The following is a 56,287-nucleotide window of genomic DNA, read 5'->3' as shown; positions in this document are numbered from 1 at the left end:
CACGCCCCGGATCACGTGGGTGGGGCGGCCTCGCGCGGTGCGCGGAACGGCCGCCCCCGGACGGGCCCCGCGGGCGGCTCGGCGGAGTGAGGTGATTACTCCGGTGCCTGCCCGGGGCCGTCCTTGTCGGGAACGCGGCGGACTCGTGATGCCGGTCGTCGCCGCGCTCCTCTCCCGGTCTTCCGTGCCGTCCGGCGCGTGCCCGGACCAGCCCAACCACTGTGCCCGGGGCGGCCGTTGGGCGCCACCCGTTTTTTCGCCCGCACCTCGTCGGCGCACAGTTGTAGGATGACTGGGCAACCGGGTGATTGGGGAAATTCAGATGGCGCTGCGGGCCGCGGGACGCCAGTCCCTCGTGGACACCGTCGTCGACCAGCTGCGCGCGCAGCTGACCTCGGGGGAGTGGTCCGTCGGCGACCGCATCCCCACCGAGCACGACCTCGCCGAGCAGCTGGGCGTGGGCCGCAACACCGTGCGCGAGGCGGTCCGGGTGCTGGTGCACGCGGGGCTCCTGGAATCGCGGCAGGGCAACGGCACCTTCGTGCGGTCGACGGCCGACCCGTCCGCCGTCCTGCGCGGGATCCGGCACGCCGGGGCGCTGGACGTGCTGGAGCTGCGGGTCGCCCTGGAGGCGGAGGCCGCCAGGCTGGCCGCCGCGCGGCGCGACGCCCACGACCTGCTGCGGCTGCGGGCGGCCCTGGTGACGCTGCACGAGGAGGGGGACCGGGCGGCCGACGCCGACGTCGCCTTCCACCAGGGCGTCGTGGAGGCGACGCACAACGCGGCGTTCGTCGAGGTGTACCGCTTCTTCTCGGTCCAGGTCCACGAGTCCCTGGCCGAGGCGCTGGGCGACCACGAGATGCCGCCGATCGACCTGGCCGCGCACACCGCGCTGGTCGACGCCGTCGAGGCGGGCGACGCGGCGGCCGCCGAGCGGGTCGCGCGCGAGCTGCTGCGGGGCCCCATGGAAGCCCTGGCGGCACTGGCGGCACTGGCGGCCCTGGAAGCGCCGACGGGGCCGGCCGCACCGGCAGGGCCGACCGCACCGGCGGGGCCCGCGGCCCCGTAGGAACCGCCCGCTCCCCCACGTACGAGACCTTCGAGCCTTGAAGAGAGGCGGCAGCCTTGTCACGCCCGGATTCCGACCGGCTCCTCCTGGACGCGGAGGCCGACGTCCGGCCCTCGCCCCGCGCGGCGGCGGCCCGCCGAGCGCTGCTGGCGCACCCGGCGCTGCTCCTCGTCGGGATCGTGCTGGCCTCGCTCAACATGCGGGCGGCGCTGGCCAGCGTCTCGCCGCTGGTCGGTGAGATCGGCGAGGGCTTCGGGCTCTCCTCGACCGCGACCTCGCTGATCACGTCCGTGCCGGTGCTCTTCCTGGGGCTCGGCGCGCTGGTCGCGCCCTGGCTGGCGCGGCGGTTCGGCACCGAGCCGGTGCTCCTCGCCGCGCTGGTGCTGCTCGGCGTCGGCATCCTGGTGCGGGTCGTGCCGTCGGTCTTCGCGGTGTACGGCGGCGGGGTGCTGGTCGGCACGGCGATCGCGCTGCTCAACGTGTTGATGCCGGGGCTGATCAAACGGGACTTCCCGGACCGGGCCGCCGCGATGACCTCGGTCTACACGGGCGCGATGATCGCGGGCGCGACGGTGGCGGCCGCCGCGTCCGTGCCGCTGGAGAAGGCGTTCGGCGGGTCGTGGGAGGCGTCGCTCGCCTGCTGGTCGCTGCTGGCGGCGCTCGCGGCCGCGGCCTGGCTGCCGCAGGTGCTGATCGCGCGCGGGCGCACCGGCCACGAGGTGCGCGCCTCCCCCGCGGGCGGCGCCCCGGCCGGGAGCGTGTGGCGCTCGGCACTGGCCTGGCAGGTGACGCTCTTCATGGGGCTCCAGTCCCTGTGGACGTACGTCCTGATCGCCTGGATGCCGACGATCCTCACGGACGCCGGGATGGACCGGTCGGCCGCGGGCGTGGTCTTCGCCTTCAACAACCTGATGCAGGTCGCGGGCGCCTTCGGGGTGCCGCTCCTCGCGGGCCGGATGCGCGGCCAGCGCCCGCTGGTGGTGCTGGTGACGTCGCTGGTGGGGGCGGGGTACGTGGGGCTGATGGTGGCTCCGGCGGCCGCGCCCTGGTTGCCCTGGCTCTGGTCGGCGGTCCTGGGCGTCGGGCAGGGCGGCGCGGTCGGGCTGGCGCTGACGATGATCGTGCTGCGCTCGGGGGACGCGCTGACGGCGGCGCGGCTGTCCGGGATGGCGCAGACGGTGGGCTACCTGCTGGCGGCGGCCGGTCCGCTCGCGGCGGGCGCGGTCTACCAGGCGACGGGCAGCTGGACCGTACCGATCGCGCTGGTGCTCGGCGTGTGCGCGGCGGCGCTCGTGGTGGGCCTCTTCGCGGCCCGCGACCGGAAGGTCTGAGGACCCGCACGGGTACGGGGTACGGGGAAGGGGCGGCCGCCCCCCGTGGACGGCCGCCCCTTCCCCGTACCGGCGGGGCCTACTCCTCGCCCGCCAGGGTCAGCGTGCGCAGCTTCTGCCCCGCGTACCAGGTCGCGACGCCCGTCACGCCCGCGAGCAGCACCACGGCCAGCGGCAGCCCGACGTCCGAGGTGATCAGGCCGTCCCCGCCGGTGACCTTCTCGGCGACCGCGAGCGACCACTGCTGGACGCTGAGCGTGCGGGCGCCCGCCACCAGGCTGCCGAACAGGGCCTCCCAGACCAGCGCGTAGACCAGGCCGATGACCACCGCGTGCCTGCTGACCGTGCCCAGCAGCAGGAACAGCGCGCTGTACGCGATGGAGGCGACCAGCGCGGCGACGGTGTACGCGACGGCGACCTGCTGGCCGTTGCCGTTCAGGACGAATCCGGCGATCGCGGTGGGAAGCGCGGAGAAGACCATCGTCACGGCGATCGCGACGGTCAGTTTGGTGAGGATGATCGTCGGGCGCTTCACCGGCTTGGAGAGCAGGTAGACGATCGAGCCGTCGTCGATCTCGGGGCCGATCGCGCCCGTGCCCGCGATGACGCCGATCAGCGGCACCATCGTGGCGAGCGCGAAGCCGCCCAGCACGTTGGCCGCCGTCTGGTCGTCGGCGCCGCTCAGCATGCGCACCGCAACCGAGATCAGGATCAGCAGCGCGGGCAGGGCGAAGAGGATCAGCGCTCGGCGGCGGCCGAGGAGCGCGCGGTAGGTGAGCCGGGCGACTGTGGGGTCGTACATGGTCCGTCTCAGCTCCTTTCAGGCCGCTACGAGGTAGGAGAAGACCGATTCGAGGGACTCGTCGGACGGCGAGACGGTCAGCAGCCGGATGCCGTGCGCGCGGGCGACCTGCGGCAGCAGCGTGGTGAACCGGCCGAAGTCGACGGCCTGGACGCGCAGCGCGCCCTCCTTGAGGTCCACCTCGATCCCGGCGGTCGACGGGTCGGCGATGAGGGCGGCGGCGAGCGCGCGGTCGTCGCTGGAGCGGATCAGATAGCGGTGCGGGCGGTCCGTCATCAGCCGGCGGATGCGCCGGAAGTCGCCGGACGCGGCGTGCCGCCCCGCGACGATCACCTCGATGTGCGAGGCGAGCTGTTCGACCTCTTCGAGGATGTGCGAGGAGAACAGCACGGTGCGGCCCTCGGCGCCCATCCGGCGCAGCAGCTCCATCAGCTGCATGCGCTGGCGCGGGTCCATGCCGTTGAACGGCTCGTCGAGGAGCAGCACGGACGGCTCGTGGACCAGCGCGGACGCCATCTTCACGCGCTGGCGCATGCCCTTGCTGTACGTCTGGATCTTGCGGTCCTGGGCGTACTCCATCTCGACCGTGGCGAGCGCCTTCTGGGCCGCCTTCGCGCCGAGTCCGTGCAGTTCGGCGTTGGCGACGACGAACTCCTCGCCGGTGAGGAAGTCGTACATGCCCTCGCGCTCGGGAACGATGCCGATCTCCTCGTAGACCGACTCGTTGCGCCAGATCGGCTTGCCGTCGAGCGTCACGCTTCCCGTCGAGGGCGCGAGGAAACCGGCCATCATGTTGATCAGGGTCGATTTTCCGGCGCCGTTGGGGCCGAGCAGTCCGGTCACTCCGGGGCCGATGGACATGGTGACGTCGTTGACGGCCACCACGTTGCCGAACCAGCGGGAGGTGTGGTCGATGTCGATGACTGTCACAGTCCGACCTTCCGGTAGCGGCGCATCAGCACGGCGTAGGAGCCCGCGATCAGCGCGAGGACGACGAGGAGGTAGACCGCGCCGGTGCCGGCGCCGGGACCGCCCCCGCCGGGGAAGGCGGTCGTCGCGCCGAGGAAGGCCGTCTGCACCCCGTCGACGAGCGTGATGGGCGAGAAGAGGCCGAACCACTCGATCGAGTCGATCGAGCCCTGTTCGTAGGCGATCGCCTGGATCGTGGAGACCGCGCCGAAGCTGATGGTCAGGACGGCGATGACGGCGGCGACGCCGAACCCGCGGCGCGGCGTCAGCGCGGCCATGACCAGGCCGATCCCGGCGAAGAGCACGGAGAGCAGGGCCACCGAGACGATCCCCTGGGCGAAGCCCTTGGTCTGCTCGGCGAAGTCCATCTTGGCGAGCAGCGAGCCGATGTAGAGGATCAGGACGGGCGCCGCGGTGAGGGCGAAGAGCGCCGACGCCATCGCCACGTACTTGGCGAGGACGTAGTCGACGCGCTCGATCGGGCGCGAGAAGTACAGCGGGATCGTCTTGAACCGCAGGTCGCGGGAGACGGACTGGGGCGCCTGCGCGGCCAGGAAGAGGCCGATGACCGCCTGGGTGACGACCGCGTAGCGCGTGTACTCCAGGGGGAGGTCCTTGAGGTTGGTGGCGACCGCGACCGCGACGATGATCGCCGCGGGCAGGCACATCACCGCGAAGAGGATCATCGGCAGGACCTTGGACTTGGCGCTGCGGCCGAGGCCGTAGGCGCCGCGCAGGGACTGCGAGTAGAGCGAGCGGCGGGCGTAGGCGCGACCCAGGCGGGGGCCCTCGTAGTCGCGGTAGCCGATGTTGTGGATCCGGCTCTGGCCCGGCCCCTGGCCGGGGCTCTGGGCGGCTTCGGTGCTCATCGGCCGGCTCCCTTCTGCGCGGCGGCCTGCGGCTCGTGCTCCTGGCTCTGTTCCGTGCGGAACACCTCGGCGATGTGGTGGCGCCGCTGTTCCATCCGTACGAGACCGAGGCCGAGTTCGGCGACGGTGTCCCGCACGACGTCGTACGTCTCCTCGCCCGCCGCCTCGACGAGCAGGATGTGCCCGGCGCCCGGCAGGCCGTCCTCCAGGCCCTCGTGGAGCACGACGCCCGCGGCGGCCAGGGCGGTGCGGACCGCCGCCGTGCCGTCCGGGTGCGCGTCGGAGTCGGTGACCTCGACCGCGAGGGTCGTGGTGGTCTGGGTGAAGTCGCTGGTGGAGCTGGAGCGCAGCAGCTTGCCGCCGTCGATGACGACGACGTGGTCGCAGGTGCGCTCCAACTCGCCCAGCAGGTGCGAGGTGACCAGGACCGAGATGCCGAAGTCCGTCCAGACGCGGCGGATCAGGCCCAGCATCTCGTCGCGGCCGACCGGGTCGAGGCCGTTGGTCGGCTCGTCGAGCAGCACCAACTGCGGGTCGTGGACGAGCGCCTGGGCCAGCTTCACGCGCTGCTTCATGCCGGTCGAGTAGCCGCCGATGGGGCGGTAGCGCTCCTCGTAGAGCCCGACGTGGCGCAGGGTGTCGGCGGTCCGCTCGCGGGCCGCGGTGGGCGGCAGGCCCGACATGCGCGCCATGTGGACGACGAACTCGGTGGCCGAGACGTCGGGCGGCAGGCAGTCGTGCTCCGGCATGTAGCCCACGCGCTCGCGGATCTCGGCGCCGTGCGTGGCGACGTCCAGATCGAGCACCCGGGCCCGGCCCTCGGTGGCGGGGGAGAGACCAAGAAGGATCTTGATCATGGTGGACTTGCCGGCTCCGTTGGCGCCCACCAGGCCGGTCACACCGGGCCCGATGTCCAAGGAGAGCCGGTCAAGCGCGGTCACCCGGGGGAACCGCTTGCTCAGGCTTTCGGTCGCGATCACAGTCACGTCTCCGACGGTAGTGGCGCGCGCCACATCGGGCGTCAGCCTTGACGGTTGGATCGCTGTCCGACCGCAGGAGTACGGACCCGTAAGGGGGAGGAGACGAAAGTGAACAACATGGGCGACGGAAGGTGACAGGTCCGGCGACAGGTCTGGTGACAGGTACGGGGCGGCGCCCCGGAGCGGACCCCGGGCGGACCCTGGGCAGACCCTGGGCGGACCCCTGGCGGACCCCGAGCCGTCCCCGAGTTGTCCCCAGGTCGGCGTCGGACCCCTTGACGTAGCCGTCGGGCATTGTCACATTCATCAGTGTCAAGTTACGGACGCGTACCGCACACGGACGGACGGTGGCATGACCTCAGCCATGACCCCAGCCACTCCATCGAGGGGCGAACTGGACGCGGACCTGCGCGGGTTCAGGACGGTGCAGCGCCTCGCCTACGAGTGCGCGGAGGCGGTGGCCGCGCAGCTCAAGCCCGGGGTCACGGAGCGCGAGGCGGCCCGGATGCAGCGGGAGTGGCTGCGCGCCCGCGGGGTGCGGGACTGGTTCCACCTGCCGTTCGCCTGGTTCGGCGACCGCACGGCGTTCACGAACTTCCGGATACCCCTCCAGTTCTTCCCCACCAACCGGCGGTTGGAGCCGGGGATGCCGTTCGTCCTGGACATGGCCCCGGTGTACGAGGGGTACGTGGCCGACGTCGGGTACTCGGGCTGCCTGGGCCTCAACCCCGTGCACGACAGGCTGCTCGCGGACCTGGAGGCGCACCGCGAGCTGATCCTGCGCGAGGTCCGCGAGCGCCGGTCGCTGCGCGAGATCTACGAGGACGTGGAGCGGCTGATGGTCCGGCAGGGGTACGCCAACCGGCACCGCGCGTACCCCTTCGGCGTGATCGCGCACAAGGTGGACCGGGTCGAGCAGCGCCGCTGGTCGCCGACCGTGTTCGGGTTCGGCACGCAGGCGCTCAAGGGCCTGGCGAGCGACGCGGTCCACGGGCACCGGGACGGCTGGTCGCCGCTCTGGTCCCCGTACAAGTTCTCCGACCACCCTCCCCGACCGGGGCTGTGGGCGGTCGAGCCGCACCTCGGATTCCGGGGTACGGGCGCGAAGTTCGAGGAGATCCTGGTCGTCACCGACTCACGTGACCCCGAACAGAGCGCGTTCTGGCTGGACGACGACCTGCCGCACGTGCGGCGCTGGGCTGAGGAGAAGGCGGCGTGACGGTGGGCAGCGGGGCGGCGGACGGCGGGGCAGTGGGCGACATCGCAGCGGGCGGCGGGGCAGCGGGCGGCGGGCTCACGGGCGCGCGCGAGCGCTGGGTGCGTACGGGCGGGGTCGAGCTGTGCGTCGCGGAGCTGGGCGACGCCGCGCAGCCGACGGTGCTGCTGGTGCACGGCTATCCGGACAGCAAGGAGGTCTGGACGGAGGTCGCCGAGCGGCTGGCCGAGCGGTGGCACGTGGTGCTGTACGACGTGCGGGGCCACGGCAGGTCGACGGCCCCGACGCCGCTGCGCGGCGGCTTCACGCTGGAGAAGCTGACCGACGACTTCCTGGCCGTCGCCGACGCGGTGAGCCCGGACCGGCCGGTGCACCTGGTGGGGCACGACTGGGGCTCGGTGCAGTCCTGGGAGTTCGTGACGGTCAAGCGCACGGAGGGCAGGATCGCCTCGTTCACCTCCATGTCCGGCCCGTCCCTCGACCACTTCGGGCACTGGATCAAGCAGCGCGTGACCCGGCCGACCCCGCGCCGGGTGGGCCAGCTCCTGGGCCAGGGCGCCAAGTCCTGGTACGTGTACCTGCTGCACACGCCCGTGCTGCCCGAGCTGGCCTGGCGCGGACCGCTCGGCAAGCGGTGGCCTGGGCTGCTGGAGCGTCTGGAGAAGGTCCCGGCGGGCGACTACCCGACGGCCTCGCTCCCCTCGGACGCGGCGCACGGCGCCTGGCTCTACCGGGACAACGTCCGGGCCAGGCTGGGCCGTCCGCGCGCCGACGCGTTCGCCCACGCCCCGGTCCAGCTGATCACCCCGACCGGCGACGCCTTCCTCTCCGAGCACCTCTACGACGACCTGGAGCGGTGGGCGCCGCAGCTGGTGCGCCGCAGCCTGCCCGCCAAGCACTGGGTGCCGCGCACCAGGCCCGACCGGCTGACGGCGTGGATCAACGAGTTCGCGACGGCGGTGGAGGGCGGGGCGTCCGCGCGGGACGCCCTGGCCGACGGCCCCTACGCCGAGCGCTTCGGCGGCCAGCTGGTGCTGGTCACGGGCGCGGCCAGCGGCATCGGCCGGGCCACGGCCTTCGCGTTCGCCGAGGCGGGGGCGCGGATCGTGGCCGTCGACCGGGACGCGGAGGGGGCGGCCAGGACGGCGGAGCTGGCGCGGCTGATCGGCGCCCCCGAAGCCTGGGGCGAAGCGGTGGACGTCAGCGACGAGCAGGCGATGGAGAAGCTGGCCGAGAAGGTCGCCAGGGAGTGCGGCATCGTGGACGTCCTGGTGAACAACGCCGGGATCGGGCTCTCCGGCTCCTTCTTCGACACCTCGGCCGAGGACTGGAAGAGGGTCCTGGACGTCAATCTGTGGGGCGTCATCCACGGCTGCCGGATCTTCGGCAAGCAGATGGCCGACCGCGGCCAGGGCGGCCACATCGTCAACACCGCGTCGGCCGCCGCCTTCCAGCCGTCCAAGGCACTGCCGGCGTACTCCACGTCGAAGGCCGCCGTGCTGATGCTCAGCGAGTGCCTGCGCGCCGAGCTGGCCGGGCAGGGCATCGGCGTGTCGGCGATCTGCCCCGGACTCGTCAACACCAACATCACCGCGACGACCACCTTCACCGGGGTCGACGACACCGAGCAGAAGCGGCTCCAGAAGCGCACGTCACGGCTGTACGGGCTGCGCAACTACCCGCCGGAGAAGGTCGCTTCGGCGATCCTGCGGGCCGTCGCGCAGAACCGGGCGGTCGTGCCGGTCACCCCCGAGGCGCGCGGCGCACACCTGATGTCGCGCTTCACGCCCAGGGCGCTGCGGGCGATAGCCAGGATGGAGCCTCCGCTGTAGGCGGGTCGTACCATCGCTCGGGCGCGGTGGGCCGCGCCGCGACGGGTCGAGTGGGGAGTGGTTTTGTCCGAGGCGTCGGCGGTCGAGTACCGCATCGAGGACCTGGCGCATCTCAGCGGCGCCACGGTCCGCACCATCCGCGCCTACCAGGACCGCGGGCTGCTGCCCAAGCCGGAGCGGCGCGGCCGGGCCAACGTGTACGGCGAGGAGCACCTGGCCAGGCTGCACCGCATCGCCGACCTGCTGGAGCGCGGCTACACCCTGGCGTCCATCAAGGAGCTGCTGGAGGCGTGGGACTCCGGGCGCGGTCTCGGCGGGGTGCTCGGACTGGTCGCCGAGGTGCACGGGCCGTGGACCGACGAGCAGTCGGCCAGGATCTCCCGGGCCGATCTGGACGAGAAGTTCGGCGGCACGCCCGACGAGGAGGCGATCGCCGAGGCGGTGGAGCTTGGGGTGCTCCAGCGGCTGCCGGGGAACGAGGCGGAATTCCTGGTTCCGAGCCCACAGGAACTCTCCGTGGCCGTGGAGTTGTACGCGGCGGGAGTCCCGCTCACCGCAATCTCCGGACACCTGCGGGAACTTCGGGGCCAAGTGGAACACATCGCCGCGCGCTTCCTGGAGTTCACCACCGAGCACGTCTTCGCGCGCTACCTCGGCCATCTGCCCCCGACGGACTCGGACGCGGCCGAAGCCGCCTCGCTCGTCCGCCGCCTGCGCCCGCTCGCCCAGCAGACCGTGGACGCCGAACTCGCGCGCGCCATGCAGACCCTGGCGACCCGTCACCTCCAGCAGCACCTGGTGCCGGACGAGCCCCCGGCGAAGGATGACGAGCTGCGTTCCGTGGCCCTGCCCGGCGGGACGATCAGGGCCGTACAGCGGCTGGTTGGCGCGCAGAACGCGGCGGCCTTCATCACCGCGGCGACCGAACGGGAGCTACAGAGCCGGACATTGGACGCTCTAGCCCCAACTGTGACAAATGGCAGAATAGTTGACCAAAACCCTTGAATCCGGCGTCACTTGTCCACAGAACCTTCAACTCCCCCTGTGGAAAACCACACTTGACTGTGGATCAAACCTGAGCGCCAAAAACGGATGCGCGACGATCGTCACATCCGGCACGCTGACGGGATGGACGAACGACGCACCGTGAAGGTGTCGAAGTACCTCTCGAAACACCTGCGGCACCAGCCCGGACGCATCGGGATCGCCCTCGACGCGAACGGCTGGGTGCCGGTGGCGGAGCTGCTGGGCGCGGCCGCCGCACACGGCATGCGCATCACGCGCGACGAACTGGACCACGTGGTCGCCGAGAACGACAAGAAGCGCTTCACCGTCGAGACCGGCCCGGACGGCGACCGGATCCGCGCCAACCAGGGCCACACCGTCACGGTCGACCTCGCCCTGGAGCCCGCCGAACCGCCCGCGTACCTCTACCACGGCACCGTCGCCCGCTTCCTGGACGCGATCCGCGCGGAGGGCCTGCGCCCGATGGACCGCCACCACGTCCACCTCTCGCCCGACCGGGCCACCGCGACCCGGGTCGGCGCCCGCCGCGGCCGCCCCGTGGTCCTGTCGGTGGACGCGGGCGCGATGCACCGGGCGGGCCACACCTTCCTGGTCAGCGAGAACGGGGTCTGGCTCACCGACGCCGTACCCCCGCGGTTCCTCCGCCTGCCGGGCGAGCCGCGCCCCTGAACCGCGCCCCGCCCCCCCCTTCTCCGGGAAGCCCCGCGTTTTCTCCGGGAAGCCCCGCGTTCCCAGGACCCGGCCCGCCGGGGCATGATCCGTTCCATGGACCAGCCGCGCCACGCCAGCACCGAAGCCGTCGTCACGGCGATCCGCGAGATCGCCGGGGAGCACGGCCTGGAGATCCGCGTCAGCGACGACATCGGCACCGACCAGGTGTCCCGGCGCACCGCCGCGGGCGCCTTCACCGCCCTCGACACGGACGGCAGCCTGCCGCACGAGGCGTACGTGGAGCTGTCGGGCCCGCCCGCCGTCACCGTGCACGTCTTCCCCGACGGCGACGCGAAGATCACCGTCGAAGGCGTGGAGTTCGCGGACGTCCCGCGCGACCGTGCGCCCGCCTTCCTCCGCTCGGTCCTCGGCGGCCTCGCGCACGTGAAGGGCCGTTTCTTCCCGCCCGGCTACTGGCTGACCGTGCCGCTGCCGGGCGACGAGACGTACCGGGAGCTGATCCCGTTCCCGTACCTCTCCCCCTGGCTCAGCCGGGCCCTGCGCTGACCGCCCCGGTCCCGGCAGGCCCTGCGCCGACCGCCCCGGCCGCGCGGCGGCTCGCCCGTGCGACGGTCCGCGATCTGGGCCCTTAAGGTCGTGACCATGCGCCTGAGCACTGTGATTCTGCCGATCTACCGTTGGAACGACGAGGGCCGCAGCCACTGGCAGCGCGCCGAGGAACTCGGTTTCCACACCGCGTACACCTACGACCACCTCGCCTGGCGGTCCTTCCGCGACGGCCCCTGGTTCGGCGCGGTGCCGACCCTGACCGCCGCCGCGGCCGCGACCTCGCGGATGCGCCTGGGCACCCTCGTGACCTCGCCGAACTTCCGCCACCCGGTGACCCTCGCCAAGGAACTGATCTCCCTGGACGACATCTCGGACGGCCGGATCACGCTCGGCGTCGGCGCGGGCGGCAACGGCTTCGACGCCACCACCCTGCGCGGCCCGGGACAGGAGTGGACGCCGCGCGAACGGGCCGACCACTTCGGCGAGTTCGTGCCGCTCCTGGACCGGCTGCTGCGCTCGCCCGCGTCCGTGACGCACGAGGGCGAGCGCTACTCCGCGCACGAGGCGCGCAACCTCCCCGGCTGCGTCCAGCGCCCCCGGCTGCCCTTCGCGGTCGCGGCGACCGGGCCGCGCGGCATGAAGCTGGCCGCCGGGTACGGCCAGGCGTGGGTGACCACGGGCGACCCGAAGATCTTCGAGACCGGCACGCCCGCCGACTCCGTCGAGGCGATCAGGGGCCAGGTAGGCAAGCTGGGCGCGGCCTGCGAGGCGATCGACCGCAACCCCGACGAACTCGACAAGATCCTGCTCACCGGCTTCACGCCGGACCGGCAGCGCCCGCTGGAGTCCGTCGACGCCTTCGTGGAGTTCGCGGCGAACCACAAGGCGCTCGGCATCACCGAAATCGTGATCCACTGGCCCATTCCCGACTCCGAGTTCGCGGCGGACGAGAAGGTCTTCGAGCGGATCGCCACCGAGGCGCTCGCCCAGCTCTGAGCGGCCGTCCGCCACGAGGCCGGCTCCGCCCGGCGGGACCGGCCCGGACTGACCGGAACTCGTCGATTCCATAAGGGGGCGCACGCTCTCAAATGTGCGCCCCCTCGCACTACCGTGCACCTCGTACGCGAGAATGGATCTGTGACCTCAGCTACCGCCCCCCGCCGCGTCCCCGCCGTCCCCCGGCTGATCGCCACCGACCTGGACGGCACCCTGCTGCGCGACGACAAGTCCGTGTCGGAGCGCACCGTCGCCGCGCTCGCCGCGGCGGAGCGTGCGGGCATCGAGGTCTTCTTCGTCACCGGCCGCCCGGCCCGCTGGATGGACGTCGTCAGCGACCACGTGCACGGCCACGGCCTGGCCATCTGCGGCAACGGCGCGGCCGTCGTCGACCTGCGGCACGACGGCGCGGGAGCACCCCGCTTCATCAAGGTCCGCCCCGTCGAGCGGGAGACCGCGCTGGACGTCGTCGGCACGCTGCGCGCCGCCGCACCCGGCACGTCGTTCGCCGTCGAGCGGACCTGCGGCATACAGCACGAGCCCGCCTATCCCCCGCTGCACATGGACCCGGCGCTCTCCATCGCCACCGCCGAGAAGCTCCTGGACGCGGCGGCCGCCGAGGCGGACGAGCCCGTCCTCAAGATCCTCGCCTTCCACCCCGAGCTGTCCCCCGACGCCTTCCTCGGCCTGGCCCGCGCCGCCGTGGGCCCGCGCGCCGAGGTCACCCGCTCCAGCCCCACCGCGCTCCTGGAGATCAGCGCCCCCGGCGTCTCCAAGGCGTCCACGCTGGCGCTGTGCTGCGCCGAGCGCGGCATCTCGGCCGAGGAGGTCGTGGCCTTCGGCGACATGCCGAACGACATCGAGATGCTGAGCTGGGCCGGTGCCTCGTACGCGATGGGCAACGCCCACCCGGCGGTGCTCGCCGCCGCGTCCGGCCGTACGGAGTCGAACAACGAGGACGGCGTGGCGGCCGTGATCGAGCGCATCCTCGAAGGCCGGTAGCCCGGGGCGGGAACGGAGGCGGGGTCCCGTACCCCGTACCCCGTACACCCCGTACCTCTGTACCCCCGTACCCCTAGAGCACCACTCCGTGCTCCCGCATCCACCCCATCGGGTCCACGCCCGACCCCAGGTACGGCGTCAGCCGCACCTCGAAGTGCAGGTGCGGCCCCGTCGAGTTGCCCGTCGTCCCCGCCTGCCCGACCCACTGCCCGGCCCGCACCCGCTCGCCCGGCTCGACGGCGGCGGCCGACAGGTGCGCGTACTGCGTGTACCAGCCGTTCGCGTGCCCGAGCACCACCTCGATGCCGAAGCCGCCCCCGCAGGACACCGAGACCACCCGCCCCGCACCGGCCGCCCGCACCGGCGTGCCGACGGCGACCGCGAAGTCCTGCCCGGTGTGCCGGTGCGCCCAGCGCTCGCCCGCACGGTCGAACCCCGCCGACAGCGCGTACGACTCCAGCGGCGCGACCCACGCCCCGCCGTCCGGCAGCCCGCGCTGCGCCATCCGTACGACGCCGTCGCACTTCCCGGCCGCCACGCTGCGCTCCGCGTCCCTCTCCAGGCGCGCCCGCACCGCCTTCAGCCGCGCCTCGACGGACCGCCGCAGCAGCGCGAGCCGCGCGGTGCGCGCCTCCAGGTCGCGCCAGGCGTCCCGGGCGCGCCGCTCGTCCCGTACGAGCACCCGCTCGGCCAGCACCGCCCGGTCCAGCATCCGCGCCAGCGCCAGGTCGGCCCGGTGCGCCAGGTACCGGCCGCGCAGCAGCCGCTCGGGGTCGCCCGCGAGGAGGACCCGGGCCGTGTCCGCGACGGGCCCGGCGCCCGCGCGGTACTGGGAGCGGGCGACCGCGCCCAGACCGGCGCGGTGCCCGGCGAGCACCCGGCGCTGCCGCGCGAGCCGCACCTCCAGGCGCCGGGCCTCGGCGCGCCGCAGCCCGGCGGCGCGCCTGCCTCTCTCGTACGCGTCGGTGGCCCGCGCCACCTGCTCGTACAGCCGCGCCACCCGGGCGCCCGCGCGGGGCCCGTCGGACCCGCCCGCGGCACTGCCCGTACCGGCCCCCGTACCGGCACTCGTACCTGCGGCCTTACCGGCACCGGGGCGTGCGGCCGGCCCGTCGGCGGCGTGTGCGGACGGGTCGGGCGCGAGGGTGAGCAGCGCGCAGAGCGCCAGCGCCCCCAGGCAGCGCCTGCGCCCCCTTGTACGTCGCGTTCGCATCCCAGGATCGTCGCCCCGGGCGCCGGGGTTTCGGCGCAACCGCACGGGCGCGTGGCGCCGCGTCCCGCCAACGGACCAGCGCCCGCACACACGGACGGCACGGCGCGGGACCGCCGGATCCGCAGCCAAACCCACCTTCCGTGTCCGTTCCGGAGCCGGAGCCGGAGCCGGAGCCGGAGCCAGCACCCGCACCCGCACCCGCACCCGCACCCGCACCCGGAACTACAGCGGGGCCTCCCACACCACGGTCGTCCCCGCCCCGTCCTCCCCGATCCCCGGCCCGCAGTCGCTCGACCCGCCCAGCGACTCCGCGCGCCGCCGCAGGTTGCGCAGCCCGCTGCGCCGACCGCCCTCCGGGATGCCCACCCCGTCGTCGGCGACCGAGAGCCGCACCCCGGGCGTGCCGTCGGGCAGGGTCACGGTCGCGTCGACCACGACCTCGATGTGCTGTGCCCGCGCGTGCCGGAAGGCGTTGGACAGCGCCTCGCGCAGCGCCGCGATGAGGTTCTTTCCGGTCAACTCCCCGACCAGCGAGTCCACCGGGCCGACGAAGCGGTGCGAGGGCTTGTAGCCGAGCGGCACGGCCGCCATGTTGATCTCCCGCAGCACGCGGGTGCGCAGCCCGGACGGCGCCTCGGCCGGTCCCTGCTGGAGCGCGAAGATGGCGGTGCGGATCTCCTGGATCGTCACGTCCAGCTCGTCGACCGCCCGCCCGACGCCCGTCTGCACCTCGGGCACCACCGACTTGCGCTGGGCGCCCTCCAGCATCATCCCGGTGGCGAAGAGCCGTTGGATGACCAGGTCGTGCAGGTCCCGCGCGATCCGGTCGCGGTCCTCGTACACCGCGAGGCGCTCCCGGTCGCGCTGGGCGTCCGCCATCATCAGGGCCAGCGCGGCCTGCGAGGCGAACTGCGTGGCCAGGGTGCGCTCCGCCTCCGTGAAGGGGCGCTCGCCGCGCGCGCGGGGCGTGGCGAGCGCGCCCAGCACCCGCCCGCCGCTCTGCAGCGGCAGCAGCATGCTCGGCCCGTACCGCTCCGCGAGGCGGGTGAGCATCCGGTCGTCGGTCGCCGAGTCGTCGACGAACACCGCCTCGCCCTTCAGCAGCGTCGCGACCACCCGGCTCTCTCCCGGGATGACCGTGCCGAGCGCCCCCGAGGGCTCGTCCTCGGCGACCGCGACGATCTCCAGGGCCCCCTCGTCGGCGGGCAGCAGCACCATCCCGGCCGTCGCCGCGGCCAGCCGCCGCGCCTGTTCGGCGACGACGGCGAGCGCGTCGTCCGCGTCGCCCCCGGCGAGCAGCGCGGTGGTGACGGCGACCGAGCCGTCGATCCACCGCTCGCGCTGGCGGGCCTCCTCGTACAGCCGGGCGTTGCCGATCGCGATCCCGGCCTCGGTGGCGAGGACCCGCACCATGTGCAGGTCGTAGTCGTTGAACTCGCCGCCGTCGTTCTTCTCGGTCAGGTAGAGGTTGCCGAAGATGTCGCCCTGGACGCGGATGGGGACGCCCAGGAAGGTCCGCATCACCGGGTGCCCCTCGGGGAACCCGGCCGCGCGCGGATCGGTCCGCAGGTCGGCGAGCCGCATCGGCACGGGGTCGTGGATCAGCGCGCCCAGCAGCCCCCTGTGCCCGTCGGGCCGGCGCCCGATCCGGTCCGCGACCTCCTGCGGGACCCCGTACGTCACGAAGTCCGAGAGGCCGTCGCCCTCCTCGTCGACCACGCCGATCGCGGCGTAGCGGGCGTCGGCGAGTTCGGCGGCGGTCCGGCAGATCCGGTCGAGGGTGGAGCGCAGTTCGAGGCCCGTGCCCACGGAGCGCATCGCCTCCAGGAGCTGCGGGACGCGGGCGGTCAGCTCGGTGGACAGACCCTGCAGGCTGCGGGTCGCCTCGGTCGCGGCGTCAAGGGAGTCCTTCGGGTCCGGCGCTGGCATGCCTAGAGATTAGTTAGTCCTATTTGGCAAGGAAAGTCGGCTGTGAGAGTCCTTCCGTCTCCCGCTCCCTCTCCAGCATGCGCCGCAGCGGCCCCTCGACGACCGAGAGTTCCCCGAACTCCCCGCGCTGCACGACGTGTCCCCGTTCCAGCACGACGATCTCGTCGACGGCTTCGAGGCCGCGCAGCCGGTGCGTGATCAACACCGTCGTACGCCCTTCCGTGGCGGCGAGCAGGTCCTCGGTGAGCGCGTCTGCGGTCGCCAGGTCCAGGTGTTCGGCGGGCTCGTCGAGCACCAGCACCGGGAAGTCCGCGAGCAGCGCCCGCGCCAGGGCGAGCCGCTGCCGCTGTCCGCCGGACATCCGCGCGCCGTGCTCGCCGACCGGGGTGTCGAGGCCGTCGGGCAGCGTGTCCACCCACTCCAGCAGCCGGGCCCGCGCCAGCGCGGCGCGCAGTTCGGTGTCGTCGGCGCCGGGCCTGGCCAGCCGCAGGTTCTCCCGTACGGAGCTGTCGAAGACGTGCGCGTCCTGGGCGCAGAGCCCCACGGTCGCGCGGACGTCGTCGCCCGCCATCGCCCGCGCGGCGACCCCGCCGATCTCGTACGTCCCCTGCCGCACGTCGAGGAAGCGCAGCAGCACCTGGGCGAGGGTCGTCTTGCCCGACCCCGACGCCCCGACGACGGCGACCCGCCGCCCGGCGTCGAGCCGCAGCCCGAACCCGGCGAGCGCGTCCCGCTCCTGCCCCTCGTACCGCGCTGACACCCCGTCGAGCACCAGGGGGAACACCTCGGCGGGCGGCGCGACGGGCCGCCCGGGCTCGGGGACGGGGACGGGGGCGTCGAGCACTTCGTACACCCGCTCCGCGCTCCGCTTCACGCGCTGCCGGTACTGCACGGCGAGCGGCAGCCCGGCGACGGTCTCGAACGCGGCGAGCGGCGTCAGCACCAGGACGGCCAGCTGTACGCCGGGCAGCCTGCCGTCGCCCACGGCCTGGACGCCGACGAGCGCGGCGCCCGCCACGGTCAGTCCGGTGACCAGGGCGGTGAGCCCGGCGCCGAGCGCGGTGGCGGCGGCGCCCCGCGCGGCGATCCCGGTCAGCACCGCGTCGGCCTCCCTGGCCTGCCGCAGCCGACTCGGCAGCGCGCCCGCCACGGTCAGTTCCCCGATGCCGCGCAGCAGGTCCACGACTCTGGTCGCCAGTTCGCCGCGCGCGGGCGCCAACTGGCGCTCGGCGCGCCGCGCGACGGCCCCGCTGAGCGCGGGCACCCCGACGCCCGCGACGAGCAGCCCGACGGCCAGCACGGCGCCCGCCTCGGGCAGCAGCCAGCCCGTGAAGCCGACGGCTCCGACGCCCACCAGGAGGGCGGCGCCGACCGGCAGCAGCCACCGCAGCCAGTAGTCCTGGAGCGCGTCCACGTCGGCGACGAGCCGCGAGAGGAGGTCACCGCGCCTGGTCCTGCGCAGCCCCGCGGGGGAGATGCGTTCGAGGCGCCGGTAGACCGCGACCCGCAGGTCGGCGAGCATCCGCAGCACGGCGTCGTGCGAGACGAGCCGCTCGGCGTACCGGAAGACGGCCCGCCCGATCCCGAAGGCGCGCGTGGCGGTGACGGCGATCATCAGGTACATCACGGGAGGCTGTTCGGAGGCGCGCGAGATCAGCCACCCGGAGACGGCCATGAGCCCCACGGCGGACCCCAGGGCGAGGCTCCCCAGAACGAGGGCAAGACCGAGCCGCCCCCGAAGTTCCCGGGCCATTCCCCTGACCCGCTTGGTGGTGGGCACAGGAGCAGCGCTCATCGCTTCGGGGGCGGGGGCCGAGCCCCGGTCGTGGGAAGGCGCAGGGAGGGGAGAGGCCCCGCGCAGCGGCCCCGCCCCGGCCACCCCCGCACCGAGCACCGCACCCGCACCCGCACCGAGCACCGCCCCCGAAGCCCCCGCGGCCCCGATCCGCACCACCCGGTCCGCGACCGCGAGCAGCGCGGGCCGGTGCACGACCACGAGCACCGTCCGCCCCACCGCGAGCCGCCGCACCGCCTCCACGACCCCCGCCTCGGTCTCCCCGTCCAACGCGGCGGTGGGCTCGTCGAGCAGCAGGAGCGGACGGTCCGCGAGGAACGCCCGAGCGAGGGCGAGCCGCTGCCGCTGCCCGGCGGACAGTCCCGCCCCGTCCTCCCCGAGCGGGGTCCTGGCACCCAGCGGCAGCCCGGCGACGAACTCCCAGGCCCCCGCAGCCTCCAGCGCCCCGCGCACCGCCTCGTCCGAGGCGTCGGGCCGGGCGAGCCGTACGTTCTCCGCGATGCTCCCCGCGAAGAGATGGGGCCGCTGGGGCACCCAGGCGACCGACTCCCGCCACAGCGCGAGGTCCACGTCCCCGATCTCGACGCCGCCGACGAGCGCCCGCCCCTCTTCGGGCGGGACGAACCCCAGCACCACGTCGAGCAGCGTCGACTTCCCGGACCCGCTCGGCCCGACCAGGGCGACGGTCTCGCCCTCCTCCACGACCAGATCGGTCGAGTCCAGCGAGGGCTCACCGCGCCCGGCGTGACGAACGCTCACCCCCTGAAGCTCGATCCGCACCCCCCGGGGCACGGCGCCCCCGGGCACCGCCCCGCCACCCGCGGGGCCCGCCTCCAGCACCTCGAAGATCTCCTCGGCGGCCGAGAGCCCCTCCGCCGCCGCGTGGTACTGCGCCCCCACCTGCCGGATCGGCAGATACGCCTCGGGCGCCAGCACGAGGATCACCAGCCCCGTGTACAGGTCCATCTCCCCGTGCACGAGCCGCATCCCGATGGTCACCGCCACCAGCGCGACGGAGAGCGTCGCGAGCAGTTCCAGCGCGAACGACGACAGGAACGCGATCCGCAGCGTCCGCACGGTCGCCCGCCGGTACTCGGAGGTGATCTTCCGGATCGACTCCGCCTGCGCCTTCGCCCGCCCGAACACCTTGAGCGTGGGCAGCCCCGCGACCACGTCCAGGAAGTGCCCCGAGAGCTGGGAGAGCAGCCGCCACTGACGGTCCATCCGGTTCTGCGTGGCCCACCCGATCAGCACCATGAACAGCGGGATCAGCGGGAGCGTCACCACGATGATCGCGGCCGACACCCAGTCCTCGGTGACGATCCGCGCCAGCACCGCCACGGGCACCACCACCGCGAGCCCCAGCTGCGGCAGATAGCGCGCGAAGTAGTCGTCGAGCGCGTCGATCCCCCGCGTGGCGAGCGCCACCAGGGAGCCCGTCTTCTGCTGCCCCAGCCAACCGGGTCCCAGCCCCGCCGCCCGTTCGAGCAGCCGCCCCCGCAGCTCGCTCTTGACCGCCGCACTGGCCCGGTGGGCGGCCAGTTCGGTGAGCCAGGACACGAGCCCCCGACCGACCGCGACCGCCGCCAGCAGCACCAGCGCGGTGCGCAGTTCGGAGACGGAGTGCCCGTCCTCGAACGCGCCCACCACCACCTCGGCGACGAGCATCGCCTGGGCGACGACCAGCGCCGCTCCGACCAGGCCGAGCAGCACCACCGCCACGAGGAAGCGACGGGTGGACCGGGCGTACCGGAGCAGACGCGGATCGATCGGTTTCACGTGAAACATCTCCCACTGGTGCGACGGGGCATCAGCTAGTGCGGCTAGTGCGACGGAGCGTCAGCGATGTGCTGCGTACCGATCCGCTTGCGGAACACCCAGTAGGTCCAGCTCTGGTAGAGCAGCACCACCGGAGTGGCCACCCCCGCGCACCAGGTCATGATCTTGAGCGTGTACGGGCTCGACGAGGCGTTCGTCACCGTGAGGCTCCACTCCGGGTTCAGCGACGAGGGCATGACGTTCGGGAAGAGCGTCAGGAAGAGCATCGCCACGGCCGCCGCGATGGTGACCCCGGAGAGCGCGAACGACCAGCCCTCGCGCCCCGCCTTGATGGCCCCGACCGCGCCGACCAGCGCCAGCACGGCCACCACCATCGCGACCAGGCTCTTGCCGTCGCCCTTGTCGACCTGGGTCCAGATCAGGAAGGCGAGCGCCAGCACCGCCGTGACGAGCCCCAGCTTGAGCGCGAGCGCCCGTGCCCGGTCCCGGATGTCCCCGACGGTCTTGAGGGAGGCGAAGACCGCGCCGTGGAAGGTGAAGAGCGTCAGCGTGACCAGTCCGCCCAGCAGGGCGTACGGGTTCAGCAGGTCCCAGAAGTTGCCGACGTACTCCATCTCGCGGTCGATCTTCACGCCGCGCACGATGTTGCCGAAGGCCACGCCCCACAGCAGCGCCGGGACGAGCGAGGTCCAGAAGATGGCCCGCTCCCAGTTGGTCTGCCAGCGCTCCTCGGGCCGCTTGGCGCGGTACTCGAAGGCGACGCCGCGCACGATCAGACAGACCAGGATGATCAGCAGCGGCAGGTAGAAGCCGGAGAAGAGCGTCGCGTACCACTCGGGGAAGGCGGCGAAGGTCGCGCCGCCGGCCGTCAGCAGCCACACCTCGTTGCCGTCCCAGACGGGCCCGATGGTGTTGATCAGGACCCGCTTCTCGGTGCGGTCCCTGGCGAGGAGCCTGGTGAGGATCCCGATCCCGAAGTCGAAGCCCTCCAGGAAGAAGTAGCCGATCCAGAGGACGGCGATCAGCACGAACCAGACGTCATGGAGTTCCATACGTCAACTCCTCAGTACGAGAAGGCCATCGGCCGGTCGGGGTCGCGGTCGTCCCCGCCGATCTTGGTGGGCGGGTTGAGGTCGGACTCGGTGAGCTCGGGCGGTCCTGCCTTGATGTACTTCACGAGGAGCTTGACCTCGATCACCGCGAGCACCGCGTAGAGCAGCGTGAAGGTGATCATCGAGGTGAGCACCTCGCCCTGTGAGACGCCGGGGGACACCGCGTCCTCGGTGCGCAGCACGCCGTAGACGACCCAGGGCTGACGGCCCATCTCGGTGAAGATCCAGCCCCAGGAGTTGCCGATCAGCGGGAACAGCAGGGTCCACAGGGCGACGAGCCAGTAGAGCTTGGTGAACTTCGGGCTCAGGGCCTTGTTCTTGAAGAGCACCAGGTTCGGCACTTCGTCCTCGCCGGTCCGCAGGTGCTGCGGCAGCATGAACTTCTTCCGCGTCAGCCACAGCCCGAGCAGGCCGAGCGCGAAGGAGGCCATGCCGAAGCCGATCATCCAGCGGAACGCCCAGAAGGCGACGGGGATGTTGGGCCGGTAGTCGCCGGGCCCGTACTTCTCCTGCTCGGCCTTGTTGGTGTCGTTGATGCCGGGGACGTACGAGGAGAAGTCGTCGTTGGCGAGGAAGGACAGTATCCCGGGGATCTCGATGGCGACGGTGTTGTGGCCCTTGTCCACGTCCCCGTAGGCGAAGAGCGAGAAGGGCGCCCCGTCCTGGCCCTCCCAGAGCGCTTCGGCGGCGGCCATCTTCATCGGCTGCTGCTTGAACATCACCTTGCCGAGGAAGTCGCCGCTGACGGCGGTGAGCAGGCCCGCGACGATCACCGTCACCAGGCCGAGCCTGAGCGAGGTGCGCATCACCGGGACGTGCTTCTTGCGCGCCAGGTGGAAGGCGGAGATGCCGACCATGAAGGCGCCGCCGACCAGGAAGGCCGCCGTCAGGGTGTGGAAGACCTGGGTGAGGGTGGTGTTCTGGCTCAGGACCGCCCAGAAGTCGGTGAGCTCGGCGCGGCCGTTCTCCTCGTTGATCCGGTAGCCGACCGGGTGCTGCATCCAGGAGTTGGCGGCCAGGATGAAGTACGCGGAGAGGACGGTGCCGATCGAGACCATCCAGATGCAGGCGAGGTGGATCTTCTTCGGCAGCTTGTCCCAGCCGAAGATCCACAGTCCGATGAAGGTGGACTCGAAGAAGAACGCGATCAGCGCCTCGAAGGCGAGTGGGGCGCCGAAGATGTCACCGACGAAGCGCGAGTAGTCGGACCAGTTCATGCCGAACTGGAACTCCTGGACGATGCCGGTGACGACACCCATCGCGATGTTGATGAGGAAGAGCTTTCCCCAGAACTTCGTGGCCTTGAGGTACTTCTCGTTCTCCGTGCGCACCCAGGCGGTCTGCAGGCCGGCGGTGAGCGCGGCGAGCGAGATCGTCAGGGGAACGAAGAGGAAGTGGTAGACGGTGGTGATGCCGAACTGCCAGCGCGCCAGGGTCTCTGGCGCCAGAGCTAGGTCCACGTCGTCTTTCTCCTTACGTCGCCGTGGTCACAGCGGCAGTTTGCCCCTTTAATTCCACTGATCACGGGATGAACCGGGACACGCTTGTGAACGCGTTCACATTCACAAGCATTATGGCGCACAGACATTCGGGACGTTCGACCGGGGGTCCCCTACCCGCGGTATCCCGCCCGGGAACGGCGAAGTCCCCCACGAACGGGACGCTCGTGGGGGACTTCGCACCGCGGCGGGCAGCTCCGCCCCGCGCCTACAGCTCCTTGCGGAACGCCTCCGCCGCCTTCAGGAAGATGTCGTTGGCCTCGGTCTCGCCGATCGTGACCCGCAGCCCCTCGCCCGCGAACGGCCGCACCACGACGCCCGCCTTCTCGCAGGCCGCCGCGAAGTCGGTCGTACGCTCGCCGAGCCGCAGCCAGACGAAGTTCGCCTGCGTCTCGGGCACCGTCCAGCCCTGGCCCACCAGTCCCTCGTAGACCCGCGCGCGCTCGGCCACCAGCGACCCGACCCGGCCGAGCAGCTCGTCCTCGGCGCGCAGCGAGGCGACCGCCGCGTCCTGGGCCAGCTGCGTCACGCCGAAGGGCACGGCGGTCTTGCGCAGCGCCGCCGCGACCGGCTCGTGGGCGACCGCGAAGCCGACCCGCAGCCCCGCGAGGCCGTACGCCTTGGAGAAGGTCCGCAGCACGGCGACGTTCGGCCGGTCCCGGTAGAGCTCGATCCCGTCCGGGACGTCGGCGTCGCGGATGAACTCCCGGTACGCCTCGTCCAGCACCACCAGCACGTCGGACGGCACCCGGTCCAGGAACCGCTCCAGCTCCGCCCTGCGCACCACCGTGCCGGTCGGGTTGTTGGGGTTGCAGACGAAGATCAGCCGGGTGCGGTCGGTGATCGCGTCGGCCATCGCGTCGAGGTCGTGCACGTCGCCGTCCGTCAGCGGCACCTTCACCGACGCCGCACCGCTGATCTGCGTGAGGATCGGGTACGCCTCGAAGGACCGCCAGGCGTAGATGACCTCGTCACCGGGGCCGGCCGTGGACTGGAGCAGCGACTGCGCGACGCCGACGGAGCCCGTCCCCGTCGCCACGTGCGAGACCGGCACGCCGAAGCGATCGGCCAGCTCGTTCATCAGGCCCGTGCAGGCCATGTCCGGGTAGCGGTTGAAGCTCCCGGCCGCCGCGACCGCGCTCTCCAGGACCCCCGGCAGCGGCGGGTAGGGGTTCTCGTTGGAGGACAGCTTGTACGCCACGGGGCCGCCCGCGGCCGCCGGCTTGCCGGGCTTGTAGGTGGGGATGCCGTCCAGCTCGGCGCGCAGCTTGGGGCTCGTCTCGCTCACCGCAGGTCCTCCTCGACCGTCCGTACAGATCAATACCACTCACCTTATGAGGATTCGCCGCGCCTGCGAATGCCCCGGGGAAAGCGGGCCCCGGAAGCAGGGGGCGCTCGCCGCCCTGGCGTGCGCCGGTGGCTCGCGCCGTGGCGCGCGTCACCCGTAGAGGTGAGTTGAGACCTCTTCGAGACCTCGGTCTTTTGTCAGGCACACACGAGTCGCCACCCATCACTCTACCGCCGGACCCACCAACTACCTTTATTTCCAAGGTCATTGATCAGTTAACACCTTGCAGAAACGTGCCTGTCAACGCGTGAATATGCGATCGGCCAGCCCGGCCGTGCGAGCCCTACTATCGGCCTGCCATGACAGCAGCAGGGAAGCACCAGGTGAGCCGGACGGACACACCCCGGCGGGGCAACCGACAGGTGCGTGCGGGCATCCGGGACGTCGCCGCCGCCGCCGGTGTCTCCATCACGACCGTCTCCGACGCGCTCAACGGCAAGGGCCGGCTCCCGGACGCCACCCGCCGCCACGTCCGCGAGGTCGCCGACCGGCTGGGCTACCGCCCGTCCGCCGCGGCCCGCACGCTCCGTACCGGCAAGTCAGGACTGATCGGCCTGACCGTGACGACCTACGGGGATGAACCTTTCACCTTCACCGAATTCGCGTACTTCGCGGAGATGGCCAGAGCCGCCACGTCCGCCGCGCTCGCCCGCGGCTACGCCCTGGTCATCCTCCCCGCCACCTCCAGACACGACGTCTGGTCGAACGTCGCCCTCGACGGCACCGTCGTCATCGACCCGTCCGACCAGGACCCCGTCGTCACCGAGCTGGTCCGCCAGGGCCTCCCGGTGGTCTCCGACGGCCGCCCGGCGGGCTCCCTGCCGGTCACCGCCTGGGTCGACAACGACCACGAGGCCGCCGTACTCGAACTCCTCGACCACCTCGCCGACGCAGGAGCCCGCCGCATCGGCCTCCTGACCGGCACCACCACCGACACCTACACCCGGCTCTCCACCACCGCGTACCTGCGCTGGTGCGAGCGCGTCGGCCAGGACCCCGTCTACGAGTCCTACCCCGCCCACGACCCCTGTGCGGGAGCCGTGGCGGCCGACCGCCTCCTGGCCCGTCCGGACCGCCCCGACGCCGTCTACGGCCTCTTCGACCCCAACGGCACCGACCTCCTGGCCGCCGCCCGGCGCTACGGGCTGCGCGTCCCCGACGACCTGCTCCTGGTCTGCTGCAGCGAATCCACGGTGTACGCCGCGACCGAGCCGCCCATCACCACGCTCTCGCTCAAGCCGCGCCGCATCGGCACGGCCGTCGTCCAGCTCCTCATCGACGCCATCGAGGGACTGGAGGCCGACCGGCCCGTGGAGCAGGTCATACCGACCGAACTGATCGTCCGGACCTCGTCGATGCGGCGCCCTCCCCGCACCACGGTGAGCCCGCCGCGGTCCCCCGCCGGGGACTGAACGGGCCCGGGACCGCGAACCGAGGGGAAACCGACGGACAACGGGAGGGAGCAGCGGGCGACCGACGGGGGACCGATCTGCCCATTCCGGGCGAAACAGTCGACGAACCAGGGGTGCACTCGGATTGACCACCCCTGGTGAGTCACAGAGCGCCAGCCGCATTCCTATGATGGGCGGACGACACCGCGGACCACCCCGACCAGGTAGGGCCGTGAGGTGTGCGGCGGTGCGACGGTGGTGGAGGGGTCGATGACTCAGGGGGCCGGTCAGGGACCCGTGGTGCGGACGGCGACGTTGCGCGATTTCCGTGTGCCGCCGTACGCCCAGGCTCCCGCAGCACAGTCCGCCGCCGAGCCCTCGGCGCACAGCGGGCACCCCGGCAACGCCTTCCCCGAGGGCGAGCCGCCGGAGGGGTACACGCCGACCGCGCGCGACCTCCCCGTGATCAACAGGGGCGACACCGTCAAGATGGAGACCGTGCCGCAGCAGCGCCCCGCGCCCGGCGAGAACGGCCTCGGCCCGCTCTACGTCGTCGGCGACGTCCACGGCTACTACGACGAGCTGGTCGCCGCCCTCCACGAGCAGGGCCTCATCGACGAGGCCGGCAACTGGTCCGCGGGCAACGCGCGCCTCTGGTTCCTCGGCGACTTCACCGACCGCGGCCCCGACGGCATCGGCGTCATCGACCTGGTGATGCGGCTCTCCGCCGAGGCGGCCGCCGCGGGCGGCTACTGCAAGGCCCTCATGGGCAACCACGAACTGCTGCTGCTGGGCGCCAAGCGCTTCGGCGACACCCCGGTGAACTCCGGCGCGGGCACCGCCACCTTCCAGGCGGCCTGGCTGCTCAACGGCGGCCAGAAGTCCGACATGGACCGCCTCCAGGACGTGCACCTCCAGTGGATGTCCCGGCTCGACGCCGTGGTCGAGGAGGACGGGCACCTGCTCCTGCACTCCGACACGACCGCCTACCTCGAATACGGCTCCACCATCGAGGACGTCAACGACACCGTCCACGCGATCCTCACCCGCAACGACGCCGACGAGTGCTGGGACCTCTTCCGGAAGTTCACCAAGCGGTTCGCCTTCCGCGACGAGGGCGGCTCCACGGCCGTACGGGAACTGCTGTCGACCTACGGCGGCGAGCGCGTCGTCCACGGCCACAGCCCCATCCCCTACCTGCTGGGAGAGGTCGGATCCGAGGACGGCGACGACTCGGCAGGACCGGTCGTCGAGGGCCCCCACGTGTACGCCGACGGGCTCGCCATCGCCATGGACGGCGGAGTGACCATGGCCGGTAAGTTGCTGGTGGTCCAACTTCCCCTGCATGACTGACGGTTCTCTGGGCAGGCGCCCGTACGACCGGAAGCACCGCGACCATTGGGCCCTATTTCTGGAAAGCCCCTGTCACCCCGTGCCGTAACCGCTCTACCATCGGCGTATCCGTAGCAGGCTCTCCTCCGTTTCGCCCAATCGCCCGGTCATCGCGGGCAATCCGGCCCTACGGAGCATCGGGGGATGCACATGAACAGCGCTCCGCACCTGCTGACCGAGGACCGCCCGGAGTTCGAGCGGATCCTCGACGACGCACTGCGCCACGCGCACGACCGGCCCGACCTCGCCTCTGTGGGCGAACGGCTCAACCTGGAACAGCTGCGCACCATGGCGCTGAACGCCACCGCGCTGATCACCGCGGCCGCCGCAGCCGAGTACGACCACTACGTGAAGGCCCGCGACGAACTGCGCGCGCCCGAGGACCCGCTCTCGACGCGCGACTCCGACCCCGACCCCATGACGGACGCGGCGGCCGGGTCGGGAGCGGGAGTCGCCGCGGTCGTCACCGTCCTGGCACCCGTCCTCGCGGGCGCATCCGCCGCGATCTTCCTGATCGTCGGCTACCTCCTTCAGATGCTGAGCCCCGCGCCCGTCTTCGCTGACACCCTGGTCGCGGCGGGCTGGTTCTTCGGGGCCGTCACGGCGGCCAGCATCCTGGTAGCCGCCGTGGCCCTGCTCATCGCCGCCCTGCGCAACAGCTCCACCCAGGAACCCGCGGTCGACGAGGAGGAGGGACTGACCGAGGAGGTGTCGCGCGCCCGCGAGGCCTGGCGCCACGCCCTGTTGGAGCGCGGTCTGCTGCCCTTCCTGCGGGACGCCCTGGCCGATCCGAGCGTCGACCCGACGTCGAACCGCAAGCCCTACCGGTCCAGCGGCCGCATACCGAAGGTCGGCTACAGCGGCCCCGACTTCGCGAGCCCCAACGAGGGGCCGGTGGCCGGGCCCCGGCCGACCTTCACCAGCCCCGACTTCACGAGTCCCGACTACGGCGGCCCCGAGCACCAGCCCGAATGACGGACGGGCGCACCGGGGCCGCACCCGTTTCACGGTTTCACGTGAAACATCGCTCTGTTCAGTTGGCGATCGGGAGGTAGACCCGGTTGCCCGCCTCGGCGAACTCCTTGGACTTCTCCGCCATGCCCGCCTCGATCTCCTCCGCCGCTGACCCCTCGGACGAGAGGTCGCCGCCGTGCTCGCGCCTGATGTCCTGCGAGATCTTCATCGAGCAGAACTTGGGGCCGCACATGGAGCAGAAGTGCGCCGTCTTCGCGGGCTCGGCGGGCAGCGTCTCGTCGTGGAACTCCCGCGCCGTGTCCGGGTCGAGGGCCAGGTTGAACTGGTCCTCCCAGCGGAACTCGAAGCGCGCGTCGGAGAGCGCGTCGTCCCAGTCCTGTGCGCCCGGGTGCCCCTTGGCGAGGTCCGCCGCGTGCGCCGCGATCTTGTACGTGATGACGCCGGTCTTCACGTCGTCGCGGTTGGGCAGGCCCAGGTGCTCCTTGGGCGTGACGTAGCAGAGCATCGCCGTGCCCCACCAGGCGATCATCGCGGCGCCGATGCCCGAGGTGATGTGGTCGTACGCCGGGGCGACGTCCGTGGTCAGCGGGCCGAGCGTGTAGAACGGCGCCTCCTCGCAGATCTCCTGCTGGAGGTCGATGTTCTCCTTGATCTTGTGCATCGGGACGTGCCCGGGGCCCTCGATCATCGTCTGCACGTTGTGGCGCTTGGCGATGGTGTTCAGCTCGCCCAGCGTCTTCAACTCGGCGAACTGCGCCTCGTCGTTGGCGTCCGCGATCGACCCCGGGCGCAGCCCGTCGCCGAGCGAGTACGTGACGTCGTACGCCGCGAGGATCTCGCAGAGCTCCTCGAAGTTCTCGTAGAGGAACGACTCCTTGTGGTGTGCCAGGCACCACGCGGCCATGATCGAGCCGCCGCGCGAGACGATGCCGGTCTTGCGGCGCGCGGTCAGCGGCACGTACCGCAGCAGCACGCCCGCGTGGACCGTCATGTAGTCGACGCCCTGCTCGGCCTGCTCGATGACCGTGTCCTTGTAGATCTCCCAGGTCAGCTCCTCGGCCTTGCCGTCGACCTTCTCCAGGGCCTGGTAGAGCGGCACGGTGCCGATCGGCACGGGGGAGTTGCGCAGCACCCATTCGCGGGTGGTGTGGATGTTGCGGCCCGTGGAGAGGTCCATGACCGTGTCGGCGCCCCAGCGGGTCGCCCAGGTCATCTTCTCCACCTCCTCCTCGATGGAGGAGGTGACCGCGGAGTTGCCGATGTTGGCGTTGACCTTCACCAGGAACCGCTTGCCGATGATCATCGGCTCGATCTCCGGGTGGTTGACGTTGGCCGGCAGCACCGCGCGCCCGGCCGCGATCTCCTCGCGGACGACCTCGGGGGAGACGTTCTCGCGGATCGCGACGTACTCCATCTCCGGCGTCACCTCGCCCCTGCGGGCGTACGCGAGCTGGGTCACCGCCTGCCCGTCGCGGCCCCGGCGGGGCTGGCGCGGGCGGCCGGGGAAGACCGCGTCGAGGTTGCGCAGACCGCCGCGCGGCGCGGTGTGCTTGATCCCGTCGTCCTCGGGGCGGACCGGGCGGCCCGCGTACTCCTCGGTGTCGCCGCGCCCGATGATCCAGTTGTCCCGCAGCGGAGGCAGCCCGCGCCGCACGTCGGTGTCGACGTTCGGGTCGGTGTACGGCCCCGACGTGTCGTACAGCGTCACGTCCTTGCCGTTGGTGAGGTGCACCTGACGGACCGGCACGCGGAGGTCGGGGCGCGAGCCCTCGACGTATCCCTTGTGCCAGCCGATGGACTTCCCGGCCTCGTTCTGCGTGGAGGCAGGCGTGCGTGCGTCCGATGTGGTCATGAGACCTACTCCCTACGCCGGCATTACCCGGTAACAGGTTCGGCGGTCGGCGCAGCTGCGACCCGTGTCGTCGTCAGCGCCCTCTCAGCCCGGTGCTCCGAGCTCCCGCGTGTGCAAGGTTTTGCCCCCACGCTAGCGTCCTCGCTGGCGCGCTGAACAGAGGGCCCCGTCCGTTCTTGCGATGATCGGTCGGTGACGTCCCCACACCACGCGCCCGAGGCCGAGCCCCCCGCCCCCGCCCACTCCCACGGCCACTCCCACAGCCACGGGCCCGCCGCGCCCGTCTCCAAGCACCTGCGGAAGGTCATCGCCGCGGTCCTGATCCCCTTCGCCACCGCGGTCTTCGTCGGGCTGTGCGTCCTGTGGCCGGGCGGCGCCCCCGCCCATGAACGCACCGGGGTCGGCTTCGACCGGCAGACCGAGACGGGCAGGGTCGCCAAGGTCGAGGCGGTCGACTGCAAGGACGTGAACGCCGGTCAGGTGCCGCCCGCCGGTGACCCGTCCACCGCACAGGGCGGCAAGGCGGCCGGCGCCGAGCGGAAGGGGTGCAAGAAGGCCACGGTCGAGGTGACCAGCGGCAAGGACAAGGGCCGCACCTTCGTCGAGATCGTCCAGCCCGGCGCACCGCGCCAGTTGGAGCACGGTCAGGGCGTGGTGGTGGCGTACGCCCCGGACGCGCCCCGCGAGCTCCAGTACTCGGTGACCGACGTGAACCGGAAGTTCCCGATGGCACTGCTGGCCGGGATCTTCGCGCTCGCGGTGGTCGCGGTCGGGCGGATGAAGGGCGTGATGGCGCTGATCGCGCTCGCCGTGTCCTTCGCCGTACTGACCCTGTTCATCCTCCCGGCGATCCTCCAGGGCTCCAACCCGCTGGTGGTGGCGGTGGTCGGGGCGAGCACGATCATGCTGATCGCGCTCTACGCCTGTCACGGCCTCACCGCCCGCACCTCCGTCGCCGTCCTCGGCACGCTCATCTCGCTGCTGCTGATCGGGCTGCTCGGCTCGCTCTTCATCGGCCAGGCGTTCCTCAGCGGCAACACCGACGACAACACCGGGCTGATCCACGGCCTCTACCCGAACATCGACATGTCGGGGCTGCTGCTCGCGGGCGTCATCATCGGTTCGCTGGGCGTCCTGGACGACGTGACGGTCACCCAGACGTCGGCGGTCTGGGAGCTGCACCAGGCGGATCCGACGATGGGCGTCCGCAAGCTGTACCGGGCGGGCATCAGGATCGGCCGGGACCACATCGCGTCGGTCGTGAACACGCTCGTACTGGCCTACGCGGGCGCCGCGCTGCCGCTGCTGCTGCTCTTCTCGATCGCGCAGTCCAGCGTGGGGACGGTCGCCAACAGCGAGCTGGTGGCCGAGGAGATCGTCCGGACGCTGATCGGCTCGATCGGCCTGGTCGCCTCGGTGCCGGTGACCACCGTGCTGGCGGCGCTGGTCGTCTCGGCCGACCGGCCGAGCGGGGCCGGGGCCGCGGCGGCCCCCGTACGCGGCGGAAGGGGCCGCCGCCGCAAGAAGTAGCGGCGACGGCCCCTTCCGTACGGGGCGGGCGGGGTCAGCCCGCGCTCTGCTCCTCGGCCAGGATCCGGCCCAGGGCCTCCTCCAGGTGCACCTCGAACTCACCGAGCGCACGCTCCTGGCCGAGCGGCACGAGCTTGTCGGTCCGGTCGAGGAAGGCGACCAGCGGCGCGGCCCCGGCCCTGAAGAGCGCCCGGTCGCCACCGACCTGGAGCCGGATGTGGACGTCGCTGAGGTTGTCCGGCTCCGCGGGGGAGACGTGCACGTCGCCGTCGCCGCTCGGCCTGCCGAGCCCGTCGAGCAGCAGTTCGCGGCCGAACGCCCAGGTGACGGGGGCATCGCCGGGCAGATGGAAGGTCATGCGTACTGCGTACGGATCGCGCATCTCGTACCGGAGCTCCACCGGGATACGGAAGGAGAGCTCCTCGGAGACGAGGAAGCTCATCATGACCTCTGCCTGAACGGATTCGAGCATTGCCTAACCCCGCAGTAGATGAAACTGGCCAGGAATGATCCCCACTGGCTCTCTTGACGCCATCGTGCTGTACCCGCTAACAGATCACAAGGAGTGAGTTTTCAGATACTGATAGAGAAGGCCAGGGAGCTCACGAGCGCCCCCACTTCGCTCCGCAACTGCTCAACTGCGGGGAGGAGACGGCCTTCTTGGTGCACGGGGAGAGAAATGGCCATGGTCGCGGCAGTTGTACCGACAGTAATCGGAATCGCCGCGCAGACCGTCCCCAGCGCGTACTCCTGGCGCTCGATGACCGGCTTCATGCGCTCCATCGAGCCGAGCCGCTCCATCAGCGCGCGCTGCCCCGGCACCGAGTAGCGCGTCACGGGCTGGACGGGGTGCCGGTCGAGGTGGTCCTGGCGGCTCTTCTCGTCGAGCTGGCTCAGCAGGCACTGGCCCAGCGCGTGGGCGTGGCCGGTCTCGCGGAAGTCCGCCCACTCCTCGACGGCGGGGGCGTTGGGGGTGTCGGCGACGGCGACGAGCTCGATCTCCCCCTCGCGGTAGACCGCGAAGTAGACCGGGACGCCGATGACGTCCCGCCAGTGCTCCAGCGAGTCACTGATCTTGGTGCGACGATTCTGCTGCGCTCCGCCACCGGCCAGCCGCTCGGCCGCGTCGCCGTACAGGAACACGCCCTTCTCGCGGCGCAGATATCCCTCGTGCGTCAGGGTGCGCAGCAGGTGGTACGCGGTGGGGAGGGGGAGTCCGGCCTCGCGCGCCAGCTGTTTGGCGGGGGCGCCGTCCCGGTGGGAGCCGACGGCCTCCAGCAGCCGCAGGGCCCGTTGCACCGACCCGATCAGGGTGGGTACCGCCGAATGCGATGGCGTGGCCAAAGGGCACCCCCAGGCGTGCTGACGGGCTGCCGGCCCGCCCGCGGGGGCCTCCCCCGCGCGCCCACCACAAGCCTGGGTCTCCATTCGAACGACCGTGGCAATCACCGGACTTGGCGGTCACCGGCCCTTGATTCCCAGGAGGCGGCAGAGGGTCGTCACTCTATCGGCAGCCCCCGGTCGCGGGTGGGGTTTCGCCCGGAGCGTTCCCCCGGCCGGGCTAACCCGCACACGCCCCGTTCACCAGCTGTCGCCGCGGTTCGTCGAGGACGACATGAACTTCCGTACGACGTAGATCAGGCCGCCGACGATCGCCACGAAGAGCAGGGCCTTGAAGAGCAGGCCGATCACGAAGCCGACCACGCTCGCTATCAGGCTGCCGAAGACGAACAGCGCGATGACGGGCACGGCGACCCACTTCACCCACCAGGGCATCCCCTTGAACACCTCTCGCACGTCTGCCATGGCCCTCTCCCTCGCTGTCTCCGCACCGCTCGCGCGGCGTGCCCGGCGCTACCGCCGCTTCCTGATTCGATGCTAGGCGCGGGACAGGGGCCGACGGGGGCCTCGCGCCCCCCGCTCTCCCCTGACCCGACCCCTAGGGAATCCGGAGTTCCGAATCAGCTCTCAGGCGGAGAGAAGACCACCATGACCCTCAGGTCCTCGGTGATGTGGTGGAACTTGTGCGGCACTCCCGCCGGTACGTAGACCACGCTGCCCCGCCCCACCTGCGTCGTCTCGGTGCCCACCGTGATCGACGCGCGGCCGCTGACGACGAAGTAGACCTCGTCCTGGTCGTGCGGGTTCTGCGGGTCGAGCTCGCCCGCGTCCAGCGCGTACAGGCCGACCGACATGTTCCGTTCCCGCAGGAACTGCAGATAGGCACCGTCGTTGGCGGCGCGCTCCGCCTCCAGCTCGTCCAGTCGGAATGCCTTCATCGTCCGTCCGCCCCAACGCTTGTTCTGATCAGGTCTGCCACGATCAGACACATGAAGAATTTCGTAGTCAAGACGATCGCGAACGCGGGAGCCCTGTGGGTGGCCATCTGGCTGCTCAAGGACATCACGCTGACCGGCGACAGCACGGGCAGGAAGGCGCTGACCCTGGTGGTCGTCGCCCTGCTCTTCGGGCTGGTGAACTTCGTCGTGAAGCCCGTCGTGAAGCTGCTGACGCTGCCCCTGTTCATCCTCACGCTCGGCCTGATCACCCTGGTGGTCAACGCCCTCATGCTGCTGCTGACCTCCTGGCTCGCCGACACGTTCGAGCTGAGCTTCCACGTCGAGGGCTTCGGGACCGCGGTGGTCGGCGGCCTGATCATCTCGATCGTCTCCTGGGCCCTCAACGTCGTGCTGCCCGACGGGGACTGACCGCGATGACGGCCGACGACAGCGACGGAATACGCCCGGGAAGCACCGGCGGAACCCGGGACGGGGACGGCACCAGGGCGGTACGGGCCGGCCTGCCCGAAGCGGTGAAGAACCGGCCCGCCCTCCCGGGCCCGGCCTTCGCCGCCCACTACCACCTGCCCGGCGAACCCGACGGCCCCTACACCTACGGCCGGGACGAGAACCCCACCTGGACCGCCCTGGAACGGGCGATCGGCGAGCTGGAGGCGCCCGGCGAGAGCGTCGTCACGACCGCCTTCGCCTCCGGGATGGCCGCCGTGTCCGCCGTACTGCTCTCCCAGGTGCGCGCGGGGGACGCGGTGGTGCTGCCCGACGACGGCTACCAGGCGCTGCCGCTGGTGGGCGAGCAGCTGACGGCGTACGGAGTCGAGGTGCGCACCGCCCCGACGGCGGGCGACGCCCAACTGTCCGCGCTCGAAGGGGCGCGGCTGCTGTGGATCGAGACGCCGTCCAACCCCGGGCTCGACGTGTGCGACGTGCGCCGCCTCGCGGACGCGGCGCACGCGGCGGGCGCGCTGGTCGCCGTCGACAACACCCTCGCCACCCCGCTCGGACAGCGCCCGCTCGCGCTCGGCGCGGACTTCGCGGTCGCCAGTGACACCAAGGGCCTCACGGGCCACGGCGACCTCCTGCTCGGCCACGTCACCTGCCGGGACGCGGAGCTGGCCGCCGGGGTGCGGCGCTGGCGCAAGATCGTCGGAGCGATCCCGGGGCCCATGGAAGCCTGGCTGGCCCACCGCTCGCTGGCCACGCTCCAACTGCGCGTGGACCGGCAGTGCGCGACCGCGCTGGAGCTCGCCCGCACCCTGTCCGGCCGGAGCGAGGTGACCGGGCTGCGCTATCCCGGCCTGGAGTCCGACCCCTCGTACGCCGTCGCCTCCCGGCAGATGCGGCGCTACGGCTCCGTGGTCTCGTTCGAGCTGCCGGACCGCGCCTTCGCCGAGCGGTTCCTCGCCGGGCTGCGGCTGGTCGACGACGCGACGAGCTTCGGCGGCGTGCGCTCAACGGCCGAGCGGCGCGGACGGTGGGGCGGCGACGCGGTGTCCGAGGGGTTCGTCCGCTTCTCGGTGGGGGCGGAGGATCCCGTGGACCTGCTGGCCGACGTGGTCGGCGCGCTGGACGCGGCGGCGCGCTGAATACGCCCGGCGTACGCCCCCGCGCTCGCCCGCGATACACACAACGGACGGTCCGAGCCTCCCCCCTCTTGGCTCGGACCGCCCCGGTTCCACGCGCGAAGAACCGCCTGAACAAGGCTAGTTGACTCTGCGTCAGTGTCCAATCACAGTAGCGACAGAGACCTATCGACATATTTATCGTTGTCCGATGCCGCCGATGTGACCGGGAGGGCAGGCCATGGATCTCGCCCTGCTGCGCACGTTCGTCACGGTGCACAGGGCCGGTTCCTTCACCCGCGCCGCCGCCCTCCTCGGCCTCTCCCAGCCCGCCGTCACCTCGCAGATACGCACCCTGGAGCGACAGCTGGGCCGCCCGCTCTTCCTCCGCCAGGCCCGCGGCGTCACCCCCACCTCGATCGGCGACGAACTGGCCCACCGCGCCGCGCCCCACCTCGACGCGCTCGTGGAGATCGCCGAGACGGGACTGGACGAGGAGTCCGGCGTACGGACCCTGCACCTGGCCGGGCCGCCGGAGTTCACCTCGCTGCGCGCCCTGCCCGCCCTCACCCCGCTGCTCTCCCAGGGCCTCACCCTGCGCTCCTCCTTCTTCGCGGGCGCCGACGAGACCCTGGACGGGCTCGCGGCCGGCCACCACGACCTCGCCATCGCCACCACCCGGCCGCGCGGCGAACTCCTCACCGCGACCCCGCTCTGCGACGAGGAGCACGTGCTGGTCGCCTCGCCCCGCTGGGCCGCCCGCCTCGGCCCGCAGGTGCTGCGGCAGAAGGGTGCCCTGGTCCTGGAGCAGCTGCCGGTGGTCGAGGTCCACGAGTCGCTGCCGTTCGTCGCCCGCTACTGGGCCGCCGTCTTCGACTCCAGCCCCGCGGCCTCCGGCACGGTGATCGCCCCCGACCTGCGGGCCGTGCTCCAGTGCGCGGCCGCGGGCGCCGGACTCGCCGTGCTGCCGCGCTACCTGTGCGAGGAGGCGCTGGAGCGCGGCGAGGTGGTGGCGCTGCTCGACCCGCCGGTGCCGCCGCTGCGCACGTACTTCCTCGTCGTACGCACCGGCACGCTCGCCCTTCCGCACCTCACGCGGGCGCACGAATGGCTGTTGCGCGCTGCCGTCGACTGGTGACTCCTGGTCGACCGGGGGCCCCGGTGCGTTTCAGAAGCCGTCCGGCGGGCCACTCTCTTGCCATGACCGAACGTCCCGTGGTCAAGCGCACCGCACGCGCCATCCTGCTCGACGGCGACCACCTCGTCCTCATCAAGCGCACGAAACCCGGCGTCGATCCGTACTGGGTCACCCCGGGCGGCGGCGTCGAGGCCGAGGACGCCACCGTCGTCGACGCCCTCCACCGCGAAGTCGACGAAGAGCTCGGCGCGAAGATCAGCGACGTGGTGCCCTGCTTCGTCGACACCGTCGAGCACATCGTGGACGGCGGGGTGTCGGGGGTGAAGGTCCAGCACTTCTTCGTCTGCCGCCTGGAGTCGATGGACACCTCGCGGCGGCACGGCCCCGAGGTCGACGAGCCCTGCGGGGAGTACGAGATCGTGCGGGTGCCGTTCAGCCGCGTCGGCATCGCCGCCGTCCACCTCGTACCGCTGTCGCTGCGGCACTACCTGGACGGCAACATCGAGGGCGTGCGCGCCATGCACGCCCCCGACCTGGGCTGAGCCGGGCCCTTTCGCACGGGGCCTGGCCCCTCGCGCGCCGCGCGCCTCAGCCCGCCACCAGCTCCTCCAGCTCGTCGTGGCGGATGCGCTCGTCCGGGATGCCGATGCCCTTCAGCGCGTGGACACCGCTGCGGATCATGCCGGGCGGCCCGGAGAGGTAGGCGTCGTACTCGGTCCACGGGCCGTAGGAGCGCACCGCGTCGGGGAACCGCGCCCGGTCGTCGACCACCGGGCGCACCTCAAGCCAGGGGTGCGAGCGCTGGAGGCGCAGCATCGTGTCGATGTCGTAGAGGTCGCGGTCGCTGCGGGCGCCGTAGAACACCTCGACCGGCCGCCGCTCGCCGTGCTCGGCGACGTCCTCGACGAGCGCCCTGATCGGGGCGATCCCGGTGCCGCCGCCGAGGCACAGCAGGCCGTTGTCGGTGGTGTGGTCGACCGTCATCGAACCGGCGGGCGGACCGAGCCGTAGCACGTCGCCGGGGCGGGCGTGGTGCACCAGCGAGTTGGAGACCCAGCCCGCGGGGACGGCCTTCACGTGGAACGACAGCAGCCCGTCGGAACGCGGCGCGGTCGCGAAGGAGTAGTGCCGCCATATGCGCGGCCACCACGGCGTCTCCAGCGTGGTGTACTGCCCGGCCAGGAAGGGGTACGGCTGATCGGGGCGGACGGTGACCACCGCGATGTCGGCGGTCCTCAGCTCGTGCGCCACCACCTCGGCCTGCCACCAGGCCGGGGAACGCTCCTCGTCGTCCGCCGCCGCGTCGATCATGATCTGGGAGATCGTGGTGTACGTCCGGACCCAGGCCCCTTCGGTCTCCTCGTCCCAGCTGCTGCCCGCGTACCGGCTCAGCGCCGAGAGCAGCGCCTCGCCTAGCGCCGGGTAGTGGACGGGACGCGTGCCGTACTTGCGGTGGCCCCGGCCGAGCCGCGTCAGGTAGCCGGTGAGCACCGCGGTGTCGTCCAGGTGCTCGGCCGCGGTGAACAGTGCCTTGAGCAGCCGGTCGCGCTGGGCGTCCATCGCGCCGGGGAAGAGCACGCGCAGCTCGGGGTGGCGGATGAAGAGCAGGGCGTAGAAGTACGAGGTGACCTTGTCCGCGTCGGGGGCTATCTCCTCCAGGGTGCGGCGGATGCGCACCGCGTCGGACGAGGGCTCCTTGCGGACGGACATGATGGCCGGAGCGTTCATCGCTGTGCCTCGCCTTGCTCGCACGGACCACATGGCCGCAGAGTCGCAGTGGACGGGGGCACGGCGGGCGAAGAACGTGAAGTCCGGGTCGGGGAGCGGTACGGACCATTAAGCTTCCGTGCGGTACGTCCCTGTTTCGGGAGGTGCGTGCTCCGGCCGCTCCCCGGACTCTCAGTCGCGGACCAGCCCGTACGCCTCGCGCAGGTCACCGCCCGTGTAGGAGTGCGTGGCGATCCCGGTCAGATGGTGGTCCGCGTTGACCGCGACCGTCACGGGCACGGCCCGGAAGATCTTCGCGTCCGACATCGAGTCCCCGTACGCCACACAGTCCGCCGCAGCCACGCCGAAGCGCGCCCGCAGTTCCCCGGCGACCCTCACCTTGGCGTCCGCGGTGAGGATGCCCGCCGGGTCCACCGGGGCGGTGAACGGTACGGCGGGCCAGAGCGAGCCGTGTGCGCAGTGGGCGCCCCACTCCAGCAGCCGTGCGACGAAGAAGTCCGGCGACAGCGAGATCACCGCGCAGTACTCGCCCCGCTCCCTGATCTCCGCCCACACCTCCTGGATCCCGGCCAGCCACGGCGCGCCCGCGAAGGCCGCGGCCACCTGCTCCTCGGTGAGTCCGGCCCAGAGTTCCCTGGCCCGTACCGCGAAGTCGCCGGGCGAGAGCCCCCGCTCGACGAAGTCCCGTTCCAGTTCGGTGATCTCGTCCAGCAGGCCCAGTTGGCGGGAGATCTCCACGGCGGCGGCCGAGCCGCGCATCAGCGTCCCGTCCAGGTCGAAGAAGTGCAGCCTCGTCATGTACGCCGAGGCTAGTAGACGCGGTTACTCCCGCTGTCAGACGCCGTCGGGCGCGCTGCCCGGCACGGTGTTTCACGTGAAACCACTCAAGCGGCCCGCCCGCAGGGCCCTCCTCGCCGTCCACGTCACCGCCTCCGCGGCCTGGCTCGGGCTCTCGCTCGGGCTGCTCGCCCTGGCCGTCACCGCGCTCACCACGGACTCCGGTCCCATGGTCGAGGCGGCCTGCCGCTCCATGAAGGTCTTCGCCGACTGGCTGGTCGTCCCGCTGGCCCTGCTGACCCTGGTGAGCGGTCTGGTGCTCTCGCTCGGTACGCCCTGGGGCCTCGCCCGGTACCACTGGGTCTTCACGAAGTTCTGGCTGACCCTCGTCACGACCGGCCTCTCGGTCTTCCTGCTGCGGCCGGGCGTCACCGAGGCCGCCGAGACCACCTCGGCGGGCCTGCCCCTGGCCGAGCCCAGGGACCTGGTGATGGGCCCGATCGTCTCGCTAACCTCGTACGTCTTCATGACCGTGATCTCCGTGCTGAAGCCCTGGGGGCTGACCCGGCGCGGCAGGAGGCTGCGCGTCACTGCGAGTTCACGGAAAACGGTGGACGAACGATCTACGCGTCAGACAGCCTGACCTTCATGCCGACTGAGCTCACCACGCTGCCCGTCCGTCGTCTGGCCAGGGGCGACCTGCTCGCCTGTGCCGACCTCTCCGAGGACCGGGGCTGGGAACGCGACGAGCACAGATGGGGGCTCCTGCTCTCGGCGGGCACCGGCTACGGCATCGACGCCCCGGACGGAAAGGGCCTGGCCGCCTCGTGCGTGGTGACGTCCTACGGCTCCGAGCTCGCCGCCGTCGGCGTCCTGCTGGTCGCCGGACGGTACGAGCGGCAGGGCATCGGCCGCCGTCTGATGCGGCACGTGATCGAGACGACCGGGGACACCCCGCTGTCCCTGTTCGCCACGGAGTCGGGGAAGCAGCTGTACGAGGAGCTCGGCTTCGTCCACAAGGGACCGGCCGTCCGGGTGCGCGGCGTCTTCCGCCCCGGGCCCGGCGGGGCCTCCCCCGCGGTGTCGACCAGGGCGGCGACCGCGGGCGATCTGCCGGCCATCCTCCGGCTGGACGCGGAGGTCTTCGGGGCGGACCGCACCCACATGATCACGCGGCTGCCCGCCTTCGCCGACCAGCTGCGGGTCGCCCGGGACGGGGACGAACTGATCGGCTACGCGGCGGCCTGGCCGAGCGGGCGCGCCCAGTGCGTCGGCCCGCTGGTCGCCCGGGACACCGAAACCGCGCAGGCGCTGATCGCCGGAATCGCCGCGAACGTCGTGGCCCCGCTGCGGCTGGACGTCGACGCCCGGCACACCGCGCTCCTCGACTGGACAGCGCGGAGCGGCCTTGAACAGACCGGCTCCACGCTGATGATGGCCTATCGCACCGCGGACTTCCCGGGCGACTGGACCCGTCGCTTCGCCCCGCTCACCGTGGCGGCGGGCTGAGCGGGGGAGCCCGCGACGATCCTGCTGCCGACGGCGTCGTCGGTGGCGCTGGCGGTGGCACGGCGCTCCAGCGTGCTGGAGAGCACGGCGAGCAGGAGCGCGGATCCCGCGAGCACCGCGCCGACCCAGTTGGGGGCGGTATAGCCGAAGCCCGCGCCGATGACGAGGCCGCCGAGCCAGGCGGCGAGCGCGTTGCCCAGGTTGAAGGCGCCGATGTTGACCGCCGAGGCCAGGGTGGGGGCGCCTGACGCCTGGTCGAGGACCCGCTTCTGGAGCGGCGGCACGGTCGCGAAGCCCAGCCCGCCGATCAGGAAGACGGTCACGGCCGCGGCGACCTGGTGGTGCGCGGTGAGCGTGAACAGCGCCAGGGTCAGGGCCAGCGCGCTCAGCGACACGTAGAGCAGCGGCATCAGCGCGCGGTCGGCGAACTTCCCGCCGATGAGGTTCCCGGCGACCATGCCGAGGCCGAAGAGGACCAGCAGCCAGGTGACGGCACCGTCCGAGTAGCCGGCGACGTCCGTCATCATCGGCTTGATGTAGGTGATGGCGGCGAAGACCCCGCCGAAGCCCAGCACGGTCATCGCCATGGCGAGCAGCACCTGGACGTTGCGGAAGGCGGCGAGCTCGTGGCGCAGCCGTACGTCCTCGGGCCCGGCCTGCTCGGGGATGAGCTTGGCGACGCCCAGCAGGCCGACGACACCGAGCCCGGCGACGATGAAGAACGTGGCGCGCCAGCCGATGCTCTGGCCGATGTAGGTGCCCAGCGGGACGCCGATCACATTGGCGACGGTCAGACCGGTGAACATCATGGCGATGGCTCCGGCCTTCTTCTCCGGGGCGACCAGGCCGGCCGCGACGACGGAGCCGATGCCGAAGAACGCTCCGTGTGCCAGGGAGGCGACCACGCGTCCCGCCAGCATCACGCCGAAGACCGGGGCGACGGCGGAGAGCACGTTGCCGACGATGAACAGGCCCATCAGCAGCATCAGCATGCGCTTGCGACTGACGCGGGTGCCCAGGACCGTCATGAGCGGAGCCCCGAGGACGACGCCCAGCGCATAGCCCGTGACCAGGAATCCGGCGGTGGGGATCGAGACGCCGAAGTCGGCGCCGACCTCGGGCAACAGCCCCATGATCACGAATTCGGTGGTGCCGATACCGAATGCCCCGATGGCCAGGGCTAGGAGCGCGAGCGGCATGGGAGGACACCTTCCAAGAGGTTGCGTCTGCGCCTTACGAGCGTTCACAATAATTGCAGACGCGGGTTAATTGCAAGCGCGGGCTATTGCGGCAGTCGCCTATCCTGAAGGCACAGCGCCCCGCCGCACGGAGGAGAGACCCCATGGCAGCGACCGACCCGGCCCTCACCGCCCTCTCCCAGGGGTGGTGCGCGCTCTCCCTGCTCCACGGGAAGATCGAGTCCCACATCGAGAAGGCCCTCGAATCGCGGCACGGGCTGAGCGTGCGCGAGTACTCCCTGCTCGACGTCCTGAGCCGCCAGCACAGCGGGCCCGGCGGCCACCTCCAGATGCGCCAGGTCGCCGATGCCGTGGTGCTCAGCCAGAGCGCCACGACCCGCCTGGTCACCCGGCTCGAAGACCGCGGGCTGCTCACCCGCTACCTCTGCGACACCGACCGCCGCGGGATCTACACCGATGTCACCGAGGCGGGCCTCACGCTGCTCGCGGCGGCCAGGCCCACCAATGACACGGCGCTGCGCGAAGCCCTCGACGAGGCCGCCAAGAATCCCGAACTGGCTCCGCTGGTGCGGACCGTCGAGCAGCTGAAGGTGCCCGTCTGAGCGGTCCGGGCCGATCTTGGCCGCGTACGCTCCACCCCATGAGCGATCTACGCATACGCCCCGCCACCGCCGATGACCTTCCCGCCATCGTGGCCATGCTCGCCGACGATCCGCTGGGCGCCCAGCGGGAGTCGCCGGACGACCTCGCCCCGTACACCGCGGCCCTGGCCCGGCTGGTAGACGACCCGAACCAGCACGTCGTCGTCGCCGTGCGCGGGAGCTCCGGGACCGAGGAGAAGATCGTCGGCACGCTGCAGCTCACCGTCATCCCCGGGCTGTCGCGGCGCGGCTCGACCCGTTCCATCATCGAGGGCGTACGCATCCACTCCGACGAGCGCGGCAGCGGGCTCGGCACCCAGCTCATCGAATGGGCCGTCGACACCTCCCGCAGCGAGGGCTGCCAGCTGGTGCAGCTCACCTCCGACGCCACCCGCACCGATGCCCACCGCTTCTACGAGCGGCTCGGCTTCGAAGCCTCACACCTCGGCTTCAAACTGACTCTCTGAGGATCCGAAAGCGTTCGGCCGCCGCCCCCTGACGGAGCGACGGCCGAACGTCGTGTTTCACGTGAAACATCGCCCTGTTTCACGTGAAACATCACAGACCGCGCCAGCCGCCCTCGTCCACTCCGCCCGGCACCACATCCGCATCCGGCCCGTACGGCTCGCGCGTGAAGGCGAAGGACCCCAGGTCGAGATGGCTCACCGAGCCGTCCTCCCGTCGCATCACCTGGAGCGTCTCCCCCGTGTAGTAGCCGTCGATCCCCTTCCAGGTCCCGTCCGGCTGCGCGACGAAGCGCGACCCCCTACCGCCCCCGTCCAGGCGGCGCAGTTCCACTCCCCGCTCCCCAGTCACCTTCAACCCGAAGGCGTAAGTGCCCCAGTACCAGGGTCCGGTGAGCGCCAGCAGTTCCTCACAGACCTCGGCGGCCGGCAGCGGTCGCCAGGGCTCGGGGATCCGGGGCTCGGCCTCCGCGACGATCCGTACGAGGTCCGCAGCGATCACCCCGGCGTACGGCCCCGAAGTGGCGTTGGCCAGCACCACCGCGCCGACCCCGTCCTCCACGCTCATCCACAGACCCGCCAGGAAGCCCGGCAGCGACCCGGTGTGCCCGGACAGCGAGCGGCCCTCCACCCTGGCGAGCTGCACCCCGAGGCCGTAGCCGTCGTCCCAGCCGCCCGGCAGCGGCGGCGACGCCGGACTCCGCATCTCCCGTACCGTCTCCGCGCACAGCACCCGGTCATCGCCCTCGGCGAGGAACACCGCGAACGCACACAGGTCCTCCGCCGTGGACCAGAGCTGTCCCGCCGGGGCCATCAGACCGAGGTCCTCGGCCGGCTCGGGCAGCAGCACGTCCGCCCAGGGGTGGACGGCCCAGGCACCCGCGTGCGGAGCCTGCGGCTGGGCGCTCGTACGGTGCAGCCCCAGCGGCTCCAGGACCTCCTCCCGCAACGCCTCCTCCCAAGGCACGCCGCGCACCGTCTCGATGAGCCGACCGAGCAGGGTGTAACCGGGGTTGGAGTAGTGGTGGTGGCGGCCCGGGGGATTGATCAAGGGCTGCTCGCCGAGGACGTCCGACAGCTCCGGGCGGAACGTCGCCGGGCTCCGCTCCCACCACGGCGCAGGACTCTCGGCCTTCAACCCCGCACTGTGGGTGAGAAGTTGAGCGATCGTCACCTCTCCGACGCCCGTGCCCGGCAGGTACTTCTCCAGCGGGTCCTCCAGGTCCAGCAGCCCCTCGTCGCGCAGCCGCATCACCAGGACCGCGGTGAAGGTCTTGGTGATGGACCCGATGCGGTACTGGGTGTCGGCGTCGGGCGCGTGTCCGTCGACCGACGTCCGTGCGCCGGTCCAGACGATCCGTCCGTCACGCACCACCGCCCCGACGAGCGAGGGCACGCGCCCTTCGGACTGTCCGGTGGCGATCCGATGCAGCAGGGCCCGTGCCGTGCTGGGCAGCAGCTCTTCAAAAGTCGACGTCATGCCCCCAAGAACTACCGCTGCCGAACCCGGGAGTCGACTACTTTTCAGCACCGGTCTCGCGCATGGGCGCGCGGGCCCGCCCCTCGGCCGTCACGACCTCGCGGATCAGGTCTGCGCCATGTCCACGAAGCGCGAGTAGTGGCCCTGGAAGGCCACCGTGATCGTCGCGGTGGGGCCGTTACGGTGCTTGCCGACGATGATGTCCGCCTCGCCCGCGCGCGGCGACTCCTTCTCGTAGGCGTCCTCGCGGTGCAGCAGGATCACCATGTCGGCGTCCTGCTCGATCGATCCCGACTCACGGAGGTCGGAGACCATGGGCTTCTTGTCGGTGCGCTGCTCGGGGCCTCGGTTCAGCTGGGAGAGCGCGATGACCGGCAGCTCCAGCTCCTTGGCGAGGAGCTTGAGGTTTCGCGACATGTCCGAGACCTCCTGCTGACGGCTCTCGGACCGCTTGCCGCCGGACTGCATCAGCTGGAGGTAGTCGATGACCACGAGCTTGAGGCCGGCCCGCTGCTTCAGGCGGCGGCACTTGGCGCGGATCTCCATCATCGACAGGTTCGGCGAGTCGTCGATGTAGAGCGGGGCCTGGGAGACGTCCGGCATCCGGCGCGCCAGCCGGGTCCAGTCCTCGTCCGTCATCGTGCCCGAGCGCATGTGGTGCAGCGCCACCCGCGCCTCGGCCGACAGCAGGCGCATCGCGATCTCGTTGCGCCCCATTTCGAGGGAGAAGATGACGCTGGGCAGGTTGTGCTTGATCGAGCAGGCACGGGCGAAGTCCAGCGCGAGCGTCGACTTACCCATGGCGGGACGCGCGGCAATGATGATCATCTGACCGGGGTGCAGCCCGTTGGTGAGCTGGTCGAGGTCGGTGAAGCCGGTCGGCACACCGGTCATCTCGCCGCTGCGCGAACCGATCGCCTCGATCTCGTCGAGCGCGCCCTCCATGATGTCGCCGAGCGGGAGGTAGTCCTCGGTGGTGCGCTGCTCGGTGACGGCGTAGACCTCGGCCTGGGCGGAGTTGACGATCTCGTCCACGTCGCCGTCGGCCGCGTAACCCATCTGCGTGATCTTGGTGCCCGCCTCGACGAGCCTGCGCAGCACCGCTCGCTCGTGGACGATCTCCGCGTAGTACGAGGCGTTGGCCGCGGTCGGCACCGACTGGACGAGGGTGTGCAGATACGGCGCCCCGCCGACCTTGGTGATCTCGCCCCGCTTGACCAGCTCGGCCGCGACCGTGATGGGGTCGGCCGGCTCTCCCTTGGCGTAGAGGTCGAGGATCGCCTGGTAGACCGTCTCGTGGGCGGGCCGGTAGAAGTCGTGGCCCTTGATGATCTCGACGACGTCCGCGATGGCGTCCTTGGAGAGCAGCATGCCGCCGAGGACCGACTGCTCGGCGTCCAGGTCCTGCGGGGGCACCCGCTCGAACGTGGTGCCCGACTCCCAGTCGCCGTCCCGGCCGCGGTCGTGCTGGTCGTCCCTGCCACGGCCCTCCCCACGGCGCTTGCGCGAGGGGAGACGGTCACTGGGACCGCTCTCTGCCCAGGGGTCGTCCAAAGGCTCGGAGATGCTCACCGGCCCGCCTCCTCCCGTCCGCTCCGCGGACCTCGCCGTGCCACTCTTTCTTACGGCACGGCACTGACAAATCAAGCGGCCCGACTCCGTTTTCGGCGCGTCGGGCGCCGGTCCACGTTAGGCCCGTGGGCACCGTCAGCCAATCTTGTTATCCACAGGCTCTGTGGATGACTGCCCCCACTCTGTGGAGAACCCCGCGGAAACTGTGCACGGACCGGGGGACAGCACTGTGGACAAACTCATAGCGGCCCTCGCACAGTGCCCCTGACCTGCACTTTTTCCATCCACGGGCTGTGGGGGAGAAAAACTTTCCCGACCGGGCCAAGATCACTGCAAACGGCGCACACACGAGCGGGCGACACACCAGGATGTAAGGATCACTCTCGCATTGCATCTCTTACCTGTGGAAGATTAGATTGAGCACATGACACAGGCCCCCACGGCGTCGAAGTCCCCTCGCAGACGCCACGACCGCGAGATCATCGCGCTGGCCGTACCGGCCTTCGGCGCCCTCGTCGCCGAGCCCCTCTTCGTCATGGTCGACAGTGCCGTCGTCGGCCACCTCGGCACCCCCCAACTGGCCGGCCTCGCCGTCGCCGCGGCCCTCCTCACCACCGCCGTGAGCGTCTTCGTCTTCCTCGCGTACGCCACCACGGCCGCCGTCTCCCGCCGCGTGGGCGCGGGCGACATGCAGGCAGCCATCCGGCAGGGCATGGACGGCATCTGGCTCGCCCTGCTCCTCGGCCTCGCCGTCATCGCGGTCACCCTGCCCTGCGCCCCCTGGCTGGTCGAGCTCTTCGGCGCCTCCGACACCGCCGCCCCGTACGCCGTCACCTACCTGCGGATCTCCAGCCTCGGCATCCCGGCGATGCTGATCGTGCTCGCCGCCACCGGAGTGCTCCGCGGCCTCCAGGACACCCGCACCCCCCTGTACGTCGCCGTCGGCGGCTTCACGGCCAACGCCGCTCTCAACGCACTCCTCGTCTACGGCGTCGGCCTCGGCATCGCCGGATCGGCCTGGGGCACCGTCATCGCCCAGTGCGGCATGGCCGCCGTCTACCTCGTCGTCGTGGTGCGCGGCGCCCGGCGTCACGGCGCATCGCTGCGGCCCGACGCCGCCGGGATAAGGGCCTGCGCCCAGGCGGGCGTCCCCCTGCTGGTCCGTACGCTCTCGCTGCGCGCCGTACTGATGATCGCCACCGCCGTCGCGGCGCGCCTCGGCGACACGGACATCGCCGCGCACCAGATCGTGCTCTCCCTGTGGAGCCTGCTGGCCTTCGCGCTCGACGCCATCGCCATCGCGGGCCAGGCGATCATCGGCCGCTACCTGGGCGCGGACGACGCCGACGGCGCCCGCGAGGTCTGCCGCCGCATGGTGCTGTGGGGCGTCGTCTCCGGCGTGGTGCTGGGGGCGCTGCTGGTGCTCGCCCGCCCGCTGTTCGTTCCGCTGTTCACCAGCGACCGGGCGGTCCAGGACGCACTGCTCCCGGCCCTCCTGGTGGTGGCCGTCTCCCAGCCGGTCGCGGGCGTGGTCTTCGTGCTCGACGGCGTGCTGATGGGCGCGGGGGACGGGCCGTACCTGGCGGGCGCGATGCTGGTGACCCTGGCCGTCTTCGCCCCGGCCGCCCTGCTCGTACCGACGCTCGGCGGTGGCCTCACGGCCCTGTGGTGGGCGATGACCCTGATGATGGCGGTCCGCCTGGTGACGCTCTGGCTACGGGCCCGCTCGGGCCGCTGGATCGTCACGGGCGCCACGCGCTGAGAGCGGTCATGTTTCACGTGAAACAGCGGGAGGGCCGTACCCCGGCGGGGGTACGGCCCTCTCTGCTCATGCTCTGCCGAGCGTTGCGTTACGCGGCAACGACCTCGACGCCGACCTGAGCGGCAACCTCGGGGTGCAGGCGCACCGACACCTGGTGCGAGCCCAGGGTCTTGACCGGCGAGCCGAGCTCGACGCGGCGCTTGTCGACGTCCGGGCCACCGGCAGCCTTGATCGCCGAGGCGATGTCGGCCGGGGTGACGGAGCCGAAGAGACGGCCGGCGTCGCCGGAGCGAACGGCCAGACGCACCTTCACGCCTTCGAGCTTGGCCTTGATCTCGTTGGCCTGCTCGATGGTGGCGATCTCGTGGATCTTGCGGGCGCGGCGGATCTGCGCCACGTCCTTCTCGCCGCCCTTGGTCCAGCGGATCGCGAAACCGCGCGGGACCAGGTAGTTGCGGGCGTACCCGTCCTTGACGTCGACGACGTCGCCAGCGGCACCGAGGCCAGAGACCTCGTGGGTGAGGATGATCTTCATTTTTCGGTCACCCTTCCCTTATCGCGCGGTGGACGTGTAGGGCAGCAGCGCCATCTCACGGCTGTTCTTCACGGCCGTGGCGACGTCACGCTGGTGCTGCGTGCAGTTGCCGGTCACGCGGCGGGCACGGATCTTGCCGCGGTCGGAAATGAACTTCCGCAGCATGTTCGTGTCCTTGTAGTCCACGTAAGCGGTCTTGTCCTTGCAGAACGCGCAGACCTTCTTCTTAGGCTTGCGCACAGGCGGCTTCGCCATGGTGTTTCTCCTGTGTGATCAAGAAGTGGGGGTACGAGCTGCCCTAGAAGGGCGGCTCGTCCGAGTAGCCGCCGCCGGAGCCGCCGGAGTTTCCACCCCAGCCGCCACCGCCGCCGCCCTGCTGACCGCCGCCGGCCGGGGCGCTGGTGGCCCACGGGTCGTCGGCGGGAGCACCGCCGCCACCCTGCTGGCCGCCGCCACCGGAGCCGCCGCCCCAGTTGCCGCCGCCCTGCTGGCCGCCACCGCCGCCGTAACCACCCTGGCCGCCCTGACCACCGCGACCGGACGTCTTGGTGACCTTGGCCGTGGCGCTCTTGAGGCTGGGGCCGACTTCCTCGACGTCCAGCTCGTAGACCGTGCGCTTGACGCCCTCACGGTCTTCGTAGGACCGCTGCTTCAGCCGGCCCTGCACGATGACGCGCATGCCTCGCTGGAGCGACTCCGCGACGTTCTCCGCCGCCTGACGCCAGACCGAGCAGGTGAGGAACAGGCCTTCGCCGTCCTTCCACTCGTTGGTCTGCCGGTCGAAGATGCGGGGAGTGGACGCGACACGGAACTTCGCGACCGCCGCACCGGACGGGGTGAAGCGCAGCTCGGGGTCGTCGACGAGATTGCCGACGACCGTGATGACGGTCTCGCCTGCCATGGGTGAACCTCTCGGCGGGATTGCTTCTGGCTGCTTGCTGCTACTCGAACCCGATGACCTCTGAGCTAGAAGCTCAGTGGGTCTCGGGGCGGAGGACCTTGGTCCGGAGGACCGACTCGTTCAGGTTCATCTGGCGGTCGAGCTCCTTGACGACCGCAGGCTCGGCCTGCAGGTCGATGACCGAGTAGATGCCCTCGGGCTTCTTCTTGATCTCGTACGAGAGACGACGACGGCCCCAGGTGTCGACCTTCTCGACCTTTCCGTTGCCCTCACGGACGACGGAGAGGAAGTTCTCGATCAGGGGGGAGACAGCGCGCTCCTCCAGATCGGGGTCGAGGATGACCATCACCTCGTAGTGACGCATGTGGAACCCACCTCCTTTGGACTCAGCGGCCACGGTCGTTCCGTGGCAGGAGGGTCGTGATGCGTGAGCAACGGTATCGGCCGCCACTGACAATCGACGCTCGAAGAGGGCGATCGTGACTCTGGGCAGGGCAGACACCGGTGCAGACCGTACAGAGTACCCGCACACCCGGTTCCGGTTGAAATCCAACGGTCATCGGCCGCAATCTGTACACATCGGATGTGCGCGGCGTTACGATGCGCCGCTTCCGGCAGGAGGTGCCCGATGGCACAGGCAATGCGACCCAATCCCTCCGTCTCCCTCTTCGCCACGGACGGCAAACCCCACCCGCTCCAGGACACCCTGGTCGCGGTCACCCTCGTCCTGGGCGTCCTCTCCTTCGTGACGGCCCAGTTCCACAACCTCCACCTGCTCAGCTCCTGGTCAGGGCTGGTGGGAATCCTCACGGGGGCGTACGGACAGTTCATCTCGGTGACGACCCGCGAGCGGTTCGCACTGGTCGTCGGGCTCGGCGCCGCGGGCGTCGGCTTCTTCCTCGGCATGGCCCACGGCGGCCTCTTCGGCGGGGTGGTCGGCTAGCCACCGCCACCCCTCACGGACGGGCCGTCCGCGGCCCGCCCCCATACGGCCAGTCGGGGCGCTCCCCGGTCACAGTAGGCTTCGGCGCGAGAGCCGGAGCCCCTGAACCCATGGGGACACACCTGCCGAGGAGCGCCCCGCATGAGCCTGACCCTGAGGACCATCAGCCGAGAGCAGCATCTGGCATTCATCCAGAGCCTGCCGTCGGCGAGCCACTGCCAGGTTCCGGCATGGGCCGATGTGAAGACGGAGTGGCGCTCGGAGAACCTCGGCTGGTTCGACAGGAACGGCCAGCTGGTCGGCGCCGGCCTGGTGCTCTATCGGCAGCTGCCCAAGATCAAGCGCTATCTCGCGTACCTCCCCGAGGGCCCGGTCATCAACTGGTACGCGCCCAACCTCGACGAGTGGCTCCAGCCGATGCTGGCCCACCTCAAGCAGCAGGGCGCCTTCTCCGTGAAGATGGGCCCGCCGGTCGTCATCCGCCGCTGGGACTCCGCGGCCATCAAGTCCGGCATCCAGAACCCCGACGTGAAGCGCCTGCGCGACGTCGAGGCCTCGTACATCGAGCCGCGCGCCTTCGAGGTCTCCGACCGGCTGCGGAAGATGGGCTGGCAGCAGGGCGAGGACGGCGGCGCGGGCTTCGGCGACGTACAGCCCCGCTACGTCTTCCAGGTGCCGTTGGCCAACCGCTCGCTCGACGAGGTCCTGAAGGGCTTCAACCAGCTGTGGCGGCGGAACATCAAGAAGTCCGAGAAGGCCGGCGTCGAGGTCGTCCAGGGCGGCTACGAGGACCTCGCCGAGTGGCAGCGGCTCTACGAGATCACCGCCGTGCGCGACAAGTTCCGCCCGCGCCCCCTGTCGTACTTCCAGCGCATGTGGTCGGTCCTCAACTCCGAGGACCCCAACCGGATGCGGCTGTACTTCGCGCGCCACAACGGCGTGAACCTGTCCGCCGCCACGATGCTCGTCGTCGGCGGGCACGTCTGGTACTCCTACGGCGCGTCCGACAACATCGGCCGCGAGGTCAGGCCCTCGAACGCGATGCAGTGGCGGATGCTGCGCGACGCCTACGCGATGGGCGCGACCGTCTACGACCTGCGCGGCATCTCGGACTCGCTCGACGAGACCGACCACCTCTTCGGCCTGATCCAGTTCAAGGTCGGCACGGGCGGCGAGGCCGTGGAGTACGTCGGCGAGTGGGACTTCCCGCTCAACAAGCTGCTCCACAAGGCACTCGACATCTACATGTCGCGCCGGTGAGCATTCCTTAATCTCGTTCCTGTTCACACCTCTTGTACACCGCTGCCACCAGAAAGGTTCCGGGCCGGCCATGGCGCTCTCCCTCTACGTCGACACCGCGCGCTGGCGGGCGCACCAGAAGTCCGTTCTCGAGCAGTTCCCCGGGGTCATCCCGGTCTGCAAGGGCAACGGCTACGGCTTCGGTCACGAACGGCTCGCGGAGGAGGCGACGCGCTTCGGCGCGGACACCCTCGCCGTCGGGACCACCTACGAAGCGGCCAAGATCAAGGACTGGTTCAGCGGTGACCTGCTGGTCCTCACCCCGTTCCGCCGCGGCGAGGAGCCGGTGCCGCTGCCCGACCGCGTGATCCGCTCCGTGTCGTCGGTCGACGGGGTGCACGCCCTGGTCGGCGCGCGCGTCGTCATCGAGTGCATGTCCTCGATGAAGCGCCACGGCGTCAAGGAGGAGGAGCTGGGGCTGCTCCAGGCGGCCATCGAGGACGTCCGCCTGGAGGGCTTCGCGCTGCACCTCCCGCTGGACCGCGCCGACGGGTCCGACGCGGTCGAGGAGGTCATCGGCTGGATGGACCGGCTGCGCGCCGCCAGGCTGCCGCTGCACACGATGTTCGTCAGCCACCTGCGGGCCGAGGAGCAGGCCAGGCTCCAGCAGCAGTTCCCGCAGACCCGCTTCCGCGCCCGCATCGGCACGCGGCTGTGGCTCGGCGACCACGAGGCGACGCAGTACCGGGGTTCGGTGCTGGACGTCACCCGCGTCGCCAAGGGGGATCGTTTCGGCTACCGCCAGCAGAAGGTCGCGTCCGACGGCTGGCTCGTGGTCGTCGCCGGCGGCACCTCGCACGGCGTCGGCCTGGAGGCCCCCAAGGCGCTGCACGGGGTGATGCCGCGCGCCAAGGGCGTGGCGCGCGCCGGGCTCGCGACGGTCAACCGCAACCTCTCGCCGTTCGTCTGGGCGGGCAAGCAGCGCTGGTTCGCCGAACCGCCGCACATGCAGGTGTCCATCCTGTTCGTGCCCGCGGACGCGCAGGAGCCGAAGGTCGGCGACGAACTGGTGGCCCATCTGCGGCACACGACGACGCAGTTCGACCGCCTCGTAGAGCGCTGAGCAGGAGACCGCTGAGCAGGAGACCGCTGAGCGGTGCGGCGCCGTACGGCGGGGCGTTGAGGAAACGCCCCGCCGTAGGGCACGTAGGGCACGTCGCGGGCTAGTTCCGCCCCTCCGTGCCCCATTCCACCCTGGGCCCCTCCGCACCGTGCGCCGCGTGCGGCGGGCGGGCCGCCTGACCGTACGCGTGGACGTCCTCGGCCCCGTCGAGCACCCCGCCCGACGGATCGTCCGAACCGTCGCGCCGTACGCCGTCCTTCTCGGGCATCAGCACGTCCCGTACGACCAGTGCGCACAGGTACAGCGTTCCCACCAGGTGCAGCACGATCGCCAGGTGGTAGCCGTCCTGCGGCAGCCCCTGCTGCTTGTCGCCGCTCATGGTGAACGCCAGGTACATCCAGATCCCCAGGAAGTACAGGACCTCGCACGCCTGCCACACCAGGAAGTCCCGCCAGCGCGGCCTGGCCAGCGCCGCGAGGGGGACCAGCCACAGCACGTACTGCGGTGAGTAGACCTTGTTGGTGAGGATGAAGGCCGCGACCACCAGGAAGGCCAGCTGGGCGAAGCGCGGCCTGCGCGGCGCCATGAGGGCCAGCGCGGCGATGCCCGCGCACGCCAGGACCATCAGCAGCACCGCGTAGGTGTTCACCGACTCCACGTCGAGCTGGGTGTTGCCGCGCTGGGCGATGATCAGCCAGAAGGAGCCGAAGTCGACGTCGCGCTCCTGGCTGAAGGTGTAGAACTTCTTCCACCCCTCGGGCGCGAGGAACATCACCGGCAGGTTCACCACCAGCCAGGCGCCCGCCGTGCCGAGCGCCGCCGCCCCGAACTCCCGCCACTTCCCGGCCCGCCAGCACAGCACGAACAGCGGCCCGAGCAGCAGGACGGGGTAGAGCTTGGCCGCCGTCGCGAGGCCGATCAGGATGCCGAACGCCAGGCTCCTGCCGCGCGACCACATCAAGAGGGCCGCCGCGGTGAGCGCGACGGCCAGCAGGTCCCAGTTGATGGTCGCGGTCAGCGCGAAGGCGGGCGCCAGCGCGACCAGCAGGCCGTCCCAGGGCCGCCTCCTGTGGGTGCGCGCGACGCACACGGCCATGACCGCCGTGCAGACCATCAGCATGGCCGCGTTGACCATCCAGTACGCCTGCTCGCTCTCGGTCGACGTGCCCTCGAAGGGCAGCGTCAGCCAGGCCGCGACCTTCATGAACAGGCCGGTCAGCACGGGGTACTCCAGGTACTCCATGTCGCCGTCGAGCCGGTCGAAGTACGGGATGAGCCCGTCGGCGAAGCCGCGCCCGCCGTACAGGTGCGGGATGTCGGAGTAGCAGGCGTGGGTGTACTGCGAGTTCACGCCCCTGAACCACGCCCATTCGTAGCAGGGCATCTTCTGCACCATGCCGAGGGCGAACATCCCGATCGCCACCAGGGCGACGACCTGGACCGGGGTGATCCAGGCGCGTCCGCCGGTGCGTGCCCAGCGCCCGAGCGGACCGCCGATCAGCTCGCTGCCCGCGGCGGCGACCTCGTCCTGCTGCGTGGGCCGTACGACCGGCCGGTCCTGGTTCACGCTGGTTCCCTCCGCGCTTGGCATGCGGGCCATCCTGCCGTACGGGGCTGTGTACGGGGCGTACGGCGAGGGCCGCCGCACCTGATCGGTGCGGCGGCCCTCGCCGTGCTGTGCGGTGCCACGGGGCGCTAGCGGAACAGTCCTCCGCCGTCGTTCGTGCCGTCGTTGACGCCCCCGCCCGGTCTTCCGGTTCCGCCGCCCGGCCTGCCGGTGGTGGAGCCGTCGGTCGAGCCCTCGATCGTCCCGCCGCCCGGATCCCCGCCGCCCGGGTCACCGTTGGCCGCGCCGCCCGGGTCCCCGCCGCCGTCGGTACCGCAGTTCGGGTCCCACGGCTTGCAGGTCGGATCCGGATCGGGGTCCGGGGTCTTGGACGGGGTCTGGGTCGGCTGCTTCGGCGGGATCTTCGTCGGAGGCGTCTCGGACGGGGTCTCGGACGGCTTCTCCTCGGGCTTCTCTGAGGTCGGCGGCGGCGAGGTCGGTGCCCCGTCGCTGTCGGCCTTGTCCCAGATGTCGTCGGCCTCGGGGAACTTCTCCTCCGAGACGCCCTTGAGCGCGGCCTTCATGTAGTCCGTCCACACCTGGGTGGGGATGTCACCACCGTGGATGGAGTCCTTGCCGCCCGTGCCGTTCATGGACAGCAGCTTGCGGGACTCGGGATCCGTACGGAACAGGGTGACGGCGGTCGACAGCTGCGGGGTGTAGCCGACGAACCAGGCCGACTTGTTCTTGTCGGTCGTACCCGTCTTGCCCGCCGCGGGACGGCCCAGTTCCTTGGCCCGGGTGCCGGTGCCGTTCTGGACGACGTTCTCCAGCACCTTGGTGATGTTGTCCGCGATGTCGGAGTCGAGCGCGTTCTCCGGCTTCGGCTTCTCGAAGCCCGCCATTTCCTCGCCCTTGCGGACCACCTTGGTCACGGAGTACGGCTCGTGGTGCTCGCCCGACGCCGCGAAGGTGGCGTACGAGTCGGCCATGCGGATCGCGCTCGGCGTGGAGGTACCCAGCGAGAACGAGGCGTTCAGCTGGTCCATCGAGTCCTTGAGGATGCCGGTGCTCTCGGCGACGTCCCGCACGTTCTTCAGTCCGACGTCGACGCCGAGCTGCACGAAGGGCGTGTTGATGGACTTCTCCATCGCCTTCTCCAGCGTGACGTAGCCGTACGGCGTGGGGCTCTCGTTCTTCTGCCGGAAGGGCTTGCCCTGCGACAGCAGCGGATCGCCGTTGCGGTCCTTGATGACGATCAGGTCGTCGCCGTTGTACTTGCTCTGCGGCGACAGGCCCTCGCCCGGATCGGTGTTCTGCGTGCCGTACTTCATCGCTGCGGCGAGGACGTACGGCTTCCAGGTCGATCCCACGGGGACGCCGGAGGTGTCGGCGTTGTTGGTGAAGTGCTTCTTGTCCCAGCCCTCGCCGCCGTACACCGCGACGATCGCACCGGTCTTCACGTCGACCGAAGCGCTGCCGAACTGCACGTACTTGTCCAGCTCGGGGCGTTCCTTGAGGTCGAGGAAGTCCTTGCGGGTCTTCTCCACCGCCGCCGCCATCGCGTCGACCTTCGGCTTCTCGAAGGTCGTGTAGATGCGGTAGCCCCCGAGGTCGAGGTCCTCGGGCTTCAGCTCGGGGCGCGTCTTCAGGACGTACTTCTTGGCGATCTCGACGAGATAGCCCTTCTGCCCGTCGAGCCCGGTGGCCGCGGTGGAGTCGATCATCTTGGGGAAGCCCTCCTGGATGACCTTGTCGCGGGTGGCCGCGTCCAGCCGGCCCACCTCGACCTCGCGGTTGAGGATCCACGCCCAGCGCTTCTTGGCGCGCGCGGTGTTCTCCTCCCGGGTGGCCTTGGGCCCGATGCCGCCGTCCGGGGTGTAGAGGTTCGGCCCCTTGAGCGTGGCCGCGAGCAGTGCGCTCTGCGACTCCGTCAGGTCCTCGCTGTCCACGCCGAAGTACGCCTGGGCCGCGGCCTGGATGCCGTAGGCACCGCGCCCGTAGTAGGCGGTGTTCAGGTACCCCGCGAGGATGTCGTTCTTCTCCTGGGTCGTACCGACCTTTATGGAGATGAACAGCTCCTTCACCTTCCGGTCCAGGCTCTGCTCCTGGCTCAGGAAGGTGTTCTTCACGTACTGCTGGGTGATGGTCGAGCCGCCCTGGGTCTCGCCGCCCTTGGCCATGTTCACCACGGCGCGGGCGATGCCCATCGGGTCGACGCCCTTGTCCTCGTAGAAGGAGTCGTTCTCGGCCGCGATGACGGCGTCGCGGATCGTGTCGGGGATCCGGTCCAGGCCCACGATCTGGCGGTTGCGGGTACCGCCCGTGGCGGCCATCTGCGTCCCGTCGGCCCAGTAGAAGACGTTGTTCTCCGCCTGGGTGACCTTGTTGACGTCCGGCACCTCGACCCAGGCGATGGCCGCGCCCGCGGCGCCCAGGAGGATCGCGAGGAAGCCGAAGCAGGTGCCGAGCACCTGTTTCCAGGACGGTACGAAACGCCGCGCGCCGGTCTTGCCGGCGCGCGGGTAGTCGATGAAGCGCTTCTTGGACCGCGGAGCCCTGCCCCCGCCCCGCCCGCGCCCGGGGCCCTCGGACCCCCCGCCGCCACCGCCCGTGCCGCGGCGGCCCCCGCCTCCGCCGCGGCCCGAACCGCCGCCGCGCTGGGCGGCCCTCCGGGCCTCGGCACGCCCGCCGTACGGGCGTTCGGGATCGGACGCGCCGGACGGCGAACCGGTCGGCACGT

The 56,287-nt window shown here is 71.2% G+C and carries 51 protein-coding genes and 1 riboswitch (1 of these 52 running past the window's edge); of the genes, 25 read left to right on the top strand and 26 right to left on the bottom strand.

The genetic code is table 11. From position 1 onward, the window contains the following. Positions 1–322: 322 nt before the first annotated feature. Together ACIBNE_RS14485 and ACIBNE_RS14480 are read left to right on the top strand one after the other, a co-directional pair. On the top strand, positions 323–1,069 hold the full coding sequence (locus tag ACIBNE_RS14485) for a FadR/GntR family transcriptional regulator (protein WP_399271442.1): 747 nt from the start codon (positions 323–325) through the stop codon (positions 1,067–1,069). A gap of 56 nt (positions 1,070–1,125) precedes the next feature. Next, entirely contained in the window at positions 1,126–2,400 is a 1,275-nt protein-coding gene (locus ACIBNE_RS14480; RefSeq protein ID WP_399271443.1) for a CynX/NimT family MFS transporter, read from the top strand. Positions 2,401–2,479: 79 nt separating this feature from the next. Here ACIBNE_RS14480 and ACIBNE_RS14475 read toward each other — a convergent pair whose 3' ends face one another. Genes ACIBNE_RS14475 through ACIBNE_RS14460 form a run of 4 tightly spaced genes read right to left on the bottom strand, consistent with a single transcriptional unit; the run spans position 2,480 to position 6,026 of the window. After that, complete coding sequence (locus ACIBNE_RS14475; protein ID WP_399271444.1) at positions 2,480–3,202, bottom strand: ABC transporter permease; 723 nt, start codon at positions 3,200–3,202, stop codon at positions 2,480–2,482. Positions 3,203–3,220: 18 nt separating this feature from the next. Then, on the bottom strand, positions 3,221–4,132 hold the full coding sequence (locus ACIBNE_RS14470) for an ABC transporter ATP-binding protein (protein ID WP_399271445.1): 912 nt from the start codon (positions 4,130–4,132) through the stop codon (positions 3,221–3,223). Further along, positions 4,129–5,040: an ABC transporter permease gene (locus ACIBNE_RS14465; RefSeq protein ID WP_399271446.1), complete on the bottom strand. Its 912-nt coding sequence runs from the start codon at positions 5,038–5,040 to the stop codon at positions 4,129–4,131. The genes ACIBNE_RS14470 and ACIBNE_RS14465 overlap by 4 nt, the downstream gene beginning before the upstream one ends. Further along, complete coding sequence (locus ACIBNE_RS14460) at positions 5,037–6,026, bottom strand: ABC transporter ATP-binding protein (protein ID WP_399271447.1); 990 nt, start codon at positions 6,024–6,026, stop codon at positions 5,037–5,039. Before ACIBNE_RS14460 ends, ACIBNE_RS14465 begins: the two co-directional genes overlap by 4 nt. 358 nt (positions 6,027–6,384) lie before the next feature. On the opposite strand from ACIBNE_RS14460, the gene ACIBNE_RS14455 reads away from it, so the two are divergent. The 7 genes from ACIBNE_RS14455 to ACIBNE_RS14425 all read left to right on the top strand — a co-directional run bounded on the left by ACIBNE_RS14455 (position 6,385) and on the right by ACIBNE_RS14425 (position 13,313). Next, complete coding sequence (locus tag ACIBNE_RS14455) at positions 6,385–7,239, top strand: M24 family metallopeptidase (protein ID WP_399271448.1); 855 nt, start codon at positions 6,385–6,387, stop codon at positions 7,237–7,239. 41 nt (positions 7,240–7,280) lie between these two features. After that, positions 7,281–9,068, top strand: a complete 1,788-nt coding sequence (locus ACIBNE_RS14450) for an SDR family oxidoreductase (protein ID WP_399271660.1) — start codon at positions 7,281–7,283, stop codon at positions 9,066–9,068. A 63-nt stretch (positions 9,069–9,131) separates the two neighbouring features. After that, on the top strand, positions 9,132–10,073 hold the full coding sequence (locus tag ACIBNE_RS14445) for a MerR family transcriptional regulator (protein WP_399271449.1): 942 nt from the start codon (positions 9,132–9,134) through the stop codon (positions 10,071–10,073). Between the two features lie 123 nt (positions 10,074–10,196). Further along, positions 10,197–10,763: an RNA 2'-phosphotransferase gene (locus tag ACIBNE_RS14440; RefSeq protein ID WP_399271450.1), complete on the top strand. Its 567-nt coding sequence runs from the start codon at positions 10,197–10,199 to the stop codon at positions 10,761–10,763. A gap of 96 nt (positions 10,764–10,859) precedes the next feature. Next, positions 10,860–11,312, top strand: coding sequence for a hypothetical protein (locus ACIBNE_RS14435; RefSeq protein ID WP_399271451.1), 453 nt, complete (start codon positions 10,860–10,862; stop codon positions 11,310–11,312). A 96-nt stretch (positions 11,313–11,408) separates the two neighbouring features. Then, complete coding sequence (locus ACIBNE_RS14430; protein ID WP_399271452.1) at positions 11,409–12,311, top strand: LLM class flavin-dependent oxidoreductase; 903 nt, start codon at positions 11,409–11,411, stop codon at positions 12,309–12,311. Between the two features lie 141 nt (positions 12,312–12,452). Continuing rightward, on the top strand, positions 12,453–13,313 hold the full coding sequence (locus tag ACIBNE_RS14425) for a Cof-type HAD-IIB family hydrolase (RefSeq protein ID WP_399271453.1): 861 nt from the start codon (positions 12,453–12,455) through the stop codon (positions 13,311–13,313). 73 nt (positions 13,314–13,386) lie between these two features. Here the strand turns inward: ACIBNE_RS14425 and ACIBNE_RS14420 are convergent, their stop codons facing one another. From ACIBNE_RS14420 to hisC, 6 genes are all read right to left on the bottom strand, one after another. Then, positions 13,387–14,526 carry a M23 family metallopeptidase gene (locus tag ACIBNE_RS14420; RefSeq protein WP_399271454.1) on the bottom strand — a complete coding sequence of 380 codons (1,140 nt, stop codon included), beginning with the start codon at positions 14,524–14,526 and terminating at the stop codon, positions 13,387–13,389. A 222-nt stretch (positions 14,527–14,748) separates the two neighbouring features. Continuing rightward, positions 14,749–16,455, bottom strand: coding sequence for a GAF domain-containing sensor histidine kinase (locus ACIBNE_RS14415; RefSeq protein WP_399271455.1), 1,707 nt, complete (start codon positions 16,453–16,455; stop codon positions 14,749–14,751). Positions 16,456–16,474: 19 nt separating this feature from the next. Beyond that, positions 16,475–20,029, bottom strand: coding sequence for a thiol reductant ABC exporter subunit CydD (gene cydD, locus ACIBNE_RS14410; protein WP_399271456.1), 3,555 nt, complete (start codon positions 20,027–20,029; stop codon positions 16,475–16,477). A gap of 44 nt (positions 20,030–20,073) precedes the next feature. After that, positions 20,074–21,081 carry a cytochrome d ubiquinol oxidase subunit II gene (gene cydB, locus ACIBNE_RS14405; protein WP_399271457.1) on the bottom strand — a complete coding sequence of 336 codons (1,008 nt, stop codon included), beginning with the start codon at positions 21,079–21,081 and terminating at the stop codon, positions 20,074–20,076. 11 nt (positions 21,082–21,092) lie between these two features. Beyond that, positions 21,093–22,601, bottom strand: coding sequence for a cytochrome ubiquinol oxidase subunit I (locus ACIBNE_RS14400; RefSeq protein ID WP_399271458.1), 1,509 nt, complete (start codon positions 22,599–22,601; stop codon positions 21,093–21,095). 247 nt (positions 22,602–22,848) lie between these two features. Continuing rightward, positions 22,849–23,928, bottom strand: a complete 1,080-nt coding sequence (gene hisC / locus ACIBNE_RS14395; protein ID WP_399271459.1) for a histidinol-phosphate transaminase — start codon at positions 23,926–23,928, stop codon at positions 22,849–22,851. Between the two features lie 359 nt (positions 23,929–24,287). Here hisC and ACIBNE_RS14390 point away from each other — a divergent pair, with 359 nt between their 5' ends. The 3 genes from ACIBNE_RS14390 to ACIBNE_RS14380 all read left to right on the top strand — a co-directional run bounded on the left by ACIBNE_RS14390 (position 24,288) and on the right by ACIBNE_RS14380 (position 27,746). Continuing rightward, a complete protein-coding gene (locus ACIBNE_RS14390; protein WP_399271460.1) occupies positions 24,288–25,400 on the top strand; it encodes a LacI family DNA-binding transcriptional regulator in 1,113 nt (370 codons plus the stop codon). 234 nt (positions 25,401–25,634) lie between these two features. Beyond that, a complete protein-coding gene (locus ACIBNE_RS14385; RefSeq protein WP_399271461.1) occupies positions 25,635–26,732 on the top strand; it encodes a metallophosphoesterase in 1,098 nt (365 codons plus the stop codon). A 183-nt stretch (positions 26,733–26,915) separates the two neighbouring features. Continuing rightward, positions 26,916–27,746: a hypothetical protein gene (locus tag ACIBNE_RS14380; RefSeq protein WP_399271462.1), complete on the top strand. Its 831-nt coding sequence runs from the start codon at positions 26,916–26,918 to the stop codon at positions 27,744–27,746. A gap of 58 nt (positions 27,747–27,804) precedes the next feature. On the opposite strand, the gene thiC is transcribed toward ACIBNE_RS14380, so the two are convergent. Next, positions 27,805–29,598, bottom strand: coding sequence for a phosphomethylpyrimidine synthase ThiC (thiC, locus tag ACIBNE_RS14375; RefSeq protein ID WP_399271463.1), 1,794 nt, complete (start codon positions 29,596–29,598; stop codon positions 27,805–27,807). Further along, a riboswitch (TPP riboswitch) is annotated at positions 29,591–29,717 on the bottom strand. Its footprint overlaps the gene before it by 8 nt. A gap of 73 nt (positions 29,718–29,790) precedes the next feature. Here thiC and ACIBNE_RS14370 point away from each other — a divergent pair. After that, positions 29,791–31,128, top strand: coding sequence for a YibE/F family protein (locus tag ACIBNE_RS14370; RefSeq protein ID WP_399271464.1), 1,338 nt, complete (start codon positions 29,791–29,793; stop codon positions 31,126–31,128). A 34-nt stretch (positions 31,129–31,162) separates the two neighbouring features. On the opposite strand, the gene ACIBNE_RS14365 is transcribed toward ACIBNE_RS14370, so the two are convergent. The 4 genes from ACIBNE_RS14365 to ACIBNE_RS14350 all read right to left on the bottom strand — a co-directional run bounded on the left by ACIBNE_RS14365 (position 31,163) and on the right by ACIBNE_RS14350 (position 33,407). Then, complete coding sequence (locus ACIBNE_RS14365; RefSeq protein WP_399271465.1) at positions 31,163–31,600, bottom strand: SsgA family sporulation/cell division regulator; 438 nt, start codon at positions 31,598–31,600, stop codon at positions 31,163–31,165. A gap of 101 nt (positions 31,601–31,701) precedes the next feature. Further along, a complete protein-coding gene (locus tag ACIBNE_RS14360; protein ID WP_399271467.1) occupies positions 31,702–32,427 on the bottom strand; it encodes an IclR family transcriptional regulator in 726 nt (241 codons plus the stop codon). A gap of 282 nt (positions 32,428–32,709) precedes the next feature. Next, positions 32,710–32,925 carry a DUF5326 family protein gene (locus tag ACIBNE_RS14355; RefSeq protein ID WP_399271661.1) on the bottom strand — a complete coding sequence of 72 codons (216 nt, stop codon included), beginning with the start codon at positions 32,923–32,925 and terminating at the stop codon, positions 32,710–32,712. Between the two features lie 164 nt (positions 32,926–33,089). Next, a complete protein-coding gene (locus ACIBNE_RS14350) occupies positions 33,090–33,407 on the bottom strand; it encodes a cupin domain-containing protein (RefSeq protein WP_399271468.1) in 318 nt (105 codons plus the stop codon). 51 nt (positions 33,408–33,458) lie between these two features. Here ACIBNE_RS14350 and ACIBNE_RS14345 point away from each other — a divergent pair, with 51 nt between their 5' ends. The 4 genes from ACIBNE_RS14345 (at position 33,459) to ACIBNE_RS14330 (ending at position 36,667) form a co-directional block, all read left to right on the top strand. Next, positions 33,459–33,836 (top strand): phage holin family protein, encoded by a 378-nt coding sequence (locus ACIBNE_RS14345; protein ID WP_399271469.1) that lies wholly within the window; start codon positions 33,459–33,461, stop codon positions 33,834–33,836. Between the two features lie 5 nt (positions 33,837–33,841). Next, a complete protein-coding gene (locus tag ACIBNE_RS14340) occupies positions 33,842–35,011 on the top strand; it encodes a cystathionine gamma-lyase (RefSeq protein WP_399271470.1) in 1,170 nt (389 codons plus the stop codon). 217 nt (positions 35,012–35,228) lie between these two features. Further along, positions 35,229–36,125, top strand: a complete 897-nt coding sequence (locus ACIBNE_RS14335) for a LysR family transcriptional regulator (protein WP_399271471.1) — start codon at positions 35,229–35,231, stop codon at positions 36,123–36,125. Positions 36,126–36,187: 62 nt separating this feature from the next. Next, entirely contained in the window at positions 36,188–36,667 is a 480-nt protein-coding gene (locus ACIBNE_RS14330; RefSeq protein ID WP_399271472.1) for an NUDIX domain-containing protein, read from the top strand. 46 nt (positions 36,668–36,713) lie between these two features. On the opposite strand, the gene ACIBNE_RS14325 is transcribed toward ACIBNE_RS14330, so the two are convergent. Together ACIBNE_RS14325 and ACIBNE_RS14320 are read right to left on the bottom strand one after the other, a co-directional pair. Then, the gene (locus ACIBNE_RS14325; protein WP_399271473.1) at positions 36,714–37,853 is read right to left on the bottom strand and encodes a globin domain-containing protein; all 1,140 of its coding nucleotides are present in this window, start codon (positions 37,851–37,853) and stop codon (positions 36,714–36,716) included. A gap of 171 nt (positions 37,854–38,024) precedes the next feature. Beyond that, the gene (locus ACIBNE_RS14320) at positions 38,025–38,651 is read right to left on the bottom strand and encodes an HAD family hydrolase (RefSeq protein ID WP_399271474.1); all 627 of its coding nucleotides are present in this window, start codon (positions 38,649–38,651) and stop codon (positions 38,025–38,027) included. A gap of 76 nt (positions 38,652–38,727) precedes the next feature. Here ACIBNE_RS14320 and ACIBNE_RS14315 point away from each other — a divergent pair, with 76 nt between their 5' ends. Together ACIBNE_RS14315 and ACIBNE_RS14310 are read left to right on the top strand one after the other, a co-directional pair. Continuing rightward, a complete protein-coding gene (locus ACIBNE_RS14315) occupies positions 38,728–39,273 on the top strand; it encodes a DUF2269 domain-containing protein (protein ID WP_399271475.1) in 546 nt (181 codons plus the stop codon). Between the two features lie 5 nt (positions 39,274–39,278). Then, the gene (locus ACIBNE_RS14310; RefSeq protein WP_399271476.1) at positions 39,279–40,139 is read left to right on the top strand and encodes a GNAT family N-acetyltransferase; all 861 of its coding nucleotides are present in this window, start codon (positions 39,279–39,281) and stop codon (positions 40,137–40,139) included. On the opposite strand, the gene ACIBNE_RS14305 is transcribed toward ACIBNE_RS14310, so the two are convergent. Further along, the gene (locus ACIBNE_RS14305; RefSeq protein WP_399271477.1) at positions 40,070–41,338 is read right to left on the bottom strand and encodes an MFS transporter; all 1,269 of its coding nucleotides are present in this window, start codon (positions 41,336–41,338) and stop codon (positions 40,070–40,072) included. The two genes, ACIBNE_RS14310 and ACIBNE_RS14305, sit on opposite strands and share 70 nt — an antisense overlap. Before the next feature lie 143 nt (positions 41,339–41,481). On the opposite strand from ACIBNE_RS14305, the gene ACIBNE_RS14300 reads away from it, so the two are divergent. Both ACIBNE_RS14300 and ACIBNE_RS14295 read left to right on the top strand, forming a co-directional pair. Then, positions 41,482–41,940, top strand: a complete 459-nt coding sequence (locus ACIBNE_RS14300) for a MarR family winged helix-turn-helix transcriptional regulator (protein ID WP_399271478.1) — start codon at positions 41,482–41,484, stop codon at positions 41,938–41,940. Between the two features lie 38 nt (positions 41,941–41,978). Continuing rightward, positions 41,979–42,446: a GNAT family N-acetyltransferase gene (locus ACIBNE_RS14295; RefSeq protein WP_399271479.1), complete on the top strand. Its 468-nt coding sequence runs from the start codon at positions 41,979–41,981 to the stop codon at positions 42,444–42,446. A 91-nt stretch (positions 42,447–42,537) separates the two neighbouring features. Here ACIBNE_RS14295 and ACIBNE_RS14290 read toward each other — a convergent pair whose 3' ends face one another. Beyond that, a complete protein-coding gene (locus ACIBNE_RS14290; protein WP_399271480.1) occupies positions 42,538–43,923 on the bottom strand; it encodes a serine hydrolase domain-containing protein in 1,386 nt (461 codons plus the stop codon). Between the two features lie 105 nt (positions 43,924–44,028). Further along, positions 44,029–45,495: a replicative DNA helicase gene (dnaB, locus tag ACIBNE_RS14285; RefSeq protein WP_399271481.1), complete on the bottom strand. Its 1,467-nt coding sequence runs from the start codon at positions 45,493–45,495 to the stop codon at positions 44,029–44,031. Positions 45,496–45,919: 424 nt separating this feature from the next. On the opposite strand from dnaB, the gene ACIBNE_RS14280 reads away from it, so the two are divergent. Further along, on the top strand, positions 45,920–47,257 hold the full coding sequence (locus ACIBNE_RS14280; RefSeq protein WP_399271482.1) for an MATE family efflux transporter: 1,338 nt from the start codon (positions 45,920–45,922) through the stop codon (positions 47,255–47,257). 88 nt (positions 47,258–47,345) lie between these two features. Here the strand turns inward: ACIBNE_RS14280 and rplI are convergent, their stop codons facing one another. The 4 genes from rplI to rpsF form a co-directional block, all read right to left on the bottom strand. Continuing rightward, on the bottom strand, positions 47,346–47,792 hold the full coding sequence (gene rplI / locus ACIBNE_RS14275) for a 50S ribosomal protein L9 (RefSeq protein ID WP_399271483.1): 447 nt from the start codon (positions 47,790–47,792) through the stop codon (positions 47,346–47,348). An 18-nt stretch (positions 47,793–47,810) separates the two neighbouring features. Continuing rightward, positions 47,811–48,047, bottom strand: a complete 237-nt coding sequence (gene rpsR / locus ACIBNE_RS14270) for a 30S ribosomal protein S18 (RefSeq protein ID WP_005315025.1) — start codon at positions 48,045–48,047, stop codon at positions 47,811–47,813. A gap of 43 nt (positions 48,048–48,090) precedes the next feature. Continuing rightward, the gene (locus tag ACIBNE_RS14265) at positions 48,091–48,693 is read right to left on the bottom strand and encodes a single-stranded DNA-binding protein (protein ID WP_399271484.1); all 603 of its coding nucleotides are present in this window, start codon (positions 48,691–48,693) and stop codon (positions 48,091–48,093) included. A 73-nt stretch (positions 48,694–48,766) separates the two neighbouring features. Then, positions 48,767–49,057: a 30S ribosomal protein S6 gene (gene rpsF, locus ACIBNE_RS14260; protein WP_006604399.1), complete on the bottom strand. Its 291-nt coding sequence runs from the start codon at positions 49,055–49,057 to the stop codon at positions 48,767–48,769. 264 nt (positions 49,058–49,321) lie between these two features. Here rpsF and ACIBNE_RS14255 point away from each other — a divergent pair, with 264 nt between their 5' ends. The 3 genes from ACIBNE_RS14255 to ACIBNE_RS14245 all read left to right on the top strand — a co-directional run bounded on the left by ACIBNE_RS14255 (position 49,322) and on the right by ACIBNE_RS14245 (position 51,998). Further along, positions 49,322–49,636: a hypothetical protein gene (locus tag ACIBNE_RS14255; RefSeq protein WP_399271485.1), complete on the top strand. Its 315-nt coding sequence runs from the start codon at positions 49,322–49,324 to the stop codon at positions 49,634–49,636. Positions 49,637–49,777: 141 nt separating this feature from the next. Then, positions 49,778–50,896, top strand: coding sequence for a lipid II:glycine glycyltransferase FemX (locus ACIBNE_RS14250; protein ID WP_399271486.1), 1,119 nt, complete (start codon positions 49,778–49,780; stop codon positions 50,894–50,896). A 70-nt stretch (positions 50,897–50,966) separates the two neighbouring features. Continuing rightward, positions 50,967–51,998 carry an alanine racemase gene (locus ACIBNE_RS14245; protein ID WP_399271487.1) on the top strand — a complete coding sequence of 344 codons (1,032 nt, stop codon included), beginning with the start codon at positions 50,967–50,969 and terminating at the stop codon, positions 51,996–51,998. Positions 51,999–52,098: 100 nt separating this feature from the next. Here ACIBNE_RS14245 and ACIBNE_RS14240 read toward each other — a convergent pair whose 3' ends face one another. Together ACIBNE_RS14240 and ACIBNE_RS14235 are read right to left on the bottom strand one after the other, a co-directional pair. Then, positions 52,099–53,589: a glycosyltransferase family 87 protein gene (locus ACIBNE_RS14240; RefSeq protein ID WP_399271488.1), complete on the bottom strand. Its 1,491-nt coding sequence runs from the start codon at positions 53,587–53,589 to the stop codon at positions 52,099–52,101. A 104-nt stretch (positions 53,590–53,693) separates the two neighbouring features. Further along, positions 53,694–56,287, bottom strand: the 3' portion of a protein-coding gene (locus ACIBNE_RS14235; RefSeq protein WP_399271489.1) for a transglycosylase domain-containing protein. Its footprint extends 106 nt past the window's final position; only the last 2,594 of its 2,700 coding nucleotides appear in the window; the start codon falls outside the window, past its right edge; its stop codon occupies positions 53,694–53,696.

Source organism: Streptomyces sp. NPDC050504, assembly GCF_044458065.1.
Lineage (GTDB): Bacteria > Actinomycetota > Actinomycetes > Streptomycetales > Streptomycetaceae > Streptomyces.
This window is presented reverse-complemented; position numbering and strand designations above follow the sequence as displayed.

Coding starts and splice junctions, on each gene's coding strand:
- rpsF (WP_006604399.1), bottom strand. CDS start 49,057: ATGCGTCACTACGAGGTGATGGTCATCCTCGACCCCGATCTGGAGGAG.
- ACIBNE_RS14320 (WP_399271474.1), bottom strand. CDS start 38,651: ATGACGAGGCTGCACTTCTTCGACCTGGACGGGACGCTGATGCGCGGC.
- ACIBNE_RS14365 (WP_399271465.1), bottom strand. CDS start 31,600: ATGCTCGAATCCGTTCAGGCAGAGGTCATGATGAGCTTCCTCGTCTCC.
- ACIBNE_RS14430 (WP_399271452.1), top strand. CDS start 11,409: ATGCGCCTGAGCACTGTGATTCTGCCGATCTACCGTTGGAACGACGAG.
- ACIBNE_RS14475 (WP_399271444.1), bottom strand. CDS start 3,202: ATGTACGACCCCACAGTCGCCCGGCTCACCTACCGCGCGCTCCTCGGC.
- ACIBNE_RS14380 (WP_399271462.1), top strand. CDS start 26,916: ATGCACATGAACAGCGCTCCGCACCTGCTGACCGAGGACCGCCCGGAG.
- ACIBNE_RS14325 (WP_399271473.1), bottom strand. CDS start 37,853: ATGAACGCTCCGGCCATCATGTCCGTCCGCAAGGAGCCCTCGTCCGAC.
- ACIBNE_RS14245 (WP_399271487.1), top strand. CDS start 50,967: ATGGCGCTCTCCCTCTACGTCGACACCGCGCGCTGGCGGGCGCACCAG.
- ACIBNE_RS14485 (WP_399271442.1), top strand. CDS start 323: ATGGCGCTGCGGGCCGCGGGACGCCAGTCCCTCGTGGACACCGTCGTC.
- ACIBNE_RS14435 (WP_399271451.1), top strand. CDS start 10,860: ATGGACCAGCCGCGCCACGCCAGCACCGAAGCCGTCGTCACGGCGATC.
- ACIBNE_RS14390 (WP_399271460.1), top strand. CDS start 24,288: ATGACAGCAGCAGGGAAGCACCAGGTGAGCCGGACGGACACACCCCGG.
- ACIBNE_RS14420 (WP_399271454.1), bottom strand. CDS start 14,526: ATGCGAACGCGACGTACAAGGGGGCGCAGGCGCTGCCTGGGGGCGCTG.
- rpsR (WP_005315025.1), bottom strand. CDS start 48,047: ATGGCGAAGCCGCCTGTGCGCAAGCCTAAGAAGAAGGTCTGCGCGTTC.
- ACIBNE_RS14305 (WP_399271477.1), bottom strand. CDS start 41,338: ATGCCGCTCGCGCTCCTAGCCCTGGCCATCGGGGCATTCGGTATCGGC.
- ACIBNE_RS14335 (WP_399271471.1), top strand. CDS start 35,229: ATGGATCTCGCCCTGCTGCGCACGTTCGTCACGGTGCACAGGGCCGGT.
- ACIBNE_RS14415 (WP_399271455.1), bottom strand. CDS start 16,455: ATGCCAGCGCCGGACCCGAAGGACTCCCTTGACGCCGCGACCGAGGCG.
- ACIBNE_RS14455 (WP_399271448.1), top strand. CDS start 6,385: ATGACCCCAGCCACTCCATCGAGGGGCGAACTGGACGCGGACCTGCGC.
- ACIBNE_RS14440 (WP_399271450.1), top strand. CDS start 10,197: ATGGACGAACGACGCACCGTGAAGGTGTCGAAGTACCTCTCGAAACAC.
- thiC (WP_399271463.1), bottom strand. CDS start 29,598: ATGACCACATCGGACGCACGCACGCCTGCCTCCACGCAGAACGAGGCC.
- ACIBNE_RS14300 (WP_399271478.1), top strand. CDS start 41,482: ATGGCAGCGACCGACCCGGCCCTCACCGCCCTCTCCCAGGGGTGGTGC.
- cydB (WP_399271457.1), bottom strand. CDS start 21,081: ATGGAACTCCATGACGTCTGGTTCGTGCTGATCGCCGTCCTCTGGATC.
- ACIBNE_RS14280 (WP_399271482.1), top strand. CDS start 45,920: ATGACACAGGCCCCCACGGCGTCGAAGTCCCCTCGCAGACGCCACGAC.
- ACIBNE_RS14340 (WP_399271470.1), top strand. CDS start 33,842: ATGACGGCCGACGACAGCGACGGAATACGCCCGGGAAGCACCGGCGGA.
- ACIBNE_RS14310 (WP_399271476.1), top strand. CDS start 39,279: ATGCCGACTGAGCTCACCACGCTGCCCGTCCGTCGTCTGGCCAGGGGC.
- ACIBNE_RS14265 (WP_399271484.1), bottom strand. CDS start 48,693: ATGGCAGGCGAGACCGTCATCACGGTCGTCGGCAATCTCGTCGACGAC.
- ACIBNE_RS14465 (WP_399271446.1), bottom strand. CDS start 5,040: ATGAGCACCGAAGCCGCCCAGAGCCCCGGCCAGGGGCCGGGCCAGAGC.
- ACIBNE_RS14290 (WP_399271480.1), bottom strand. CDS start 43,923: ATGACGTCGACTTTTGAAGAGCTGCTGCCCAGCACGGCACGGGCCCTG.
- ACIBNE_RS14295 (WP_399271479.1), top strand. CDS start 41,979: ATGAGCGATCTACGCATACGCCCCGCCACCGCCGATGACCTTCCCGCC.
- ACIBNE_RS14250 (WP_399271486.1), top strand. CDS start 49,778: ATGAGCCTGACCCTGAGGACCATCAGCCGAGAGCAGCATCTGGCATTC.
- ACIBNE_RS14345 (WP_399271469.1), top strand. CDS start 33,459: ATGAAGAATTTCGTAGTCAAGACGATCGCGAACGCGGGAGCCCTGTGG.
- ACIBNE_RS14330 (WP_399271472.1), top strand. CDS start 36,188: ATGACCGAACGTCCCGTGGTCAAGCGCACCGCACGCGCCATCCTGCTC.
- ACIBNE_RS14255 (WP_399271485.1), top strand. CDS start 49,322: ATGGCACAGGCAATGCGACCCAATCCCTCCGTCTCCCTCTTCGCCACG.
- ACIBNE_RS14240 (WP_399271488.1), bottom strand. CDS start 53,589: ATGCCAAGCGCGGAGGGAACCAGCGTGAACCAGGACCGGCCGGTCGTA.
- ACIBNE_RS14350 (WP_399271468.1), bottom strand. CDS start 33,407: ATGAAGGCATTCCGACTGGACGAGCTGGAGGCGGAGCGCGCCGCCAAC.
- rplI (WP_399271483.1), bottom strand. CDS start 47,792: ATGAAGATCATCCTCACCCACGAGGTCTCTGGCCTCGGTGCCGCTGGC.